This is a genomic window from Streptomyces sp. NRRL S-646 (assembly GCF_000720765.1).
In the GTDB taxonomy this organism is placed as follows: domain Bacteria; phylum Actinomycetota; class Actinomycetes; order Streptomycetales; family Streptomycetaceae; genus Streptomyces.
In genome coordinates this window covers 112,024-169,173 of record NZ_JODC01000006.1, presented here as the reverse complement: position 1 = coordinate 169,173, position 57,150 = coordinate 112,024, and the positions used below count along the sequence as shown (strand labels likewise).

Here is a 57,150-nt window from a genome sequence, read left to right as displayed (position 1 = left end):
AGCCGTCCATCTCCGGCATCATGATGTCCATCAGGACGAGTTCGACGTCCGGGTTGCGCTCAAGCGTCTCGATGCCCTCGCGGCCGTTCTCCGCGTACAGGACCGGCATGCCGACGCGGCCGAGGACATGGGTGAGGGCGAAGACGTTGCGGATGTCGTCGTCGACGATCAGCACCCGCCGCCCGGGCAGCACCTGGCCCGCCCGGCCCACCTTCCACGCCTCCAGTTTGGTGGGGGCCGGCCAGGAGTCGTCCACGTCGTGCGTGGCGGTGTACGGCTCGGCAGACAGCTGCTCCGGCAGCGGCAGCGCATGCTCCTCGGGGGCCGGTCCGGTCGCCGGGTGCCCGGGGCTGACGACGGGGACGTACAGCGTGAAGGTGGACCCCTTGCCGGGCTCGCTGGTGGCGACGATACGGCCGCCGAGCAGGCCTGCGATCTCCCGGCTGATGGACAGGCCGAGGCCCGTGCCGCCGTACTTGCGGTTGGTGGTGCCGTCGGCCTGCTGGAAGGCCTCGAAGATCACCGGGAGTTTCTCGGGCGCGATGCCGATGCCGGTGTCGGTGACGGCGAAGGCGATCACGTGGTCGCTGTCGCGGACGTGGAGGCGCTCGGGGTCCTTGATGCGGTTCACCCGCAGCTCCACGCGGCCCGACGCGGTGAACTTGATCGCGTTGGAGAGCAGGTTGCGCAGGATCTGCTGGAGCCGCTGCTCGTCCGAGTACATCTCGCGCGGCACGTCCTCGCCGACCGCCACCTCGAAGGCGAGGCCGCGGTCGATGGTGAGCGGGCGGAAGGTGGCGTGGACGTAGTCGAGGAGCTTGATGAGCGGGAGCTTCTTCGGGCGTACGTCCATACGGCCGGCCTCGATCTTCGACAGGTCCAGGATGTCGTTGATCAGCTGGAGGAGGTCCGAGCCGGAGCGGTGGATCGTGGTCGCGAACTGCACTTCCTGGTCGGTGAGATGGCCGTCCGGGTTGTCGGAGAGGAGCCTCGCCAGGATCAGCAGGGAGTTCAGCGGGGTGCGCAGCTCGTGCGACATGTTCGCCAGGAACTCCGACTTGTACTGGGAGCTGGTGGCCAGTAGGGCTGCCTTCTCCTCCAGTTCGGCGTTCGACCGTTGCAACTCGGCCTGCTGCTTCTGGAGTTCGTCCGAGCGTTCCTGGAGCTGCATGGCCAGGCGCTGGGACTCGCCGAGCAGGGACTCCGTACGGGAGTTGGCGATGATCGTGTTGATCGCGACGGCGATGGTGTTCACGAACTGGTCGAAGAACGCGAGGTGGACGTCGGAGAAGCGGGAGAAGGAGGCCAGCTCGATCACGCCGAGGAGCTTGTCCTCGAAGAGGATCGGGATGATGACGACGCTCGTGGGGGCCGCCTCGCCGAGCCCGCTGTTGATCTTGATGTAGTCCGGCGGGGCCTCCTCGACGAGGATCCGTTTCTTCTCGCGGGCCGCCTGCCGGACCAGGCCGTGCACCGGGAGGCCGCCGGTCTCGATGGTCGTGCCCTGGGCCGAGCCGTACCCGGCGATGAACGCGAGTCCCTTCGTGGGCACGTCGGTGCGCAGCGAGGCGCTCTCCTCGTCCGGGTCGGCCAGGAAGAACGCGCCGTACTGGGCGTTCACCAGTGGGGTCAGCTCGCGCAGCAGCAGGTCGGCGACCTCCATCAGGTCGCGGTGGCCCTGCATCAGCGCGGCGAGGCGGGCCAGGTTGGACTCCAGCCAGTCCTTCGCGCGGGTGGTCTCGCGGAGGTTGGCCACCATCAGGTTGATGTTGTCCTTCAGCTCGGCGACCTCGCCCTGGGTCTCCACCGTGATGGAGCGGGACATGTCGCCCTGAGCCACCGCGGAGGCGACCTCGGCGATCGCGCGGACCTGGGTGGTGAGGTTCGACGCCAGCTCGTTCACGTTCGTCGTCAGGCGCTTCCAGGTGCCGTACACGCCCTCGACCCTTGCCTGGCCGCCGAGTTGACCCTCGGAACCGACCTCGCGGGCCACGCGGGTGACCTCGGAGGAGAAGGAGGAGAGCGTGTCGACCATCGTGTTGATGGCGGTCTTCAGTTCCAGGATCTCGCCGCGTGCGTCGACGTCGATCTTCTTGGAGAGGTCTCCGTTGGCGACGGCGGTCGTCACCTGGGCGATGTTCCGCACCTGTGAAGTCAGGTTGTCCGCCATGTAGTTGACGTTGTCGGTGAGGTCCCGCCAGACACCGGACACACCCAGCACCTGGGCGCGGCCGCCGAGCCGGCCGTCGGTGCCGACCTCGCGGGCCACCCTCGTCACCTCGTCGGCGAAGGCGCGCAGCTGCTCCACCATCGTGTTGACGGTGTCCTTCAGCTCCAGGATCTCGCCGCGCGCATCCACGGTGATCTTCTTGGAGAGGTCTCCGTTGGCGACGGCGGTCGTCACCTGGGCGATGTTCCGCACCTGCGAAGTCAGGTTCAGTGCCATGAAGTTGACGTTGTCGGTGAGGTCCTTCCAGACGCCACTCACGCCCCGCACCTGCGCCTGGCCGCCGAGGTTTCCCTCGGTGCCGACCTCGCGGGCCACGCGGGTGACCTCGTCGGCGAAGGCGGACAGCTGGTCGACCATCGTGTTGATCGTGGACTTCAGCTCCAGGATCTCGCCCTTCGCCTCGACCGTGATCTTCTTGCCGAGGTCGCCCTGGGCGACTGCGGTCGAGACGAGGGCGATGTTGCGGACCTGCGAAGTGAGGTTGTCCGCCATGAAGTTGACGTTGTCCGTGAGGTCCTTCCAGACGCCGGAGACACCCCGCACCTGGGCGCGGCCGCCGAGGTTTCCCTCGGTGCCGACCTCGCGGGCAACCCTCGTCACTTCATCCGCGAAGGCGGAGAGCTGGTCCACCATGGTGTTGATGGTCGACTTCAGTTCCAGGATCTCGCCCTGCGCGTCGACCGTGATCTTCTGACTCAGGTCGCCGTTGGCGACGGCGGTCGTCACCTGGGCGATGTTGCGGACCTGCGAAGTCAGGTTCGAGGCCATGAAGTTGACGTTGTCGGTCAGGTCCTTCCAGACCCCGCTGACGCCCCGCACCTGGGCGCGCCCGCCCAGCTGGCCCTCGGTGCCGACCTCGCGGGCCACGCGGGTCACCTCGTCGGCGAAGGCGGACAGCTGGTCGACCATCGTGTTCACGGTCAGCTTCAGTTCGAGCAGCTCACCGGTCGCCTCGACCGTGACCGTACGGGTCAGGTCACCGCGGGCCACCGCCGTCGTCACCAGGGCGATGTCACGCACCTGGGCGGTCAGCCGGGACGCCATCGTGTTGACCGCCTCGGTCACGTCCCGCCAACTGCCGGACAGGCCCGTCACCTTGGCCCGCCCGCCGAGCCGCCCCTCGGTGCCCACCTCGCGCGCGACCCGGGTCACCTCGCCGGTGAACAGCGACAACTGGTCGACCATCTTGTTCACGGCCCGGCCCAGCCGACGCAGATCACCGCGCAGCTGCCGGTTGCCGTCGTGCAGGTCGACCCGCTGGGTCAGATCGCCGCCGGCCACCGCGTCGAGCACCCGCGTCGCGTTCGCCGCCGGGGCCACCAGGGCGTCGAGGAGCTGGTTCACATCGTTGACCCGGGAGGTCCAGGCGCCCTGCCCGGGGCTCGCCGTGACCCGTTCGTCGAGCCGCCCGTGCCGTACCAACTCCCGCTTCACGCGCTGCACTTCCCCGTTGAAATGCGTGCTGCGGTCCATGATCTGGTTGAAGACGGCCGTCAGCTCGGCCACCATCCCGTGGCCGGTCTCCGGAATTTTCGTGAAGTCGCCGTCCCGGGCCGCGGTCATCGCGGCGAGCAGCGGACGCAGCTCCGATGCTCGGAGTTGTTCCGGTTTTTGACCGTCTTCGAGCACACGCGTAGCACTGTTCTCACTCATGGCGGCCCACTTCAGTAACTCGGCGCTTATGGGCGGGGTCAGTCTGTCACTCTGTCGGCATCGACTGAGGCGAATTCGTCCGAACCGTTCGGGGAGCTGTCCATGGGGGCCATTCCGACGCAACGGGAGACCGCTTCCTGCGCTTGCGATGCGCCTGCACACCTGCACGCAACCGCGCACGGGAGGGTGGACCCGCGTGCGCAGACGTACGCGACCCTGCCCGGCAGCCCCCTCGCGCCGGGTTACGCCCGCGCCCTCGTACGCACCGCGCTCGCCGACTGGGCCGAGGCCGGGCTCCCCGGCGCCGAACACCTCACCGACCGGCTCGCCGACGACGCCGTACTCGTCGTCAGCGAACTCGTCACCAACGCCGTCGTGCACGCGGGCACCGAGGTCGAGGTGGAGTGCCGTATGGAGGAGGCGCCCGGCGGGCTCGTCGTGGAGGTCTCCGACCACCACCCCTCCCGAGCGCCCCGCGACTCGGACGCCGAAGGGCCCTACGAGACGGCCGAAGTGCCGTACGGGACACCGGAGTACGGCCGCGGACTGCGCCTGGTCGCCACGCTCGCCGAGTCCTGGGGCGTCACCTTCCGCAGGGGCACCAAGACGGTGTGGGCGCGACTGCCCGCCGAGCGGGGCCCGGCCGCGTCCGAACCGGAGGCGCACGCAGGCCGGCAGGCGCTGGAACGCGGGCTGCGGGCCGCCGAGATACTGGCGCCCGACCCGCAGCGAGCCGAGCGCGACCGGGACTGGCTGCACCGAGGTGCCCTGTCCTTCCTCGCCGAGGCCTCCGATCTGCTGGCCGGGCAGCTCGACGAGAACCTGGTCGCCGCGCTCGCCGGACAGCTGATCGTGCCGCGGCTCGCCGACTGGTGCGCGGTGTGGCTGGAGGACGAGGCCATGGGCCGCGTGGGCTGGACCGACGGTACCGGCGGCGCCGGGCCCCGCCTGGCCCGCGTCTGGCACTGCAGCGAGAACCGCATCGAGGAACTGCGCCGGGCCCTGGAGAAGGACCCGCCGCATCCGCCCGAGGCGATGAGCATCCCGCCGGCCATGGGGGTCCCGCCGCTCGAGCGGAACCGTGAGTGGGGCAGCAGCCGGGAGTGGGGGAAGTCCGGGCCGGTCGTGTACCCCTGGCCCGGTGAGGCGCTCGACGTGCGCGACGAGCACGGCGCGGCGCTCGCCTACCGTCTCATCGCGGGCGGCCGGCCGCTCGGGACGCTCGTCATCGGCCGCGCCGGGCTGCTGCGCTTCCCCGACGAGGTCACCGGGCTCGTCGAGGACCTCAGCCGCCGGGTGGCGCTCGCCATCGGCGCGGCCCGCCAGTACGCCCGCCAGGCCACCATCAGCCAGGTCCTGCAGCGCGGCCTGCTGCCCGCCGCCGTCGCCGAGATCCCCGGCGTACGCAGCGCCCTCGTCTACGAGCCGTGCGACAAGGGCGGCCCCAGCGGCGACTTCTACGACCTCTTCCCGGCCGGCGACGGCCGCTGGTGCTTCGCCGTCGGCGACGTCCAGGGCAAGGGCCCCGAGGCCGCCGTCGTCATCGGACTGGCCCGCCCCTGGCTGCGGCTGCTCGCGCGCGAGGGCTACCGCGTCACCGACGTCCTCGACCGCCTCAACCGCCTCCTCCTGGACGACGCGACGGAGGCCGCGGACGCCGCCGCCCGGGCTCTGGTCCGTCCTCCGGCCCCCGGCGACGGCCCCCAGACCCGCTTCCTCTCCCTCCTCTACGGCGAGCTGACCCCCTTCGACGGCGGCATCCGCTGCACCCTCGCCTCCGCAGGGCATCCCCTGCCGCTGCTCCTCTGCCCCGACGGAAGCGTCCGTACGGCCGCCCGCCCGCAGACCCTCCTCGGCGTCGTCGAGGACGAGACGTACACCAGCGAAACCTTCGAGCTCCGCGCCGGCGACAGCCTCCTGTGCGTGACGGACGGGGTGACGGAGCGCCGCTCCGGCTCCGACATGTTCGACGACGCCGACGGCCTCGCGACCGCGCTCGCCGGGTGCGCGGGCCTGAGCGCCGAGCTGATCGCGGAACGCATCCGCAGGCTGGTGCACGAGTTCGGCGGGCGCCCGCCGGAGGACGACCTGGCGCTGCTGGTGCTGCAGGCGGAGTGAGACCCGTAAAGGTAGTCGTACGGGTGCTGGACAATGGAAGGCATGCCTTCCGCACTCCCCGACGGCGAGCCGGTCCCCGCCGACGGCGCCCTCCCCGCCTCCGCACTCGCCGGTTCCGCCGACCGCCCCCTCGGCTTCTACCTGCACGTCCCGTACTGCGCGACCCGCTGCGGCTACTGCGACTTCAACACGTACACGGCCACCGAGCTGCGCGGCACGGGCGGCGTCCTCGCCTCCCGCGACAACTACGCAGACACCCTGATCGACGAGATCCGCCTGGCGCGGAAGGTGCTGGGCGACGACCCGCGCCCGGTCCGCACGGTCTTCGTGGGCGGCGGTACGCCGACCCTGCTGGCAGCGGATGATCTCGTACGGATGCTGGGGGCGATCCGCGACGAGTTCGGCCTCGCGGCGGACGCAGAGGTGACGACGGAGGCGAACCCGGAGTCGGTGGACCCGGCGTACCTGGCGACGCTCCGGGAGGGCGGCTTCAACCGCGTCTCCTTCGGCATGCAGAGCGCGAAGCAGCACGTGCTGCGCGTGCTGGACCGTACGCACACGCCGGGGCGCCCGGAAGCATGCGTGGCGGAGGCCCGCGCGGCCGGCTTCGAGCACGTGAACCTGGACCTGATCTACGGCACACCGGGCGAGTCGGACGACGACTGGCGGGCCTCGCTGGAAGCGGCGCTCGGCGCCGGGCCGGACCATGTGTCGGCGTACGCCCTGATCGTCGAGGAGGGCACGCAGCTGGCGCGTCGCATCCGCCGGGGCGAGGTCCCGATGACGGACGACGACGTCCACGCGGACCGCTACCTGATCGCGGACGAGGTGATGTCGGCGGCGGGCTTCGACTGGTACGAGGTCTCGAACTGGGCGACCTCGGAGGCGGGTCGCTGCCTGCACAACGAGCTGTACTGGCGCGGCGCCGACTGGTGGGGTGCGGGCCCCGGGGCGCACTCGCATGTGGGCGGGGTGCGCTGGTGGAACGTGAAGCATCCCGGCGCGTATGCGGCGGCACTGGCGGAGGGGCGGTCGCCGGGAGCGGGCCGTGAGCTCCTGTCGGAGGAGGACCGCCGGGTGGAGCGGATCCTGCTGGAGCTGCGGCTTCGGGAGGGGGTGCCGCTGGAACTGCTGCGGGAGGAGGGGCTGGCGGCTTCTCGGCGGGCGCTGGGGGAGGGGCTGCTGGAGCGCGGTCCGTATGAGGAGGGGCGGGCTGTGCTGACGTTGCGGGGGCGGCTGCTGGCGGATGCGGTGGTCAGGGACCTGGTGGATTGATCACTCGGGCGGGTGAATCGGTGCGGAAGGTCAGTTCGGTACCTAACCTGGTTCGTAGGCTGCCGCCGTTGCTTACGGTGGCGGAAACCGGAGGGCTGCGGAGATGACCGCTGTGGACGACCGACCGATGACCACCGATGTCGTGGAGTTCTTCGAGAACCTTGAGGTTCCCGAGGGATACAAGGCCGAGCTCCTCCGGGGGGAAATCGTGATGATGGCGGCGCCGGACCTGGTGCACAGCGACATCGTCGAAGCGGTTCTCGATCAATTCCCGCGGCAGGATTGGCGGAGGCTTCAGACGGTGGCCGTCGCCATCCTGCAGGAGACCAGTGAGCCTCTGTCGGACCTGGTGCTGGTGGAGAGGGGCGTCGGACCGCGTGAGGGGCAGCTGATGCCGTCCAAGGTCATCAGCATGGTCGTCGAGGTCGTGTCCAAGACCAGTATCGAGCGCGATTACGAGATCAAACGGTCGATCTACGCAGCCGGCGGCGTGCCCGTCTATCTGATCATCGACCCGATCGTGGGGCACTGTGTGTTGCTCACGGAGCCGACCGGCACGGGCGAGGAAGCCGACTATCAGTTGCAGCGGGTGACCAAGTTCGGCGTGCCAGTGCCGCTGTCATCGCTCGGCATCGAGCTCGACACCACCGAGTTCGGCACTTACCGAGGCGTCAAGGCCCACAGCCGCCCGTGACGAAGTCGATCAGCTCCTCCACCCGCCCCAACAACTCCGGCTCCAGGTCCTTGTAGGACCCCACCCGCTTCAGGATCGCCTGCCACACCGCCCCGGTGTTCTCCGACGGCCACCCCAGTGCCCGGCACACCCCCGTCTTCCAGTCCTGCCCGTGCGGCACCCGCGGCCACCCCGCGATCCCCAGGGACGACGGCTTCACCGCCTCCCAGATGTCGATGTAGGGGTGGCCCACCACCAGCGCGTGCTCGCTCGTCACCGCCTCCGCGATCCGCCACTCCTTCGTACCGGGCACCAGGTGGTCCACCAGCACCCCCAGCCGCGCATCCGGCCCCGGCGCGAACTCCGCCACGATCGACGGCAGGTCGTCCACGCCTTCCAGGTACTCCACGACCACGCCCTCGATCCGCAGGTCGTCGCCCCAGACCTTCTCGACCAACTCGGCGTCGTGCCGTCCCTCGACGTAGATCCGCCCGGCGCGAGCCACACGCGCGCGTGCGCCGGGGACGGCGACGGAACCGGATGCCGTACGGGTGGGCCGTACAGGAGCCGCGCCGGACGGTCGTACGAGCGTCACCACCCGCCCCTCCAGCAGAAACCCCCGCGGCTCCAGCGGGAACACCCGGTGCTTGCCGAAGCGGTCCTCCAGGGTCACCGTGCCGGCCTCGCAGCGGATCACCGCGCCGCAGAAACCGGTGCCGGGCTCCTCGACCACCAGACCGGGCTCCGCCGGGACCTCGGGGACAGGCTTGGGCTTCTTCCACGGTGGGGTCAGATCGGCGGAGTACTGGCGCATTCGAGTGACGATAGGAGAAGCGGCCGGTCAGCGGCTACGACACGCCGAAACGTGCCGCCAGCTCCTCGCGCTGTCTCCGCACGAACCCCGCATCCACCACCGCTCCGTGACCGGGCACGTACAGCGCGTCCTCGCCGCCCAGGTCGAGGAGCCGGTCCAGGGCGGCCGGCCAGTGCGACGGTACGGCGTCGGAACCGGCCTGCGGTTCGCCGGACTCCTCCACCAGGTCGCCGCAGAAAACGACCTCCGGGGAGCCCGGCACCAGCACCGCAAGATCGTGGGCCGAGTGGCCCGGACCGACGTTCGCCAGCAGCACCTGCCGGCCGCCGCCCAGGTCGAGGGTCCACTCACCGGAGACGTGATGCCGGGGCGCGACCAGGGCGTCGACCGCCTCCTCGGCCAGGCGCGCGTCCAGCCCGTTGCCCACCGCATCCGCCCGCAGCTCCTCGCGCGCGTGCCGGGCTTCGAAGACCGTGTCCATGCCCACCGCGCCGTAAACCTCCGCGCCCCCGAACGCCGCCGCCCCGAAGACATGGTCGAAATGGGGATGCGTGAGCGCGAGATGAGTCACACGGTGACCGGCGAGCTCCTGCGCCTCGGCACGCAACCGTGCGCCCTCCGCGAGGCTGGATCCCGCGTCGATCAAGAGCGCCGTGCCCTCCCCGACGACCAGCCCCGTCGTGCAGTCCCAGCCCGGAAGCCGGCACCGGCCGACCCCGGCCGTCAGCCGCTCCCACCCCAGCTCTTCCCAAGTCACCGTCATACGGCGACGCTAGCGGTACGCCCCGTTCAACAGGGGCCGACCTTGCCCCGGGTGTACCCCACCGCCGTACACTGGCCGGTAACGGCTGGCACTCGGACGGACAGAGTGCCAGGCGAAGCGCCTAGGGGACGACTTCTGGAGGTGTGCGCTGGATGCTGAGTGAACGACGGCTTCAGGTGCTGCGCGCCATCGTCCAGGACTATGTCGGCACCGAGGAGCCGGTGGGGTCGAAGGCCCTCACCGAGCGGCACAACCTCGGCGTCTCCCCGGCGACGGTCCGCAACGACATGGCGGCCCTGGAGGACGAGGGTTTCATCGCTCAGCCGCACACCAGCGCCGGGCGCATCCCCACCGACAAGGGCTACCGGCTGTTCGTCGACAAGCTCGCCGGCGTCAAGCCCATGTCCGCGCCCGAGAAGCGGGCGATCCAGAACTTCCTCGACGGCGCCGTCGACCTCGACGATGTGGTGGCGCGGACGGTTCGGCTGCTCGCCCAGCTCACCCGGCAGGTCGCCGTCGTCCAGTACCCGTCCCTGACCCGCTCGACCGTGCGGCACGTGGAGCTGCTCTCGCTCGCCCCCGCGCGCGTGATGCTCGTGCTGATCACCGACACCGGCCGGGTCGAGCAGCGCATGGTCGACTGCCCGGCGCCGTTCGGGGAGGCCTCGCTCGCGGATCTGCGGGCGCGGCTCAACAGCCGGGTCGCGGGCCGTCGCTTCACCGACGTCCCCCGGCTCGTGGAAGACCTGCCCGAAGGCTTCGACGTCGAAGACCGGGGTACGGTCTCGACAGTGCTCTCCACACTTCTGGAGACACTGGTCGAGGAGAACGAGGAACGGCTGATGATCGGCGGCACCGCCAATCTGACCCGTTTCGGACATGACTTCCCCCTCACCATCCGCCCCGTCCTGGAGGCGCTGGAGGAGCAGGTCGTGCTCCTCAAGTTGCTTGGCGAGGCGGGGGATTCGGGCATGACGGTGCGCATCGGGCACGAGAACGCCTATGAGGGACTCAACTCCACTTCAGTGGTGTCGGTCGGCTACGGTTCGGGCAACGAGGCGGTCGCCAAGCTCGGCGTGGTCGGACCGACCCGCATGGATTACCCGGGAACGATGGGAGCGGTACGCGCAGTGGCACGGTACGTCGGACAGATCCTGGCGGAGTCGTAAGTGGCCACGGACTACTACGCCGTTCTCGGCGTGCGCCGCGACGCGTCGCAGGAAGAGATCAAGAAGGCCTTCCGGCGGCTCGCGCGCGAGCTGCACCCGGACGTCAACCCGGATCCGAAGACCCAGGAGCGGTTCAAGGAGATCAACGCCGCTTACGAGGTGCTCTCGGACCCGCAGAAGAAGCAGGTCTACGACCTCGGCGGCGACCCGCTCTCGCAGGCGGGCGGCGCCGGTGCGGGCGGCTTCGGCGCGGGTGGCTTCGGGAACTTCTCGGACATCATGGACGCGTTCTTCGGTACGGCGTCCCAGCGCGGCCCGCGCTCGCGCACGCGCCGGGGCCAGGACGCGATGATCCGGCTGGAGATCGAGCTCGACGAGGCGGCCTTCGGCACGACGAAGGACATCCAGGTCGACACGGCGATCGTCTGCTCCACCTGCAACGGTGAGGGTGCGGCGCCCGGTACCTCCGCCCAGACGTGTGACATGTGCCGCGGTCGCGGTGAGGTGTCGCAGGTGACACGGTCCTTCCTGGGCCAGGTCATGACCTCGCGTCCCTGCCCGCAGTGCCAGGGCTTCGGCACGGTCGTTCCGACGCCGTGCCCGGAGTGCGCGGGTGACGGTCGCGTACGGTCCCGCCGTACGCTCACGGTCAAGATCCCGGCCGGTGTCGACAACGGCACCCGCATCCAGCTCGCGGGCGAGGGCGAGGTCGGGCCCGGCGGCGGTCCCGCCGGTGACCTGTACGTCGAGATCCACGAGCTGCCGCACTCCACCTTCCAGCGGCGCGGCGACGACCTGCACTGCACGGTCACCATCCCGATGACGGCCGCGTCCCTCGGCACCAAGGTGCCGCTGGAGACGCTGGACGGCATGGAGGAGGTCGACATCCGGCCAGGCACCCAGTCCGGCCAGTCGATCCCGCTGCACGGCCGGGGTGTCACGCATCTGCGCGGCGGCGGTCGCGGCGACCTCATCGTGCACGTGGAGGTCCAGACCCCGACGAAGCTGGATCCCGAGCAGGAGCGGTTGCTGCGGGAGCTTGCCAAGCTGCGGGGTGAGGAGCGGCCGCAGGGGCAGTTCCAGCCGGGGCAGCAAGGTCTTTTCTCGCGGCTGAAGGATGCGTTCAACGGGCGGTGACGGTGTGGCTGCGAGGGGTTTCTCGCCCCCGCCGCCCCTACCCTTCCCGTCCCTGGGGGCTGCGCCCCCAGACCTCCGCTTTCGGCCTGAACGGCCTCGTCCTCAAACGCCGGACGGGCTGAAAAGCAGGCATGTGCCACAGGTAAGGCCGGATTCGGACTTGTTCGGAGGACGTGACAACATGCCGTCATGTCCTCCGCACTGACCGATCTCTTCCCCCATCCGATCGTGCAGGCCCCCATGGCGGGCGGTGTCTCCGTGCCGCATCTGGCCGCCGCCGTGTGCGAGGCCGGCGGGCTGGGGTTCCTTGCCGCCGGGTACAAGACGGCCGACGGCATGTACCAGGAGATCAAGCAGCTGCGGAGCCTCACGGGCCGCCCCTTCGGCGTGAACCTCTTCATGCCCCAGCCCGAGTACGCCGACCCCGGTGCCGTGGAGATCTACGCCCACCAGCTGGCCGGGGAGGCCGCCTGGTACGAGACCGAGCTCGGCGATCCGGACAGCGGCCGCGACGACGCCTACGACTCCAAGCTCGCCGTGCTGCTCGACAACCCCGTGCCGGTGGTCTCCTTCCACTTCGGGGTCCCGAGCCGCGAGGTCCTCGACTCCCTGCGCCGGGCGGGCACCTTCACGCTGGTCACCGCGACCACCCCTGAGGAGGCCCTCGCCGTGCAGCTGGGCGGCGCCGACGCGGTGATCGTGCAGGGCGTGGAGGCCGGTGGCCACCAGGGCACGCACCGGGACAACCCGGAGGCGGACGGCACCGGCATCGGGCTGCTCTCGCTCGTCGCCCAGGTCCGCGAGACCGTGGGCATCCCGATCGTCGCCGCCGGCGGCATCATGCGCGGCGGCCAGATCGCCGCGGCGCTGGCCGCGGGCGCGAGCGCCGCCCAGCTCGGCACGGCGTTCCTCGCCACCCCGGAGTCCGGCGCGAACGCCGTCCACAAGCAGGCGCTGACCAACCCGCTGTTCGTGCGCACGGAGCTGACCCGCGCGTTCTCCGGCCGCCCGGCCCGCGGCCTGGTCAACCGCTTCCTGCGCGAGCACGGCCCGTACGCCCCCGCCGCCTACCCGGAGATCCACCACCTCACCTCGCCCCTGCGCAAGAAGGCCGCCGCCTCCGGCGACGCACAGGGCATGGCGCTGTGGGCGGGGCAGGGGCACCGCATGGCGCGCGAACTGCCGGCCGGGCAACTGGTGGAGGTCCTCGCCGCCGAGATCGACATGGCCAGGACAGCGTTGTCGGGCAAGGCGGACCTGCGATGACCGCGCCCGTGTTCGTCGTCGAGTCGCTGGCAGGCGTGGGGCCCGGCTCGATCGTCGAACTGGACGGCCCCGAAGGTCGGCACGCGGTGTCCGTACGGCGGCTGCAGCCCGGCGAGGACGTGGTGCTGACCGACGGTCTGGGCCGCGGTGCCGCCGGTGCGGTCGTCCGGACGGAGGGCAAGGACCGGCTGTTCGTCGAGCCCGTCGAGTTCCCGGTCGAGCCCGAGCCCAGCCCCCGTATCACCGTCGTCCAGGCCCTCCCCAAGGGGGACCGCGGCGAGCTGGCCGTCGAGACGATGACCGAGACCGGCGTCGACGCGATCGTGCCGTGGTCGGCGGCCCGCTGCATCACCCAGTGGAAGGGCGAGAGGGGGCTGAAGGCCCTCGCCAAGTGGCGGGCCACCGCCCGCGAGGCAGGCAAGCAGTCCCGTCGGCTGCGCTTCCCGGAGGTCGCGGACGCGGCAACCACCAAGCAGGTTGCCGCACTTCTCGCCAAAGCCGACTTCGCCGCCGTACTGCACGAGGACCGCGACTACGGCAGTGAGCCGCTGGCGACCGCCGAACTCCCCTCCGCGGGCGAGATCGTGCTGGTCGTGGGCCCCGAAGGGGGTGTTTCCGAACAGGAGTTGGCGCTCTTCGAGGAGGCGGGTGCCAAGGCGTACCGGCTCGGGCGTAGCGTGCTGCGTACATCGACCGCGGGCACCGCGGCGACCGCCCTGCTCCTGGGCCGCACCGGCCGCTGGTCCTGAACGATCACGGGGGAACACCATGGAACTCGCCCAAGTCCGGCTCCTCGTCAGCGACTTCGCCGTCTGCTACCGGTTCTATGCCGAGGTCCTCGGCCTCAAGCCGCAGTCGGGCGCGACCGCGGGCCCGTACGAGAAGTTCAGCCCGGCCACCGGCTCGGCGGGCATCGCACTCCAGGACCGTTCGATGATGGCCGAGGTGCTGAACGAGCTGGGCGACACGGCAACGGGCCACCGCTCCCTGGTGGTGCTGCGCGTCGACGACCTCGACACCTACTGCGAGGAGATCGCCACCCGGGGCGCCGTCCTCCTGCACGGCCCGTCGCCGATGACGGACCGCATGCGGGTGGCCCATCTCAAGGACCCCGAGGGGAACTTGGTGGAGTTGCAGGAGTGGCTGCTGCTGCGCGGCTGACCCGCAGGGCACGCGGGCGCTTTCGTGACCGTATGCGCTCTACCGCCGGACGGCACTCGGTGGCAGGCTGCCCTCCATGGGGGCATTGAGGCGGATTTGGCGGCGGCCGCGCGGACGGCGGGTGGCGGCCGCGCTGGGACTTGCCGTGCTGGGCGTCGGCGGGGCCGTGGCCTGTGATCCGGGCGGGCTGAACTCGGCGGCCGTGGCGTACACGACCAGCAAGACCGCGACCGCGGAGCTGAAGCGGCAGAAGGTCGACGTGCAGTGGCTCAGCTGCACCGCCAACTACGGGAACAACAAGGCCAACACGGCGGGGCGGACCGCGCCCTCGGCGAGCGAGACCACCGTCGCCAACGTCGACTGCCAGGGACAGACTAAGGACCGACGGGACATCACCGTCACCGGCAAGGTCACCCGCGCCGTCGACGGTGCCTGCGTGCGCGGCGACCTCACCGCCAAGGTGGGTGGCAAGCAGTGGTTCCACGTGACGGGGCTCGGCAACTGCAACGCGACACCGTCACCCATCCTCAACAACCCCTCGGGCGGAAACGGGCAGCCCGGCGCCACCGTCACCGTGACGGTCACCAGGACCATCTGGTGCAAGGGCGATCCGAAGTGCTGGCCCGTCGAGGGCAAGTGATCCAAACCGCGGACCCGGGGTGGCGACCCTGCGTAGGGTGATCGGGTGACACAGCCTGCGACGCCTGCCTATGTCCGGTTTCCGCACCTGCGGGGCGAGTTGGTCGCCTTCACGGCAGAGGACGACGTGTGGCTCGCCCCCGTCGACGGCGGACGCGCCTGGCGTGTCAGCGCGGACCACACACCGGTCACCCTGCCCCGCATCTCGCCCGACGGCACGACCGTCGCCTGGACCTCCACCCGCGACGGCGCGCCCGAGGTGCACATCGCCCCGGTCGCCGGCGGACCGTCCACGCGGCTGACCCACTGGGGCAGTGGGCGCACCCAGGTGCGCGGCTGGACCCCGGACGGACAGGTCCTCGCGATCACCACGCACGGCCAGGCGAACCTGCGCCGCAGCTGGGCGCATGCCGTCCCGCTCGACGGCGGACCTTCCACCGTCCTGCCGTACGGCCTCGTCGGGCATGTCGCGCACGGGCCGAGCACCGTCCTGCTGTCCGCACCCATGGGGCGCGAGGCCGCCTGGTGGAAGCGGTATCGCGGGGGCACCGCCGGCAAGCTGTGGATCGACCGGGAGGGTCAGGGCGAATTCGTACGGCTGCATGAAGAGCTCCACGGGAACCTGGAGTTCCCGGTGTGGGCGGGGGAGCGCATCGCCTTCCTGTCCGACCACGAAGGTGTCGGGGCGGTGTACTCCTCCCTCGCCGACGGCTCCGACCTGCGCCGGCACACGCCCCTCGACGGCTTCTACGCCCGGCACGCCGCCGGCGACGGCACCCGTGTCGTCTACGCCTCGGCCGGTGAGCTGTGGATCCTCGACGACCTCGACGGCGCCGAGCCCCGCCGCCTCGACATCCGGCTCGGCGGGCAGCGCGCCGACCGGCAGCCGTTCGCCGTGAACGCCTCCCGCTGGTTCGGATCGGCCGCCCCCGACCACACCGCACGCGGCAGCGCGGTCGCCGTGCGCGGAGCCGTCCACTGGGTCACCCACCGCTCCGGACCCACCCGCGCGCTTGCCGCCGAACCCGGCGTACGGGCCCGGCTGCCACGTACTTTCCGCGCCGAGGGCGAGGAATGGGTGGTGTGGGTGACGGACGCGGAGGGCGAGGACGCCCTGGAGTTCGCGCCCGCCACCGGTCTGGCCCCCGGCGCCACCCCGCGCCGCCTGGCCGCCGGACAGCTCGGCCGCGTCCTCGGGCTCGCCATGGCACCCGACGGCAGCCGGGCCGCGGTCGCCGCGCACGACGGACGCGTCCTGCTCGTCGAGCGGGAGACCGGCGAGGTCCGCGAGATCGACCGCAGCGAGGACGGGGACGTCACCGGCCTGGTCTTCTCGCCCGACTCGGCCTGGCTCGCCTGGTCCCACCCCGGCCCGCGGCCGCTGCGCCAGCTCCGCATCGCCCACACCACCGACCTGACGGTCACCGAGGCGACCCCGCTGCGCTTCCGGGACTACGCGCCGGCCTTCACCCTCGACGGCAAACACATCGCCTTCCTCTCCAACCGCTCCTTCGACCCGGTCTACGACGAGCACGTCTTCGACCTCGCCTTCGTGGTCGGCGACCGCCCGCACCTGATCACCCTCGCGGCGACCACACCTTCCCCCTTCGGCCCGCAGCGGCACGGACGCCCCTTCGACACCCCCGACAAGGACGAGACCCCCGACAGCGAGGGCACCCCGGCCACCCGCATCGACCTCGAAGGCCTCGCCGACCGGATCGTGCCCTTCCCGGTCGAGGCCGCCCGCTACTCCGACCTGCGTGCCGCGAAGGACGGCGTGCTCTGGCTGCGCCACCCGGTGCAGGGCGTCCTCGGGGTGTCCAGGGCCACCCCCGACGATCCCGACCCCAAGACCGAGCTGGAGCGCTACGACCTCGTCCAGCACCGCCTGGAGCACCTCGCCGCCGATGCCGACCACTTCCGGGTCAGCGGCGACGGCAAGCGGGTGCTGCTGTGGACCGACGGACGGCTGAAGGTCGTACCCAGCGACCGGCGCGCGTCCAACGACGACACCAGCGACACCAACATCACCGTCGACCTGAGCCGAGTACGGCAGACGGCCGACCCCTCGGCCGAGTGGCGGCAGATGTACGAGGAGACCGGCCGCATCATGCGGGACCACTTCTGGCGGCCGGACATGAGCGGCGTCGACTGGACCGGCGTACTCGACCGCTACCGGCCGGTCCTGGACCGCGTGGCCACCCACGACGACCTCGTCGACCTCCTGTGGGAGGTGCACGGCGAGCTCGGCACCTCGCACGCCTATGTGATGCCGCACGGCGGATACGGCAACGGGCCCCGGCAAGGGCTCCTCGGCGCCGACATCTCCCGTCACCAGGACGGCAGTTGGCGCATCGACCGGATCCTGCCGACCGAGACCTCCGACCCCGACGCCCGCTCCCCGCTGGCCGCGCCGGGCGTCGCGGTGCGGGCCGGGGACGCGATCGCCGCGGTGGGCGGGCAGCCCGTGGACCCGGTGACCGGGCCCGGACCGCTGCTCGTCGGCACGGCGGGCAAACCGGTCGAGCTGACGATCTCGCCGTCCGGCGGAGGCGAGGTGCGGCATGCGGTCGTCGTGCCGGTGGCGGACGAGGAGCCGCTGCGGTACCACGCCTGGGTCGCGGACCGGCGGGCCTACGTCCACGAGCAGTCCGGCGGGCGGATCGGCTATCTGCACGTCCCCGACATGCAGGCGCCGGGCTGGGCCCAGATCCACCGGGACCTGCGGGTCGAGGTGGCCCGGGAGGGCCTCGTCGTGGACGTCCGGGACAACCGGGGCGGCCACACCTCCCAACTCGTCGTCGAGAAGCTGGCCCGGCGGATCGTCGGCTGGGCCGTGCCGCGCGGCCTGCGGCCGTACAGCTACCCGGCGGACGCGCCCCGCGGACCGGTGGTCGCCGTCGCCAACGAGTTCTCGGGCTCCGACGGCGACATCGTCAACGCGGCCATCAAGGCACTCGGCATCGGACCGGTCGTCGGCACCCGGACCTGGGGCGGTGTCATCGGCATCGACAGCCGCTACCGTCTGGTCGACGGCACGCTGGTCACCCAGCCCAAGTACGCCTTCTGGCTGGAGGGTTACGGCTGGGACGTCGAGAACCGCGGTGTGGACCCGGACGTGGAGGTGGTCCAGCGGCCGCAGGACTACGCGGCGGGGCGGGACGTCCAACTGGACGAGGCGATCCGCATCGCCCTGGCCGCCCTGGAGGAGACCCCCGCCAAGACACCCCCGAGCCTGGACTGACGTCCCTGGATACGATGCCCCCGTACTCGATCAGCGTGATCGATCAACCGGCTTGAGGAGACCACATGGCAGGGGAGCCGCAGGACGACTGCCTGTTCTGCAAGATCGTCGCGGGGCATGTCCCGGCGACGATCGTCCGCGAGACGGAGACCACCGTCGCCTTCCGGGACATCAACCCGCAGGCGCCCACCCATGTCCTGGTGATCCCCAAGGCGCACTACAAGAACGCGGCCGAGCTCGCCGCCGCGGAACCGGTCCTCGCCGCGGACGTCCTGCGCGAGGCCCAGTCGGTCGCCGACGAGGACAAGCTGGAGAGCTACCGCATCGTCTTCAACACGGGTGCCGGCGCCGGCCAGACCGTCTGGCACGCCCACGCGCACGTCCTCGGCGGCCGCGGTCTGCAGTGGCCCCCCGGGTGACCCAGAAGGACGTAAGCCACCGTGTCCGTACGTGAATTGGTGGTGCTCGGCACCGCCAGCCAGGTCCCGACCCGGCACCGCAACCACAACGGCTACCTGCTGCGCTGGGACGGCGAGGGCATCCTCTTCGACCCCGGCGAGGGCACGCAGCGGCAGATGCTGCGTGCCGGGGCAGCCGCGCACGACCTCAACCGGATCTGCGTCACCCACTTCCACGGCGACCACTCGCTGGGCCTCGCGGGCGTCATCCAGCGCATCAACCTGGACCAGGTCCCGCACGAGATCACCGCGCACTACCCGCGCTCCGGACAGCGCTTCTTCGACCGCCTGCGCTACGCCACCGCCTACCGCGAGACGGTCGACCTCACCGAGGCCCCGGTCGACATCGACGGCCCCCTGGCCGTCACCGCCTCGTACACCCTCGAAGCCCGCAAGCTCTCGCACCCCGTGGAGTCCTACGGCTACCGGCTGACCGAACCCGACGGCCGCCGTATGCTCCCCGACCGCCTCGCCGCGCACGGCATCAAGGGCCCGGACGTCGGCCGTATCCAGCGGGAGGGCGCGCTCGGCGGAGTGTCCCTGGAGGAGGTCAGCGAGGTGCGCCGCGGTCAGCGGTTCGCGTTCGTCATGGACACCCGGCTGTGCGACGGGGTGCACGCACTCGCCGAGGGCTGCGACATGCTCGTCATCGAGTCGACGTTCCTCGACGAGGACACCGGCCTCGCGGTCGAGCACGGCCACCTCACCGCGGGCCAGGCAGCGGCGGTGGCGCGGGACGCGGGCGTACGGCATCTGGTGCTGACGCACTTCAGCCAGCGCTACACCGATCCCGACGAGTTCGAGCGGCAGGCACGGGCGGCGGGCTTCGAGGGCGAGCTGACGGTCGCGCACGATCTTCTCCGGGTACCGGTTCCGAAACGGCGATAAAACACCCGTACGATGCTGCGATGCCCCTCCCCAAAGCTGAACTGCACCTGCACATCGAAGGCACCCTGGAGCCGGAGCTCGCGTTCGAACTGGCCGCCCGCAACGGCGTCGAGCTGCCGTACGCGGACACGGACGAGCTCCGCAAGGCATACGAGTTCGAGGACCTCCAGTCCTTCCTGAACCTGTACTACGAGCTCATGGCCGTCCTGCGCACCGAGCGGGACTTCGAGGACCTCGCGAACGCCTACCTGGCCCGCGCCGCCGCACAGGGCGTGCGGCACGCGGAGATCTTCTTCGACCCGCAGGCGCACCTCGCGCGCGGCGTGGGCATGGGCACAGTGGTGGAGGGCCTGTGGCGGGCGCTGGGGCGCAGCGAGGCCGCCCACGGTGTCTCCACCCGGCTCATCCTCTGCTTCCTGCGCGACGAATCCGCCGAGTCGGCGCTGCAGACCCTTCAGGCCGCGAAGCCGTACCTGGACCGGATCACCGGCGTCGGCCTCGACTCCGCCGAGGTCGGGCACCCGCCGGTGAAGTTCCGCGAGGTGTACGAGGCCGCCGCCGCGCTCGGTCTGCGCCGGGTGGCACACGCGGGGGAGGAGGGCCCGCCGGAGTACATCACCGAGGCCCTGGACGTGCTCGGGGTGGAGCGCGTGGACCACGGGCTGCGCTGCATGGAGGACGAGCAGCTGGTGGCCCGGCTGGTCCGCGACCGGATCCCGCTCACCCTCTGCCCCCTCTCCAACGTCCGCCTGCGCACGGTCGACACCCTCGCCGACCACCCGCTGCCCGCCATGCTCGACGCCGGCCTGCTCTGCACGGTCAACTCCGACGACCCCGCCTACTTCGGCGGCTACGCGGGCGACAACTTCGACGCGGTGCGGTCGGCGCTCGGTCTGACCGAGGAACGGTTGCGCGAACTGGCCCGCAACTCCTTCCTCGCGTCCTTCCTGGAGGACGACGAGGAGCGCCGGGCGCGGTACCTCTCCGAGGTGGAGGCGTACGAGTTCTAGGCGGCGGTGGTGAAGTCCGGTGCGGGGGTCGTCGCTGGGGGCTGCGCCCCCAGACCCCCGCTTTCGGCCTGAACGGCCTTGTCCTCAAACTCCCCCAGAGGGGGTGCCCCCAGACGGGCTGAAACAGCCACCGCGGTCATCGGTACGGTGATCACCAGCAGCCCCACGGCCAGGACCGCACCCATCACCGGGAACCCTGCCTGTGCCGCCAGGACACTCCCCGTCAGCGGTCCCGCCGCCGTCCCCAGCGAGGACGCCGATCCGACGAGCACCGCCCAGCGGCCGCGCGGATCCAGGGAGGCCGCCAGGCCGATCACGTACGACAGGACGACCGGGTAGAGCACGTTCCAGGCGATCTCACCGCTCGCGAACGTCGTCAGGTCGGTCGCGGACGCGCTGAGCACGATGCAGCCGGAGATCAGCACCGTGCCCGCCCCGATGGGCAGCGCACGGCCGAACCGCGGCCCGACCGCTCCCGCGCCGACGACCCCCAGCAGCCCCGCGCCGAGCGCCACCGCGAATACGGCGCCGACAGTGGCCTCCGCGAGGTGCGCCTGGGCCAGGCCGATGCGGCCGCTGACGCCCCACAGGGCGTTCTGCGCGAGCGACCAGCAGAACATGACGAGGGCGAGGACCAGGCCGGAACGCGGATGGGGGAGACGGCTGCCGTCGAGGGGGTTGTGCGCGACGGCCGTACGTACGGGGAGCCGGCCGGTGAGCGGCCAGACGGCGAGCGAGGTGAGCGCGATCGCGGCGAGGGGCTGCCCGTGGCCCGCGCCCAGGTGGGGGATCGCCAGATACAGGGCGCCCGCGAGCGCGGACACACCGAGCAGGCCCAGCGTGGTCGTCCGGTGCGGGTCCCGCTGGGCGGCGATCCCGGTGGCGGCGACCGTCGTCGCCGTACCGGAGCCGAAACCGCCGACGAGCGCGCCCGCGACGACCGCGGGGAGGGCGTGGGTGAGCGCGGCGCCGCCGTAGCCGAGGACCGCGAGCAGGAGACCGAGGCGGGCCAGGGTGCGGGGGCCTACGCGGTCGACGCGGGAGGCGAGCAGGAAGCCGGCCGTGGCCGAACTCAGCAGCAGCGCACTGCCGATGGCGCCCGCCTCGGTGGCGGAGAGCGGAAGCCCCGAGTCGAGCCGTCCGACGGTGGTCGGCAGCAGATACGGAGCGAGGTACCCGGCCGTGAAAAGGGCGACGAGGGGCCAGGGGGTGGTGCGAGGGGCGAACACGGGCGTTCCCAGGGCATGCGAAAGAAGCGGCTCAAGAAGGGGTTGGGCGACGACCGTCGACGGACAGGAACGCGCGGAGAATTTGTATCAAGCACGCGGTTCGGGAAAGAAGCGCGGGGGGTGTGATGTGGCGCACGTTGCGTTTGGGGCAGGAGAGGTCGGGTAGTCGAAGGCGCCGGTCGGGTGATTTCAGCCCGTGCGGTGATTGAGGACGAGGCCTTTCAGGCCGACTGGCGCCAGTGAGCAGCGCCGCCGGCGCCCGGTGCCGTCGCCTCGATCTTCAGGCGGATCTCCCGCATCACCGCCACGATCCGCTCCTCGTGTTCCGGCGTCAGCCGGGCCACCGGCACCGAGCAGCTGATCGCGTCCTGAGCGGGGGCGTCGTAGCGCAGCGCGAAGCCGAAACCGACGATTCCGGCCACGCCCTCCTCGCGGTCGACCGAGTAACCACGGGTGCGGACCCGGGCGAGATCCGCCGCCAGCGACTCGCGGCCGGTGTGCGTGTTCGGTGTGAGCGCCTGGTACGGCCCCTCGGGCAGCTCCGCGTCGCCGCGCTCGGCCAGCAGTGCCTTGCCCAGCGCGCCCGCGTGCGCGGGCAGCCGGCGGCCGACGCGGCTGATGGTCCGCAGATATTCGTGCGACTCCCGCGTGGCCAGATACGCCACGTCCCGCCCGTCGAGCCGCCCCATGTGGATGGTCTCGCCGAGCGCCTCGGACGCCTCGTCGAGATACGGCCGTACGAGGCGCACCCGCGGGTCGGAGTCGAGGTAGCTGGTGCCGGTGAGCAGGGCGTGGATGCCGATGCCGTACAGCGAACCGGTGACGTCCGTGCGCACCCAGCCTCTGCTGATCAGGGTCTGCAGCAGTGCGTACATCGAGCTGCGCGGGACTCCCAGCTCGTCCGCCAGCTCCTGCAGTCGTGCCGGACGGTCGCCGCGCTCGGCGAGCAGTTCCAGCAGTTCGACCGTCCGCGCGGCGGACTTCACCTCGCGCACGCCGCCACCTGTCTCCGACATGGGGCGATGTTAGTCGGCCCATGTCGGACCGTTGACTGCTGCTGTTCGCATATCTAGGCTCTGTCTTCATACATGGATGACATCTACATGGGGAGACGTCGTGACGGGTGAGGCGGAGGCAGCTGTACGGAGGCTGCGCGACGGGATGGAAAGAGGAGTGCTCTCCTTCCCGCTGACGTCCTTCCACGACGACGGCTCGCTCGACCCGGAGGGCTTCCGCGCCCATGTCGCGGCACAGATCGCCACCGCCCCCGGCGCGGTCTTCCCCGCCTGCGGCACCGGCGAGTTCTTCTCGCTGGACGAGGACGAGTACCGGCAGGTCGTCACCATCGCCGTCCAGGAGGCGGGCGGACGCCTGCCCGTCGTCGCCGGTGTCGGGTACGGCTGGGCGCAGGCCGCCCGGTTCGCCCGCATCGCCGAGGAGGCCGGCGCCGACGCGCTGCTCGTCCTGCCGCACTACCTGGTCGCCGCCCCGCAGGAGGGCCTCGTCGCACAGCTGGAGCAGATCGCCGCCCGCACCCGGCTGCCGCTCATCGCCTACCAGCGCGGCCAGGTCGCCTACACGGCAGCTTCCCTGCGGCGCATCGCGGCCATCCCGAACGTCATCGGCCTCAAGGACGGCCACAGCGACCTCGACCGCCTCCAGCGCCTGACCCTCGCCGCACCCGAGGGCTTCCTCTTCTTCAACGGCGCGTCCACCGCCGAGATCCAGGCCCGGGCCTACGCCACCGTCGGCATCCCCGCCTACTCCTCCGCCGTGCACGCCTTCGCCCCCGAGATCGCGAACGCCTTCTTCGCGGCCCTGCGCGACGGTGACGACGGTGGCAACAAGGTCACAGAGCGGCTGCTGCGCGACTTCTACGTCCCGCTCGTCGAGCTCCGCGACCGCGTACCGGGATACGCCGTGTCGCTGGTCAAGGCGGCGGCCCGGCTGCGCGGCCGCCCCGTCGGCCCCGTCCGCGCCCCGCTCACCGATCCCTCGGCCACCGACCTGGCCGACCTCGAAACCCTGCTCGCCACCGGACTCGACCTCGTAGGAGCCGCGCTGTGAACCTCACGATCACCGACGTACGGCTGACGCCGATCCTGGTCGCCGACCCGCCGCTGCTCAACACGCAGGGCGTCCACCAGCCGTACACCCCGCGGCTGATCGTGGAGGTGGTGACGGCCGACGGGATCACGGGTGTCGGCGAGACCTACGGCGACACCAAGTACCTGGAGCTCGCCCGGCCCTTCGCCGATAAGCTGAAAGGCCGTCAGGTCAGTGATCTGAACGGGCTGTTCGTGATCGCCGACGAGGTCTCCGTGGACTCGGCGCGGGTCCAGAACCAGGTCGACGTCGGCGGACTGCGCGGCGTCCAGACCGCCGACAAGCTGCGGCTGTCCGTCGTCTCCGGCTTCGAGGTCGCCTGCCTCGACGCCCTCGGCAAGGCGCTCGGACTGCCGGTGCACGCGCTGCTCGGCGGCAAGGTACGGGACGCGGTCGAGTACAGCGCCTACCTGTTCTACCGGTGGGCCGACCACCCCGAGGGCGTGGCCTGCGAGAAGGACGACTGGGGTGCCGCCCTCGACCCGGCCGGGGTCGTGGAGCAGGCCAGGCTGTTCAAGGAGCGGTACGGGTTCACGTCGTTCAAGCTGAAGGGCGGTGTCTTCCCGCCGGACGAGGAGATCGCCGCCGTGCTGGCTCTCGCGGAGGCGTTTCCCGGGCACCCGCTGCGGCTGGACCCCAACGGTGCCTGGTCCGTGGAGACGTCGTTGAAGGTGGCCGAGGAGATCGGGGACGTCCTCGAATACCTGGAGGACCCGGCGCTCGGCACCGCCGCCATGGCCGAGGTCTCCGCCGCCACCGGCGTGCCGCTCGCCACCAACATGTGTGTGACGACCTTCGCCGAGATCAAGGAAGCGTTCACGCGGGACGCCGTCCAGGTGGTGCTGTCGGACCACCACTACTGGGGCGGGCTGCGCAACACGCAGCAACTGGCCGCCGTCTGCCGCACGTTCGGAGTCGGGGTGTCCATGCACTCCAACACCCACCTGGGGATCAGCCTGGCCGCGATGACGCATGTCGCGGCCACCGTGCCGAACCTGCACCATGCGTGTGACTCGCACTATCCGTGGCAGTCGGAGGACGTGCTCAGCGCTCGGCTGAGCTTCGAAGGCGGCAAGGTCGCCGTCTCCGATGCGCCGGGCCTCGGTGTCTCGCTCGACCGCGCCAAGCTGGGGTTTCTCCACCAGCGGTGGCTGGACGACGACGGGGCGCTGCGTGAGCGGGACGACGCGGCGGCCATGCGGGTCGCCGAGCCGGGGTGGGTCACGCCGTCCGTCCCCCGCTGGTAGACCGCCCCCGCCGCCCTTACCCGTTCCCATCCCCAGGGGCTGCCGCCCCTATGACCCAGCCCGGGGCTCCGCCCCTGCACCCCGGCGGGGGCTTCGGCCCCTGCGCCCAGCCCGGGGCTCCGCCCCTCGGTCCTGGCCGGGGCTGCGTCCCCTGCACCCCGCCCGGGGCTCCGCCCCCGGGCCCGGCGGGGACTGCGTCCCCTGCACCTCGCTTCGGGGCTCCGCCCCGGACCCCGATCGGCCTGAACGGCCTCGTCCTCAAACGCCGGGCGGGCTGGAATGCCTGGCCGGCGCGGCGGCGTGTTGTCGGTGGGGTGGTGCACACTGGCCTGATCCGCACCATGTCAGGGAGTGCACCGTGAGCGCGTCCAACGGAAAGGGACCAGCACCCATCACAGCGGGACCGCAGTGCCAGGCCCAGGTCGACCCCCTGGCCGTACTGCGCACACCGGACGATCCCCCCTGGGACGTGTATCTCACCGGGCCCGTCTTCCTCGACATCATCTTCACCGGGCTCGACTCCGCTCCGGTCCGTGGCACCGAGTCCTGGGCACGCGGGATGGGGTCGAGCCCCGGCGGCGTCGCCAACATGGCCACCGCACTCGCCCGCCTGGGCCTGAAGACCTCCCTCGCGGCGGCCTTCGGCGACGACCACTACGGGGAGTACTGCTGGGACGCCCTGGAACAGGGCGAGGGCATCGACCTTTCCGCCTCGCGCAGGGTCCCCGGCTGGCACTCCTCGGTCACCGTGTCGATGGCGTACGAGGGCGAGCGCACGATGGTCTCCCACGGCCACGAGCCACCTCCCGAGACCGTGTTCAACCAAGGGGGCGCCCCCGACTGCCCGCCCCGCGCGCGTGCCGCCGTCGCCTCCCTCACCCCCGGCAGGCGCGCCCCCTGGATCGCCCAGGCCGCGCACCACGGCGCCCGGATCTTCGCCGACGTCGGCTGGGACGAGACCGGCGCCTGGGACCTGGCGGGCCTGACCGACCTCGAACACTGCGAGGCCTTCCTGCCGAACGCGGAGGAGGCGATGCGGTACACGGGCGCCGCCTCCCCGCGCGCCGCCGCCCACGCCCTCACCGAGCACGTTCCGCTCGCGGTGGTCACCCTCGGCGCGGAGGGCGCGTACGCCGTGGACCGGCGTACCGGGGAGACGGCCGAGGTCCCCGCGATCGCCGTGGAGGCCCTGGATCCGACCGGCGCGGGCGATGTGTTCGTCGCGGGCTTCGTCACCGGCACGCTGGCGGACTGGCCACTGGCGGACCGGCTGGCCTTCGCGGGGCTGACGGCCGCGCTGTCCGTCCAGGAGTTCGGGGGATCGCTGTCGGCCCCGGGGTGGTCGGAGATCGCGGCGTGGTGGCGGAAGGTGCAGTCGGTGGCGGGGCAGGATCCGGCGGCGCTCCGGCGGTATGCGTTCCTGGAGCGCCTGATCCCGGAGGAGGACGCCGCGAGGCCGTGGCCGCGGCGCAGGGCCGTCCCGACGATCGGGTTCAGATCGGCCTGAGCATTGCAAGCGAGTGTGAAACAGCGCCTGCCGAAAAGGCCTACGGCGTTGTCAGTCCCCCGGCGTACCCTTGAAACCGCCAGGGCAGCCCAAGTGGCTGGCGTGCCTTTTCGAGGAGGACGAGCAAGGCCTACAGAGCCGGCCCATGACTCAGACACCCACAGCTCACACCCCCGCGCAGGGGCAGGCGAGAGCACAGTTCACCGTCCCCGCCCAACACCCCATGGTGACCGTTCTGGGGTCCGGCGACTCCCTTCTGCGCGTGATCGAGAAAGCCTTCCCGGCGGCCGACATACACGTCCGGGGCAATGAGATCAGCGCGGTCGGCGACTCCGCGGAAGTCGCCCTCATCCAGCGCCTGTTCGACGAGATGATGCTGGTGCTCCGCACCGGGCAACCGATGACGGAGGACGCAGTGGAACGCTCGATCGCCATGCTCAGAGCGAGTGAGAACGGGGAGGGCGAAGGCCAGGAGACCCCGGCCGAGGTCCTCACCCAGAACATCCTCTCCTCGCGCGGCCGCACGATCCGCCCCAAGACCCTCAACCAGAAGCGGTACGTCGACGCGATCGACAAGCACACGATCGTCTTCGGTATCGGCCCCGCCGGCACCGGCAAGACGTACCTGGCCATGGCCAAGGCGGTGCAGGCCCTGCAGTCCAAGCAGGTCAACCGCATCATCCTGACCCGGCCCGCGGTCGAGGCGGGCGAGCGGCTGGGCTTCCTGCCCGGCACGCTCTACGAGAAGATCGACCCGTACCTGCGCCCGCTGTACGACGCGCTGCACGACATGCTCGACCCGGACTCGATCCCGAGGCTGATGGCGGCCGGGACGATTGAGGTCGCGCCGCTGGCGTACATGCGAGGCCGTACCTTGAATGACGCCTTCATCATTCTCGACGAGGCCCAGAACACGAGCGCCGAGCAGATGAAGATGTTCCTCACCCGCCTCGGCTTCGACTCGAAGATCGTCGTCACGGGTGACGTGACGCAGGTCGACCTCCCGACCGGGACCAAGTCGGGTCTGCGTCAGGTGCAGGACATCCTCGAGGGCCTCGACGACGTCCACTTCTCGCGCCTCACGTCCCACGATGTCGTACGGCACAAGCTCGTCGGCCGTATCGTCGACGCGTACGAGAAGTACGACAGCCAGCACGGCACCGAGAACGGCACCCACAAGGGCGGCCGGGGCAGGCAGTCCGGGCACAAAGGGCTGTGACATTTGAAAGCGGGAGACCGAGCAGCACCATGTCGATCGACGTCAACAACGAGTCCGGAACCGAGGTCGACGAGCAGGCGATCCTCGACATCGCCCGTTACGCACTCGCGCGGATGCGCATCCACCCGCTCTCCGAGCTCTCGGTGATCGTGGTGGACGCCGACGCCATGGAGCAGCTGCACATCCAGTGGATGGACCTGCCGGGGCCGACGGACGTCATGTCCTTCCCGATGGACGAGCTGCGTCCGCCGTCGAAGGACGACGACGAGCCCCCGCAGGGCCTCCTCGGCGACATCGTGCTCTGCCCGGAGGTCGCCAAGAAGCAGGGCGAGGAAGCGCACACCCAGCACTCCATGGACGAGGAGCTCCAGCTCCTCACCGTCCACGGAGTGCTGCATCTCCTCGGGTACGACCACGAGGAGCCCGACGAGAAGGCCGAGATGTTCGGTCTGCAGGCGGCCATCGTGGACGGCTGGCGCGCGGAGAAGGGCCTGACCGGTCCGTCCCCCGCCCCGACCGTCTCATGAGTCCGCAGATCGTCGCGGGCGCGATCGCCCTGGTCGTCGTGGCGTGGCTCGCCGCCTGTGCGGAGGCGGGCCTCGCCCGCGTCTCCAGCTTCCGCGCCGAGGAGGCCGTACGCTCCGGCCGGCGCGGCAGCGCGAAGCTCGCCCAGGTCGCCGCCGACCCGACCCGCTATCTCAACGTGGCGCTGCTGGTCCGCGTTGCCTGCGAGATGGCGGCCGCGGCCCTGGTGACGTACGCCTGTCTGCAGCAGTTCTCCGGCACCACCCGCGCCCTGCTGGCCGCGATCGGCGTGATGGTCCTGGTGTCGTACGTCGCCGTCGGTGTCTCCCCGCGCACCATCGGCCGCCAGCATCCGCTGAACACGGCGACGGCGGCGGCATACGTCCTGCTGCCGCTCGCGCGGATCATGGGGCCGATCCCGTCCCTGCTCATCCTCATCGGCAATGCGCTGACCCCCGGCAAGGGTTTTCGCCGCGGTCCGTTCGCGTCCGAGGCGGAGCTGCGGGCACTGGTCGACCTCGCCGAGGCGGAGTCGCTGATCGAGGACGACGAGCGCCGTATGGTGCACTCGGTCTTCGAGCTCGGCGACACCCTCGTGCGGGAGGTCATGGTCCCGCGCACCGACCTGGTCGTCATCGAGCGCTACAAGACGATCCGTCAGGCCCTGACCCTCGCCCTGCGCTCGGGCTTCTCGCGCATACCGGTCACCGGGGAGAGCGAGGACGACATCGTCGGGATCGTGTATCTGAAGGACCTGGCCCGCAAGACGCACATCAGCCGGGACGCCGAGAGCGAGCTGGTGTCGACGGCCATGCGGCCCGCTGCCTTCGTGCCCGACACCAAGAACGCCGGCGATCTGCTGCGCGAGATGCAGCAGGACCGCAACCACGTCGCCGTCGTCATCGACGAGTACGGCGGCACGGCCGGCATCGTCACCATCGAGGACATCCTCGAGGAGATCGTCGGCGAGATCACCGACGAGTACGACCGTGAGCTGCCGCCGGTGGAGGACCTCGGCGAGGACCGTTACCGGGTCACCGCCCGCCTCGACATCACCGACCTGGGCGAGCTGTACGGGCTCGACGAGTACGACGACGAGGACGTGGAGACCGTCGGTGGTCTGCTCGCGAAGGCGCTGGGCCGGGTGCCCATCGCTGGGGCGTCGGCGGTCGTGGAGGTGCCCGACGGGCGCGAGCTCCGGCTGACCGCGGAGGCCGCCGCGGGCCGCCGGAACAAGATCGTGACCGTGCTCGTGGAGCCGGTGGATCCGAAGAATCTGCCCGACGAGGAGGCGAAAGAGGAGTGAAGCCCGAGGAACTGCGCGGCTTCTGTCTGTCCTTCAACGCGGCTGTGGAGGACTTCCCCTTCGCCCCGGACATCTCGGTCTTCAAGGTGCTGGGCAAGATGTTCGCCCTGAGCTGGCTGGACTCCCGTCCCCTCACGGTCAACCTCAAGTGCGACCCGGAGGACGCGATCCGGCTCCGTACCGAGTACGAGGGCCTGATCATCCCCGGCTACCACATGAACAAGCGCCACTGGAACACCGTCACGGTCGACGGCGAACTCCCCGACCGGCTGGTCCGGGAGCTCATCGAGGACTCCTACGACCTGGTGGTGGCCGGACTGCCGCGCGCCGCGCGCCTCCGCCTCGACCGCTCCTGAGCACATCCGCTCACGGCCGTCGCGCAGTCCAGGATCCGGCCGGGTGCGAGCACCCCGTGGCCGGATCGGGCCGGTGCCGGTACGTATGCTCGGCTCATGACCGACAGCAACGCGCTTGACCCCGAGGACCGCAAGATCGTCACCCTGGCCCGTTCCGCGCGGGCCCGCAACGGCGTGCCCGAGGGGGCTGCCGTACGTGACGAGACGGGCCGTACGTATGTCGCCGGGACGGTCGACCTCGCCTCGCTGAAGCTGAGTGCGCTGCAGACGGCGGTGGCCATGGCGGTGGCGTCCGGGGCGAAGTCCCTGGAGGCGGCGGCCGTGGTGACGGACGCCGAGTCGGCCTCGGAGGAGGACCGGGCCGCCGTACGCGACCTGGGCGGCGCCAAGACGCCGGTGCTCGTCGCCGGGCCCGACGGAACGGTACGGACCACCGTCACCGCAGGCTGAAAACCGGTCGCTTCAGAGTCGTCCTGAATTCACCCTTGCCGTTTCTTCACCCCACGCGCATCAATGGAACCGGTAGTTCCGACGGACCGTCAGATTCACCCCCACCCCCCACCGGCGCCCCGCACCGCGCCTGCCGGCTGTCCGTCCGGACCTCTCCCATCCATCCCCACATGGCAGTTCCCAGCTTCGGGAAGGGAGCCGGATCCCCATGAGAGCCAAACGAATCAGCACAGGTGCGGCCATGGCGGTGGGGGCCCTCGCGGCCGCCTCGCTCGCGTTCGCGCCCAGCGCCCTCGCCGTCACTCCGCAGTCGGCGACGATCACCGCCGACTGCGGAAGCTTCGGTGGCGGAGAGGCCACGCTCACGGCCACCCAGGACGGCACGACGGCCACCATCACCGTCACGTCCGCCATCACCGCGCCGATCGCCCTGTCGCAGGACTCGATCTCCTCCACCCTGACCATGGTCAAGGCGAGCGGCGGCACCACCGCCTTCACCGGCACCAAGAACCCGGCGATGGCTGCCGGCGACCCCGTCACCGTCGGCCCGCTCTCCGGCACCGTCGCCTCCGGCGACAGCCTGGAGGCCTACGGCGGCTCGCTGCAGATGACCGTCTTCGGCATCACCATCACCTGCACCGCGACCGGCGCGCAGTCGCCGGGACCGTTCGTGTTCGACTGAGCCACAGCCGACGGGCCGTCAGTTCCCGGAAGGTTCAAAGGAACTGACGGTCCGTCGGTCCATTTCGGCTTCTCCATTGACTTCTCACGCAATCCCCACATCAATGCCCCCAGTGAGCGCAGAAGTGAGGGGGCACACCCATGGGTTCGACAACCCGAAGACGCCGCTGGGCGTCGCTGCTCGGGGGTACCGTGCTCGCGGTCACCGCGGGGGGCGCGCTGGCCTGTCCGGCCGGTGCCGCCACCAACGTGGACTTCGCCACGCACTGCATCCCGCCCGCGGTCGCGGGCATCCCGCCGATCGACGGTACGACGACCGCGAGTATCGCGGTGGACAACGCCAGTCCGAAGGTCGGCGACACCGTCACCGTGACCTACACGGTCGTCAAGCCCGCCGCCAGCAACCCCACCGCCATCGCCCTGCCGGCCGACATCATGACTCCCACCGGCAAGGTCACCCTCGGGGGTGCGCAGACGGGGGACGTGACGGTCGCCGGGCCCAAGAAGAACGACCCGGTGCCGGGCAACGGCGCCTTCCCGTCGTTCTCCATGACCGGAACCTTCAAGGTCACCACCGCCGGTTCGATCACACTCTCGCCCGGCGACTACAACATCCACACCAGCTACATCCTCGAGCTGGACACACCGTGCACGGTGACCAACCCGCCCGCCCCGGTCTCCCAGAGCATCACGGCGACGGACGCCACCCCGGTCAACAACCGTGCCATCTCGTTGGGTTCGGCCTCCGGGAACGCCGGTGACAGCGTCACCGTCAAGGGCAGCAACTTCACGGCGGGAGCGACCGTCACCCTCGCCGGGCGCTCCGGGGACACCCAGACCGCGGACAAGGCGACGGTCACCGCCGCCGCCGACGGCTCCTTCAGCGGCTCCCTCGTCGTCAACGACAAGACGACGACGGGGGTCGTGGCGTACGAGGGAAGCGCGTGGAGCGCCGGCAAGGGGGCCGGGCCCGCGGCCTACGTCGTGAACGACACCACCCCTGTTCCCGCCGGCAGCCAGAAGGTCACGACCACGGTGAAGGCGGGCACTCTGGCCATGTCCCAGGCCGGGGACTCCGTCGCCCTGTCGGCGGTCGACTTCGGCAAGGGCGGGGCCTCGACCGGCGCCCTCAACGCCGTCACCGTCAAGGACTTCCGCGGCGGACCCGCGGGCTGGTCCCTCACCGGCAAGGTCACCGACTTCGCCGGCCCCGGCGCCAAGATCGATGCCGGCAAGCTGAGCTGGACCCCTGCCTGCGCCACCAAGGCGGGCAGCCCGAGCACCTGCCAGGCCGGTTCGGCAGGCACGGTGGGCAGTTCGGGAGCGACCCTGGCGTCCACCCCCAACGGCACGCTGACCGGCGGCGAGTTCACAGCCAACGCCGGGCTCTCCCTGGACGTACCGGCGTTCACGCCTCCCGGTTCGTACGCGGGCGTGCTCACGCTCACGCTCAGCTGACCGTACGGGCGTCCGCACCCGCCCGTTCCCCTCGTTCCGCCCGAAGTCCGCCGAAGTCCGCCGAAGTCCGTGGGGGTCCGCACCCATGCGCAAGCCGTACGTCCTCCTCCTGGGCCTGTTCCTGGCCCTCTTCGTCGCGCCCGCACCCGCGCACGCCGCCGACAACGGCAGCTGGTCCGTCTACCCGGCCTCCTCCGAGGTGGCCGCACGCCCGTACTTCTACCTCTCCGCCGACCCCGGGACGGCCATCGAGGACAAGGTGGTCGTGGCGAACAGGACCGGGCAGCCGCTGAGCTTCCGGTTGTATGCCGCCGACGCCTACAACACCCCCCGGGACGGCGGTTTCGCCGTCAGGACGGTGCAGGAGAAGCAGCGGGGCGTCGGCGCCTGGGCGAAGCCCGCGAAGTCACGCGTGACCGTCCCGGCGCACGGCAAGGTCACCGTCCCCTTCACGCTCCGCGTGCCCGAGGGCGCCGAACCGGGCGACCACCCTGGCGCGTTGGTGGCCCTCGACGAACGGATCGACAAGGGCGACGGGTCCGTCGCGCTCGGCGTGCAGCGGGCGGTCGGCGCCCGCGTATACCTGCGCGTCAACGGGCCGACCCTCCCAGCGGTCGCCGTCGAGAACGTCCACGTAGTCCACCATCAGCCGCTCGTCCCGGGCCTCGGCGACAGCACGGCGACGATCTCGTACACCCTGCACAACACCGGCAACGTCACCCTGAACCCCAAGGTGGAACTGCGCGCGGAGGGCCTGTTCGGCCGTACGCTCCTGTCCCGCGACCTGTCCCGCATCCCGTCCGAGCTGCTGCCCGGCCAGCGCGTCCACCTCACCGAGCCATGGCGGGGCGCGCCCCAACTCGACTGGGGCGACGTCACGTTGACGGCGAGCGCGACGGACACGCGGAACTCGGAGAGCGCGTCCTTCTTCGCGCTGCCGTGGCCGGCGGCGGTCCTGCTCGTGGTGGCGGTCGTGGCAGCCGTACTCCTGCTCAGAGCGCGTCGGGCCCGCGCTCTCCCGTCCGTACCCGTACGACCGTCTCGACCGGCAGGGCCCACACCTTCCCGTCGCCGATCTTCCCCGTCTGCGCGGCTTTGACGATCGAGTCGATCACGGCGTCCGAGTCCCCGTCCTCCACGACGACCTCTATGCGGACCTTGGGGACGAGGTCGACCTGGTACTCGGCGCCGCGGTACACCTCGGTGTGGCCGCGCTGCCGGCCGTACCCGCTGGCCTCGGTCACGGTCAGACCGTGCACGCCGAGCTCCTGGAGGGCCGTCTTCACCTCGTCGAGGCGGTACGGCTTGACGATCGCGGTGATGAGCTTCATCGGGGTTCCTCTGTGAGTACCCCCGTCTTCAGACGGGGGGGTGGGAAACGGACTCCTGTGGAGCAGGGCAGGCAAACGCTCGATCGCCGTCAAGGCGGTTCGGTGTCAACTTCCGCGAAACGGGAGCGCTTCACAAGGCGATGCTATTGCTTGTGAGATATGGCCACTTGTGTGAAGCGGACATTCAAGTTCCGCTTCTACCCGACCCACGCGCAGGCTGCGGAGCTGTCGCGGACGTTCGGGTGCGTGCGCAAGGTCTACAACATGGCGCTCGCGGCCCGGACCGAGGCTTGGGCACTGCGACAAGAACGGATCAACTACAACGCGACCTCCGCGATGCTGACGGCCTGGAAGAAGACGGAGGAGCTGGCCTTCCTCAACGACGTCTCCTCGGTGCCGCTGCAGCAGGTCTTGAGGCATCTCCAGACGGCGTTTACCCACTTCTTCGCCAAGCGGGCGAAGTACCCTCGCTTCAAGTCGCGCAAGAAGTCCCGGAAATCCGCCGAGTACACCAGCAGCGCTTTCCGCTTCCGCGACGGGAAACTGACACTGGCGAAGATGGACCAGCCGCTGGACATCGTGTGGTCCCGTCCTCTTCCCGAGGGCAGGCAACCGTCCTCCGCGACCGTCTCGCAGGACAGCGCCGGGCGCTGGTTCGTGTCCCTGCTGGTGGAGGACCCGGCCATTCAGCCGCTCCCCGTGGCCACCAGAGTGGTGGGGGTGGACGCCGGGCTCGACCACTTGCTGACTCTGTCCACCGGGGAGAAGATCACCAACCCCAGGCATGAACGCACCGACCGCGTCCGCCTCGCCAAGGCCCAGCGGGAGCTGTCCCGTAAGACCAAGGGGTCGGCGAACCATGAGAAGGCTCGCAAGAAGGTCGCCCGCATCCATGCCCGGATCGCCGACCGCAGGCGGGACACCCTGCACAAGCTCACCACTCGACTTGTCCGCGAAAACCAAGTGGTCGTGATCGAGGACTTGACCGTTCGGAACATGCTGAAGAACGGCCGCCTGGCCCGCGCCGTCTCCGATGCCGCGTGGGCGGAGTTCCGGACCTTGCTGGAGTACAAGGCCCAGTGGTACGGCCGCGAGGTGATCGCGGTGGACCGCTGGTTTCCGTCCTCCAAGCTGTGTTCCCACTGCGGCGCGCTCGCCGAACGTATGCCGCTCAACGTCCGTACCTGGACGTGCGACAGCTGCGGCACGACCCATGACCGGGATGTGAACGCGGCACGTAACCTTCTGGCCGCCGGGCTGGCGGTGTCGGCCTGTGGAGCCGGTGTAAGACCTCAACGGAGCACTCCGGGCGGGCAGTCGGCGTTGAAGCAGGAAACCCACAGGGTGACCCGTGGACTTCCCCTCCGTTAGAGGAGGGGACGAAGTCAAGCCTGGCTCTTGACCTTGGCGGCGGTGGCGGAGGCGACGGAGGAACTGACCGGGGCACCGTGGCCCAGGACGCCGTGATCGTATGCGGTCTCGGCGTGCACCGTAAGGTCCAGGCCCTTGTACTCCTGCTCTTCGCTCGCGCGGAAGCCCATCGCCTTGTCGATCAGCTTGCCGATGCCGTACGTCAGGAAGAAGGCGTACGCCGCCACGACGACCACGGCCACCAGCTGCTTGCCGAGCTGGGCGAGCCCGCCGCCGTAGAGGAGGCCCTCGGTGGAGCCGGTCATCGCCTTCTCGGCGAAGACGCCGATGAGGAGGGTGCCGATGATGCCGCCGACCAGGTGGACGCCGACGACGTCGAGCGAGTCGTCGTAGTTGAGCCTGAACTTCCAGCTCACGGCGTACGAGCAGACGACACCGGCGGCGAGGCCGACGACCAGGGCGCCGAGGAGGGAGACCGAGCCGCAGGAGGGCGTGATCGCGACCAGACCGGCGACCGCGCCGGACGCGGCGCCCAGCGTCGTCGGATGCCCGTCGCGCTTCTGCTCGACGAAGAGCCAGCCGAGCAGCCCGGTGCAGCCGGCGGCGAGGGTGTTGAGGAAGGCGGCCGCGGCGAGACCGTTCGCGCCGAGGGCCGAGCCCGCGTTGAAGCCGAACCAGCCGAACCAGAGCAGGCCCGCGCCCAGCATCACCATGGGCAGGTTGTGCGGACGCATCGCGTCCTTCTTGAAGCCGAGCCGCGGGCCGAGGACCAGGCAGAGGGCCAGGCCCGAGGCGCCGGAGGTGATTTCCACCGGGAGTCCGCCCGCGAAGTCGAGGGCGCCGAGGCGGTGCGCGATCCAGCCGCCGGGGCCCCACACCCAGTGGGTGACGGGAACGTATACGAGCAGCGCCCAGACCGGGACGAAGACCAGCCAGGCGCCGAACTTCACGCGGTCCGCGACGGCTCCGCTGATGAGCGCGGCCGTGATGATCGCGAAGGTGAGCTGGAAGGTGGCGAAGAGCAGGGTGGGCACCGTGCCCTGCACGCTGTCCGCGCCGAGGCCCGCCATTCCGGCGTGCTTCAGGCCGCCGATGAGCCCGCCGCCGATGTCGTCGCCAAAGGCCAGAGAGTACCCGGCGGCCAGCCACACCACCGTGACCAGGGCGATCGACACGAAACTCATCATCAGCATGTTGAGGACGCTCTTCGTGCGGACCATGCCGCCGTAGAAGAGGGCGAGGCCCGGGGTCATCAGCAGGACGAGGGCGGTGGCGGCGAGCAGCCAGGCGGTGTCGCCGGTGTCTGCGTGCGCTGCGGCGAGGGTCGTCACGTCGTCTCCATCGAGGTGGGGGCTCGTCAGAGGGTCACCGGCATGCGTTTCCGGATGTGCACGTGCGTGTTTCTGTGATGTTTCGTTGCGTGGAGGTTTCCTGAATCTCACAGCGTGGGCGGCGGTCGCTCGGTTGTGCGGCGGGGCTCTGTGGATCAGGGAGAATGGGCGCCATGAGCGTTCGCAGCCAGTCATCCAAGCCGTCTGAGTCGTCGGAGGCTCCCCACCGCGCCGGCTTCGCCTGCTTCGTGGGCCGCCCCAACGCGGGCAAGTCCACCCTTACGAACGCTCTGGTCGGCCAGAAGGTGGCCATCACCGCCGACCAGCCGCAGACGACGCGGCACACGGTACGGGGGATCGTGCACCGGGAGGACGCCCAGCTGATCCTGGTCGACACCCCTGGCCTGCACAAGCCGCGCACGCTGCTGGGCGAGCGGCTGAACGACGTCGTGCGTACGACGTGGGCGGAGGTCGACGTGATCGGCTTCTGCCTGCCGGCGAACGAGAAGCTCGGCCCCGGTGACCGCTTCATCGCGAAGGAACTGGCGTCGATCAAGAAGACGCCGAAGATCGCGATCGTCACGAAGACCGACCTCGTGGACAGCAAGACCCTTGCGGAGCAGCTCATCGCCATCGACCAGCTCGGCAAGGAGCTCGGGTTCGAGTGGGCGGAGATCGTGCCCGTGTCGGCGGTCGCCGACAAGCAGGTGGACCTGCTGGCCGATCTGATCGTCCCGCTCCTGCCGGAGGGGCCGGCGCTGTATCCCGAGGGTGATCTCACCGACGAGCCCGAGCAGGTCATGATCGCGGAGCTGATCCGGGAGGCCGCACTTGAGGGTGTGCGTGACGAGCTGCCGCACTCCATCGCGGTGGTGGTGGAGGAGATGCTTCCGCGCGAGGGCCGGCCTGCGGACAAGCCGCTGCTCGACATCCATGCGTTCGTGTACATCGAGCGGCCGAGCCAGAAGGGGATCATCATCGGGCCGAAGGGCCAGCGGCTGAAGCAGGTCGGCATCAAGAGCCGGAAGCAGATCGAGGCGCTGCTCGGTACTCCGGTGTTCCTGGACCTCCACGTCAAGGTCGCCAAGGACTGGCAGCGGGACCCGCGGCAGCTGCGCAAGCTGGGCTTCTGAGCCCCCGTCCCGTACCGGGGGCCAGCCCCCGGACCCCCGCTCCTCAAACGCCGGAGGGGCTGGTTTTTCAGCCCGTCCGGCGTTTGAGGACGAGGCCGTTCAGGCCGAACGGCGGTCTGGGGGCGGAGCCCCCAGGGGCGAGGGAACCTTCAGGGACTGCAGGCCCACCACCCGCAGCAGCTGCAAGCGTTCGTACGCCTCCGTGCCCGGGCGGGCCGTGTGGATGACGAGCATGTGGTGGTCGTCCTCGTTGAGCAGGACCTCGCAGTCCAGTTCCAGCAGACCGACCACGGGATGCCGGAAGCGTTTCGTCGACTGCCGCCGCACCGCCACCTCGTGGTCGTCCCACAGCAGCGCGAACTCCTCACTCGACGCCCGAAGTTCAGCCACCAGCGCGGCCGGCTCCGGATCGTCGGGACGGGCCGCCGCCACCGCCCGCAGGTTGGCCACATGGACGCGCGCGTGCTCCGCCACGTCCTCGGGAGGGAACAACTCCCGGGCCGCCGGGTCCAGGAAGAAGCGCCGCAGCATGTTGCGGTCCCGAGGCGGGCGGGCGGACACGTCCCCGCTCAGCGCCTTCGACATCGCGTTCTGCGCGAGGACCTCACCGCAGTCGGTCCCCACCATCGCCGGGGTGTCGTGCAGCCGGTCCAGGACGAGGAGCAGGCCCGGACGTACGTGATCGGACACCGTCCCGCGGCGCGGCGGCTCCTCGCCCGTCAGATGGAACAGATGGTCCCGTTCGTCGTCCGTCAGGCGCAGGGCACGCGCCAGTGCCGTCAGCATCTGGCGGGACGGGCGCGGCCCCCGGGACTGTTCCAGCCGCGTGTAGTAGTCCACGGACATGCCGGCCAGCTGAGCCACCTCCTCGCGGCGCAGGCCCGGCGTGCGGCGGCGGGCGCCGGACGTGAGTCCGACGTCGGACGGGTCGAGGCGGGCACGGCCGCGGCGCAGGAAGTCGGCGAGTTCGGCTCGGTTCACCTCTCCAGCGTGCGGGAGTCCGCCCGGCTTATCCAGGGACTGCCGATCCCCCGATCGGGAGGTCTCTCCCGCGGCCGGGATTCCCGTTGAAGGCTGGGCCGGGACGAGAGGAGCAGAACATGCTGACATTGGTGACGGGTACGACGGGGCAGGTCGGACGGCGGTTCGTGCCGAGGCTGCTGGCGCAGGCCCGGAGTGACGAGAGGGTGCGGGTCCTCGTGCGGGACGCGGCGCGCGGCGAGCGGTTCGCCGAGCTGGGGGCCGAGGTCGTCGTCGGGGACCTGCGGGACACGGAGGCGCTCGCCAAGGCAGTGGCCGGAGTCGACGCGGTCGTGAACGTCGCGGCGTCCTTCCGCGGAGTGCCGGACGAGGAGGCGTGGGCGGTCAACCGGGACGCGGCGGTGGAGCTGGGCCGCGCCGCGCTGGCCGCCGGGGTGCAGCGGTTCGTGCAGGTCAGCACAGGGTTGGTGTACGGCACCGGGCGGGGGCGCCCGCTGACCGAGGAGGACGGGAGCCGGCCCGGCGGGGCGATGTGGGGCGCCTACCCGGAGTCCAAGGCCGAGGCCGAGCGGGCACTGCTCGCCCTGGACGGCATGGACGTACGCGTCGGCCGGCTCCCCTTCGTCTACGGCGAGGGCGATCCGCATCTCGCCCAGTCCCTGATGTGGGCCCGGAACTGGGCGGCGACCCAGCGGCTGCAGATGGGCCACCACGCAGACGTGGCGCAGGGACTGCTGCGCATCCTGCACGCTCCGGGCATCGCCGGTCGGATCTACAACATCGCCGACGACACCCCCGTCACGGCGGTCGAACTGCACCAGCTCAACCGCGCCGAGATCCCCGCCGAGCTCTACACCCGCACCGACCCCGACCCATGGCTCGTGATCACCTCGACCGAGCGCATCCGCCGGGAACTCGGCTACCGCCCGCTGTACCCCAGCGTCTACGCGGCCAGGGATGCCGGAGCCCTGTGAAGCGCCCCGGATCGTCGTAGACGCTTCAGTCCACCCCTCTGATCCGCCCCACCAGCACCGCCCCCGCCAACCCGATCACCGCGGACACCAGGTACAGCACCCGGTAGCCGCCGAGATACGTCACGATCGGCGCGGCGAGGGCGGGTGCCGCGACCTGTGGCAGGGCATTGGCCACGTTGATCACGCCGAGGTCCTTGCCGCGGTCCAGCGCCTTCGGCAGTACGTCCGTCATCAGCGCGAAGTCGACCGAGGTGAAGACGCCGAAGCCGACCCCGAGCACCGCCGCCGCGACGATCGCGCCCGGCCAGGTCTGCCAGCCCGCCAGCGCCGCAGTCGCCACCGCCATCAGCACCCCGGACCAGATCACGAACGGCTTGCGCCGCCCCACCCGGTCCGACCACACCCCGCCCACCACAACCGTGGCGAGCAGCGTCACCCCGTTCACGGCCGTCAGGATCAGCACACCCTGGTCGGGGTCGCCGTAGTGCAGGCGATCGCGCAGGTAGTACAGCAGGTACAGCAGCACCAGCGCGTTGCTGAGGTTGATCAGAAAGCGGGTCAGCCACGCCCAGCCCAGGTCCGGATACCGGCGCGGACTCAGCCAGAACCCGGCGACGAAGGACCGCCACGACCACGCCGGCCGGTCCGCCACCGCCAGCCGCACGTCCTCGTACCGCAGGACGTACGGCACCACCCCCACCACCGTGAACACCGCGCACGCCGCATACCCGGCCCCCACGCCCCCGGCCGCCGTCGCGAGCCCCGTGCCGCCGACCACGCCCAGGATCTGCGCGGCCCCCAGCCAGCCGCCCACCGAGCCCCGCTGGAGCCGCGGCACCCGGTCCGGCACCGCCGCCGTCACCGCCGCGAACGCCGCGTTCAGTGTCAGCTGGACCAGACACCAGCCGGCCGCCATGGTCCACACCCCGCCCGCGCCCGCGAGCAGCAGCAACGACAGCGCGCCGCCCGCCGCCCCGGCCACGATCCACGGCGTACGGCGGCCCCGGCGGGACGTCGTGCGGTCCGACAGCGCGCCGAACAACGGGTTGGCAACCAGGGACACCGCGGCACCGGCCCCCGTCACCCACGCCAGCATCGCCTCCTTGGACATGCCGGAGCCGGGCGCGAAGTCCTTCGCCTGGGAGGCCAGCAGGATCTGCAGGGGGCCGTACCAGCCCACCCAGATCGCCCCGTTGGCGAGCGAGAGGGCGGCCGTCCAGCCGCGGCCGACCCGTTCGACGGGCTCGGCGAGTGCCTCGGTGGGCCGGGTGGCGGTCATCTCTGCGCCCGCAGCACATCCCGGAACCAGCTGTACGACGACTTCGGCGTCCTCAGCTGCGTCTCGAAGTCGACGTGCACCAGCCCGAACCGGCGCTCGTACCCCTCCGCCCACTCGAAGTTGTCCAGCAGCGACCACACGAAGTAACCGCGCACGTCCACGCCCGCCTCGACGGCCTTGTGCAGGGCCCGGAGATGGCCGTCCAGATAGGCGATCCGCTCCTGGTCGTCGAGGCCCGGGTAGGAGCAGCCGTTCTCGGTGATGACGACGGGCGGGAGGCGGTCGCCGTAGCGCTCGTGGAAGGTGGTGAGCAGTTCGGTCAGGCCCTCGGGGACCACGGGCCAGCCGAAGTCCGTCACCGGGACGCCCTCGATCTGCCGTACCGAGAAGGGGAGTTCGGCCGGGATGGTCAGCCCGCCGAACTCGATGTCCTCGCCCTGCGGGGCGCCTACCTGGGTCGGCGCGTAGTAGTTGATGCCGTACCAGTCGATCGGTTCCGCGATGACCTTCAGGTCGGACTCGACGTCGCCCGGCATCAACTCGCCTATGCCCTCCGGGTACTGGCCGAGCAGCAGCGGGTCGGCGAACAGGCGGTTCAGCAGCAGGTCGTAGAAGCCCGCCGCCTCCAGGTCCGCGGTCTCCTCGGACGCCGGCCAGGTCGGCCCGTGCGAGTTGGCGATCCCGATGTCCGTGGCGCCGGACGCGCGCAGGGCCCGTACGGCCAGACCGTGGGCGAGCAGCTGGTGGTGGGCCACCGGCAGCGCGTCGAAGAGCAGCTGCCTGCCGGGCGCGTGAGCACCGAGGGCATGCCCCAGCAACGTATGTTCCGCGGGCTCGTTGACGGTGATCCACTTCTGGACGCGGTCGCCGAGCCGGTCGGCCACCACCGACACGTACTCCGCGAAACGCGACGCCGTGTCCCGCTCCAGCCAGTCCATGCCCAGCGGGAGGTCCCAGTGGAAGAGGGTCGGTGCGGGTCGTACGCCCGCCGCGCACAGTTCGTCGACGAGACGGTCGTAGAAGTCGAGTCCGCCCGCGGAGCGCACCCGCGGCCAGGAGACCGAGAAGCGGTACGCGTCCACGCCGAGGTCGGTCAGGAGCGCCACGTCCTCGCGGTAGCGGTGGTAGTGGTCGCAGGCCACCGCCGCGGTCGAGCCGTCCTTCACCCGTCCCGGCTCGGCCGTGAAGGCGTCCCACACGGACGGCTCGCGCTCGTCGGCAGCGCCCTCGATCTGGTGGGCCGAGGTCGACACGCCCCACAGGAAGCCGGCCGGGAAGCGGGGTATCGGATTGCCTGCATCAGAAGCCATGGGCCGGATCATCCTTACCGGCGGTAACGGAAGTCAACGGCCAGGCGTGAACTGCCGGTTACGCCCCTTCCTTCAATACCCGGCTGATCAGTTTGCGCTGCTCCTCCGTGAGCCGGGGATCGGCCGCGTACACCGTCTTCCCGTCCACCGTGATCTGGTAGCTGAAGCCGTCCGGAACCCCGAGGGGAGGCGTGCCCCGGCCGGACGCGAGAGCGCGTTCGGCCAGGGCGTGCCACTCCTGGGCGTCGGGCCGGCCCGAGGTGTCCACCTCGGCATGGCGCTCGATGCCCGCGAACCCACCCGTACGCCTCACCTGAATACGCATGGGTCCCTGTCTAGTACGCGGTCACAGGATCCGCACCCCGACCTGTTCCCACGCCTTCTGTACGGCCTGGAGCTCCTCGCCCTCGTTGAAGCGGGCCTTCGCCGCGGCGACCGTGAGCTTCGCGAAGTCGTTGAACAGCGCCTGCGAGGACAGCTCGCCGCCGGTCAGGACGTCGTACCAGATCTGTCCCGCCTTCTCCCAGGCATGGCCGCCGAGCGCGGAGGCGACCAGGTAGAACGCGTGGTTGGGGATACCGGAGTTGATGTGGACGCCGCCGTTGTCCCGGCCGGTGCGGACGTAGTCGTCCATGGTCGCGGGCTGCGGGTCCTTGCCGAGGGCGTCGTCGTCGTACGCCGTGCCCGGTTCCTTCATGGAGCGCAGGGCCTTGCCGGTCACGCTCGGGGCGAGCAGGCCCGCGCCGATCAGCCAGTCGGCCTCGGCGGCGGTCTGGCCGAGCGTGTACTGCTTGATGAGCGAGCCGAAGACGTCGGACATCGACTCGTTCAGGGCGCCCGGCTGGCCGTAGTACGTGAGGTTCGCGGTGTGCTGGGTGACGCCGTGGGTCAGCTCGTGGCCGATGACGTCGATCGGGATGGTGAAGTCGAGGAAGATCTCGCCGTCGCCGTCGCCGAACACCATCTGCTCGCCGTTCCAGAAGGCGTTGTTGTAGTCGTGGTCGAAGTGGACGCTGGCGTCCAGGGGCAGGCCGTCGCCGTCGATCGAGTGGCGCTGGTAGGCCTTGAGGTACAGGTCGAAGGTGGCGCCGAGGCCCGCGTAGGCGCGGTTGACCGTGGCGTCCTTGCCCGGGGCGGCGCCCTCGGCGCGCACCTTCCGGCCGGGCAGGTCGGTCTTGTGCCCGGCGTCGTAGATGGTGCGCAGCGGCTGGTCGGACGGTGCCTTCGCCGCCGGCGCGGCCGCGAGGCCGAACTCGGCCGTCACGCGGCGGCGGCCGCGCAGCTCGCTGTCGCGCATCAGGGTGCGCTGGGCGGGACCGGAGAGTGCGGGGTCGTCGTGCCGTGCCAGCTTGTCCAGGACATGCGGCGGTACGACGGTGCAGAAGACGGGCTCGAAGCCCCCGTTGGTCGTCATGCCCGGCACCCTTGCACTGAGTTATGCCCGTGTCACTACCCGCAACCATGATTGGTGAAATATGCGGACAGGGAAGCGCACGCTCCGTGACGAAGTGGTATGGCGCACTTTTTGTCCCATTCATCCCGCGGGTCCCGCATACTGATACGGCGCCCCGCATCCGAAGGGGCTCGGCTAGCATGCTTCGCATCATGCGTTTCGGGCTGCTTCTTCTTAGCTGCCGCGGCGAGGGCCTGTAGTCCAGGTCGACTCCCTCCCCGCGGAGCTTGGCGTTGCGTCGTCGGCCGTCCTTCCGGACACCCTGAGGAGCCCGAGTCATCATGGCGAACCGCCAGCAGCCCAGCACCATGCCGATCCACAAGTACGGCCGGTACGAGCAGGTCGACATCCCCGACCGCACCTGGCCCGAGAAGCGGATCACCCAGGCCCCCCGTTGGCTGTCGACCGACCTGCGTGACGGCAACCAGGCCCTGATCGACCCGATGTCGCCCGAGCGCAAGCGCCGGATGTTCGACCAGCTGGTCAAGATGGGCTACAAGGAGATCGAGGTCGGCTTCCCCGCCTCCGGCCAGACGGACTTCGATTTCGTACGGTCGATCATCGAAGAGCCCGGGGCCATCCCCGACGACGTCACCATCTCCGTACTGACCCAGGCCCGCGAGGACCTGATCGAGCGGACCGTCGAGTCGCTGAAGGGCGCCAAGCGCGCCAACGTCCACCTGTACAACGCCACCGCGCCCGTCTTCCGGCGGGTCGTGTTCCGCGGCTCCAAGGACCAGATCAAGCAGATCGCCGTCGACGGCACGCGCCTGGTGATGGAGTACGCCGAGAAGCTGCTGGGCCCGGAGACGGAGTTCGGCTACCAGTACAGCCCGGAGATCTTCACCGACACCGAGCTGGACTTCGCGCTGGAGGTCTGCGAGGCGGTCATGGACGTCTGGCAGCCCGGCCCGGGCCGCGAGATCATCCTCAACCTGCCCGCCACGGTGGAGCGTTCGACGCCGTCGACCCACGCCGACCGCTTCGAGTGGATGGGCCGCAACCTGTCCCGCCGCGAGCACGTCTGCCTGTCGATCCACCCGCACAACGACCGGGGTACCGCCGTCGCCGCCGCCGAGCTGGCGCTGATGGCCGGCGCCGACCGCGTCGAGGGCTGTCTGTTCGGACAGGGCGAGCGCACCGGCAACGTCGACCTGGTCACCCTGGGCATGAACCTGTTCTCGCAGGGCGTCGACCCGCAGATCGACTTCTCCGACATCGACGAGATCCGTCGTACGTGGGAGTACTGCAACCAGATGGAGGTCCACCCGCGCCACCCGTACGTGGGCGACCTGGTCTACACGTCCTTCTCCGGCTCCCACCAGGACGCCATCAAGAAGGGTTTCGACGCGATGGAGGCCGACGCGGCCGCCAAGGGCGTCACCGTCGACGACATCGAGTGGGCCGTCCCGTACCTGCCGATCGACCCGAAGGACGTCGGCCGCTCCTACGAGGCCGTCATCCGCGTCAACTCGCAGTCCGGCAAGGGCGGTATCGCGTACGTCCTGAAGAACGACCACAAGCTGGACCTGCCGCGCCGGATGCAGATCGAGTTCTCGAAGCTGATCCAGGCCAAGACGGACGCCGAGGGCGGCGAGGTCAAGGGCTCCGACATCTGGGCGGTCTTCCAGGACGAGTACCTGCCGAACCCCGAGAACCCGTGGGGCCGCATTCAGGTCAAGAACGGCCAGTCGACGACCGACACCGACGGCGTGGACACCCTCCGCGTCGAGGCCACGGTCGACGGCGAGGACACCGTCCTGACCGGTACCGGCAACGGTCCGATCTCGGCCTTCTTCGACGCCCTGCAGAAGGTGGGCGTGGACGCCCGCCTGCTGGACTACCAGGAGCACACGATGAGCGAGGGCGCCTCCGCGCAGGCCGCCTCCTACATCGAATGCGCGATCGACGACAAGGTCCTGTGGGGAATCGGCATCGACGCGAACACGACGCGTGCGTCGCTGAAGGCGGTCGTCTCCGCGGTGAACCGCGCGACCCGCTGACGCTTCTGACCGGGCATTTCGGGGCCCTGATCGTCGTATACGGCGATCAGGGCCCCGTCGCTTATCGGCCATCTGTTCGTGGAGGTCACGGAAAGGTCTCGTCCAGGGTGCTGACTACGCCTCACTGATGTGGCTAACATCACGGACACCGCGACGATGTTGCCGCGGTGTTAAGGAGGTGCGACGTGCTGCCAGTACGGGGACGAAACGGCCGAGCCGCCAGGCCTGCGCGCCTTCTGGGTACCCGCACCGCGTGGACACCCGTCGGAGACGGCGAGTTCTTCTGCCCGGGCTGCGGGGGCGACCGCAACTACCAGCGGCTGACCGGCCACCGCCGCTTCATCCTTCTCGGGGTGCCCGTGCTGCCGCGCGGCGAGACCGCGCCGGTCGTCGAATGCGCGGCCTGTCGCCGCCACTTCGGCACCGACGTTCTCGACCACCCCACCACCACCCGCTTCTCGGCGATGCTCCGCGACGCCGTCCACACCGTCGCGCTCGCGGTGCTGGCCGCGGGCGGCACCTGTTCCCGTACGGCCCTGGAGGCCGCCGCGAGCACGGTCCGCGCGGCCGGCTTCGACGACTGCACCGAGGACCAGCTGAACGCGCTCGTCGAGGCGCTGGCCGCGGACACCGGCCGGGCCTACGGCCAGTCCTGCGGCGCCGGACTCGCCATAGAGCTGCACGAGGCCCTGGACCCGCTGGCCCCGCACCTCGCCCCGGTCGGCCGCGAGTCGATCCTGCTGCAGGGCGCCCGCATCGCCCTCGCCGACGGCCCGTACACCCCCGCCGAACGCGACGTCCTGTCCACGGTGGGCGCGGCCCTCACCATCTGCTCGGACGACGTGACGAGGCTGCTGGCGGCGGCGCGGACGCCGTCCTAGACCCGGACTCGTGGCGGCTGAGGCGGTGGCCGCCGGTCCTTCCTCGTCGGCCGCTGCGGGGCCTGGGCCGCGCGGCCGCGGTGATCAGTGGTGCGATGCGGCCGCGTGCCCGGATACGGACGCATCGGCGCGGGCGCCGTGCTCCTCGTCGAACTGCGCGCCGGCCACGGCGACGAGCACCACGACGACGGCGACGAGCACCTGAAGACAGGTGCTGACGACGGCGCGGAGCCGGTGGAGCAGTACGGCGGTGAGCAGGATGACGCCGCCGGCGACGCCCACGTAGAGCCAGTTGGGCGTGAGATGGATGCCGGAGTTGTCCGCACCGGGATCGAAGGGCTCCCAGCCGCTGTAATCGATGCCGATCAGGAAGGCGACGACGGTCCCGATGGCGTCGAGGACGAGCAGTCCGACGGCCAGGGCGATGTCCGCGGCGACGGGCAGCCATTGGAGTCCGGCCTTCGGGGGCGGCACATTGTCACCGCGGAACTGCGGCAGGCCCAGGGGCCGTCCGGGATCGGGCTCGGTCATGGGAGCGAGTCTTTCCCGGAAGCGGGACCGGGGCCTGAGTACAGGTACTCAGGCCCCGGCGTCGTGCGGACGTCAGCCGTGCACCAGCGGGGAACCCTGGAGGTCCTTGGTGACCGCGCCCCTGCCGTCACCTTCGATGTCGTAGACGATCGTCGAGTCCGTCGACCAGTACACCTCACCGTCGTAGGTGGTGGACGGCGCGACGCAGGTGTTCGCGGGCTCCACCTGGAACCAGGTGTAGTTGTCGTTGACGAGCTTGGTCAGGTCGCACGTCTTCGAGGTGACGACGTGGTCCTCGCTGGTCTTGGTCAGGCGCTCCTCGATCCGCGTCGTGATCTTGAAGCTGGTGAACCGCTTGGAGTTGTCGACGACCTGGTCCTCGAGGATCTGCCAGCTCACGACCGACTTGCCGGTCATGCTGCCGGACAGGGCCGCGGTGTTCTGGACGCTGTACAGGGTCTGCGGCTTGTTGCCGGGGAAGACCACCTCGAAGTGGGAGTCGGTGGTGCCGGCCGAGGCCGGCGCCGCGGCCAGGGCGACGAGTGCGAGGGCGGCGGAGCAGCCCGCGACGGCGGTGGACAGAAGCTTCCTCATGACGGTGTTCCTCTCGGTCGGATGGGGCCCCGCCCGACGCGGAGCCCCACAGGACGGCAGGGGCTGCAGGCCCATGCCGGTGAAGGTGAGCTCCAGGGAGTCGGCGTGGCGGCGGGCGCCGCCGATCTTCGGGTGGAAGGACTGGAGCGTTCCCATTGCAAAGGGAACGCGCGGCGCAGTCAGCGAAGGAGATGGCGATGGTCGCGCGGGCCGATTGGCCGCGTGGTCACCGGCCGACCTGGTCAGGGTGCGGCTGTGCCGGGCACGTATGTGTGGTGGGCAGCAAGGTGACACGCACGGCGTCGCGAGACATAGCGCAGCATTCCCCCGTGAAAAGCGCGCATTGGGAACCGGTGTTCGGTTCGAGTGGTCACTTGGAACGTATCAGTCCACCACGGCGTGTGTCACCCACAATTTTCACAATGAACTCACACGTGACTCACACCACGTCAGTTTCCTTCAGTCGAAGGTCCATCAGTGGGTATCGTTTCAGCGACCACCCGACCGCTGCTGTGCAACTGCACACGCTCCGGCGGGATTTCAGAGCATTACAGGGGGATCCATCATGTCTCGTACGCTCGTACGCAGCCTGGCCGCCGGAGCCGCGCTGCTCACCTCCGTGTTCGTGACTCCTGCGGCCACCGCCGCCACGCCCACCGCCGATGAACTGCGACTGCCGGGAACCGCCGTGCAGTTCACGTCGGCGGCGTCCACGCAGACCAAGGCCCTCGCCGCGCAGCACAAGGCGGTCGTCCAGGCGGCCGCCACCGAGTGCGGCGCCGGCTACAGGCTGGACTATGCCGAGCGCCTTCCCGACTCCCGCCGCTACGGCACCCTGTTCAGCTACACGAAGACCAACAGCCAGGGCTTCTCCGGCGCTTGCGCCATCTTCGAGAACAACATGCCCGGTGGCATGAAGATGAAGCTCAAGCTGTGCCCGAACAGGGTCAACCCCACCTGCAAGGTCGACGAGGGCCTCTTCACCCAGTACGCGGGCCCGGTCAAGATCGAGGGCAGCCATTCCTACGTGTTCTGCTCGAAGGTGACGGCCATCATGTGGGACGGCATCGCGGGCCCCGCAATCATCGACGCCGTTCGCAGCGCCACGCCCTGCGACTGACCCTCGCCGACGCGCGAAGGCGACCGGTTGCAGCCGGGGAGACCCTCGGCGGCAACCGGTGCCTGCGCGCAGCGGCGGCGCCCGCAGTACTCCCCGGGGAGTAATCCTGTGACTGCGCCACCCCCGGCAGTACCCCCCAACTCGCCCTCACGCCCGACGAACCGTCCCCCGCGCGCCGGGAGTCTGGAACCGACCCAGACATCCGACCGGAGGGAGGCCCGTCCATGGGGGCCGCAAGGACAGGAACACGGGGACGGCGTGCCGTGCCGTGGGTGGTGCTCGGCCTGTGGCTGGCCGCGCTCGTGCTCGCCGGACCGCTCGCCGGGAAGTTCTCCGACATCCAGCAGAACCGGTCCGTGGACTACCTGCCGGACAGCGCCGACTCCACCCAAGTGGCCCGTATCCAGGATGAGTTGCCCGGCGGTGAGGCCACCGACCTGGTGCTCGTCTACCACCGCGACGGCGGCCTCACCACCGCCGACAAGCGGAAGGCGAGTGCACAGGTCGCCGAGATAGGGACCACGTACCAGCTCACCGGCACTGCGAAGGTGGTCCCCTCCCGCGACGGCACCACCCTCATGTACCCGGTCTCCAGCACACAGCCGGGCCAGGACGACAAGGCACGGGACGCCTTCGTCGACGGCGTGCGCGACCTCGCGAACGGCGGCGCGGGACTCAGCGTCGAGGTCGGCGGACCCGGCGGCCTCCAGACCGACATGAGCAAGGTGTTCGGCTCCATCGACGGCACCCTGCTCTACGCCACCCTCGGCGTCGTCACCGCCCTGCTGATCCTCATCTATCGCAGCCCGTTCCTGTGGCTGGTGCCGCTGGCCGTCGCCGGGGTCGCCGCGGGCATGGCGATGGCCGCCGCGTACGGCCTGCACGCGGCGTTCGGCGTCACCGTCACCGGCCAGAGCGGCGGCGTGATGACGGTCCTCGTGCTGGGCGCGGGCACCGACTACGCGCTGCTGCTCATCTCCCGCCACCGCGAGGAGCTACGGCGCCACGAGCGCCCGTACGACGCCATGCGCGCGGCCCTGCGCGGCTGCGGCCCGGCGATCCTCGCCTCCTCCGGCACCGTCGCGGCCGGGCTGCTGTGCCTGCTCGCCGCCGACCTCAACAGCAGCCGCGGCATGGGCCCGGTCGGCATGGTGGGCGTGCTCGCCGCCCTCGCCGCGATGATCACCCTGCTGCCCGCCCTGCTGGTCCTCCTCGGCCGCCGCGTCTTCTGGCCGCTGATCCCGGCCTTCGGCAGCGAGCCCAAGGCGCGGCGGTCGCTGTTCGCGGCGATGGGCAACTCGGCCACGCGCCGCCCGGTCGTCGTACTTGCCGGCGGTGCCGTGCTCCTCGGCGCACTCGCGCTGGGTGCCCTGAACCTCCCCGGCACCCTCAAGCAGGAGGACTCCTTCACCGCGAAGCCCGAGTCGATCTCCGCGAGCCAGACCCTGGCCCGCGCCTACCCGGAGCGCAGCAGCCAGCCCATCACCGTGATCGCCCCCACCGCCAAGGCCGCCGCCGTCCTGGCCGAGGCCCGCACGACCGACGGGGTCGCCCAGGCGACGACCGGCCGCACCGGCTCCGGCTGGACGGAGATCTCCGTCTACGCCACCGCGGCCCCCGAGTCGAAGGGGGAGACCCGCACCATCGAGGCCCTGCGCGCCGGGCTCGACGACACCTACGGCACCTACGTCGGCGGGCCGAGCGCCCAGCAGCTCGACCTGACCGACAGTCAGGCCAGGGACCGCGAGGTCGTCGTGCCGCTGGTACTGGCCGCCGTGTTCGTGATCCTCGTAGGCCTGCTGCGGAGCCTGATCGCGCCGCTGATGCTGCTCGTCGCGGTGGTCGCGGTGTGGGGCGCGGCCCTCGGGATCGGCGGGCTGGTGTTCGGGCCGGTGCTGGGCTTCGCGGGCACGGACTCGGGCCTCGGCCTGTTGTCCTTCGTCTTCCTGGTGGCCCTCGGCGTCGACTACGGCATCTTCCTCATGCACCGCATGCGCGAGGAGTCCGCCGCGGGTGCCGAACCCGACACGGCGGCGCTCACCGCCCTGCGCACCACGGGCGGGGTCATCGCCTCCGCGGGTGTCGTACTCGCCGCGACCTTCGCGGTGCTCGGCACGCTGCCGCTGGTGGCGCTGGTCGAACTCGGGTTCGTGATCGCGGTGGGCGTGCTGCTGGACACCTTCCTCGTACGGACGTACCTGGTGACGACGGCGAGCGTGCTGCTGAAGCGCCGGGTGTGGTGGCCGGGGCGGCTGTCGCGGGCGCCGGAGCCGGTGCGGCGGGAACGGCAGCCGGAGCCCGTATGAGGTCCTTGTGAACCGCCGGGCGCCCCTTCCTCCCGGAGGGGCGCCCGCCCAGCGGAAGATGAACCACGTGACAGAGACGACGACAGTGCCGCGGCCCCGCCGGGCGGAGCGGATCATGGCGGTGGTCAACCGCGACCCCCGCACCGCCCCGCACGGCATCCGCAACGACGCGATCCTCGCCGCGGTCCTGGCCGCGGCGGGGGTGGCCCTGGCGCTGTTCACCGCCCCGCACGACCGCCCCGACGCGCTCGGCTGGACGCTGCTGCTCGCCGCGTATGTGCCGATCGTCTGGCGCCGCCGCCACCCGCTGCTCGTGCTGGCGGCGGTGGTGGCGCTGGTCGCGCCGTACCACGCGCTGGACAACAACCACGGCGCGCCCGTGCCCGCCACCTGCGTCGCGCTGTACACGGTCGCCGTCACCGGCCGCCCGCTGCGGACCGTGCTGACCGCCGTCGCCGTCCTCGGCGTCACGGTGACCGCGATGTTCGCCGTCGACTACCACCAGGGCCTCGAACTCCTCCGCGTCTCCGGCTGGGTGATCGCCACACTCTTCTGCGGCGTGGACGTCCGCTACTACCGGCAGTACGTGGCCGCGATCGTCGAGCGCGCCGAACGCGCCGAACGCACCCGCGAGGAGGAGGCCCGCCGCCGGGTCGCCGAGGAACGTCTGCGCATCGCCCGCGACCTGCACGACCTGCTCGCCCACACCATCACCCTCATCGGCGTGCAGACGTCGGTGGCCGCGCACGTCCTGGCCGCCGACCCCGAACGCCTGGACAGAGAGACCGTGGCGAAGGCTCTGGACGACATCGCTCAGACGTGCCGGACGGCGCGCGGAGAGGTCCGTACGACGCTGGAGGTGCTCCGCGAGAACGACTGCACGGACGGCCGCGGCCCGCTCCCCGGCCTCGACGGCCTGCCCGACCTGGTGGAGACGGCACGGCTCGCGGGCGCGCGCGTCGAGCAGACGGTACGGGCACGGCACGCCCCGTCCGCCGTCGGCGCCGCCGCGTACCGCATCGTGCAGGAGGCGCTGACCAACGCGGTACGGCATGCGGGCCCCGAACCGGCCGTACGCGTCGACCTGTACGACGACGAGGGCGCCCTGCACCTGTCCGTCACCGACGACGGCACCGGACCCACTCCCGGCACCACGCCCGGCTTCGGGCTGGTCGGCATGCGGGAGCGGGCCCGCAGCGTGGGTGGCACACTCGACGCCGGGCCGCGGGCGGAAGGCGGTTTCGAGGTGACGGCCGTACTGCCGCTGACGACCACGGGGGAGAGCAACGGATGACCATCCGCGTACTGCTGGCCGACGACCAGACCCTGGTACGGGCCGCGTTCGCCATGCTCGTCGAGTCGGCGCGGGACATGGAGGTCGTCGGACAGGCGGGCACCGGCCGGGAGGCGGTGGAGCTGGTCCGCGGCGCGCGCCCCGACCTGGTGGTGATGGACATCCGTATGCCGGACCTGGACGGCATCGAGGCGACCCGGCTGATCGCCGCCGACGACGACCTGGCGGGCGTACGGGTCCTGGTCCTCACCACCTACGACACCGACGAGAACATCGTGGAGGCGCTGCGGGCGGGGGCCTCCGGATTCCTGGTGAAGGACACCCGGCCGGCCGAACTCCTCGACGCGATCCGCACGGTGGCCGCGGGCGAGGCACTGCTCTCACCGGGACCGACGGCACGGCTGATCGAGCGGTTCCTGCGCAGCCCGTCGGCGCCCGTGACCGGCGGGCCGGAATGCCTCTCCGACCGGGAGCGGGAGGTGCTGACCCTGCTGGCGCGCGGACTCAACAACACCGAGATCGGCGAGGCGTTGGGACTGAGCCCGCTGACGGCGAAGACCCATGTCAGCCGGATCATGGGAAAGCTGCGGGCGCGGGACCGGGCGCAGCTGGTCATCGTGGCCTACGAATCGGGACTGGTCACTCCGGGAACGATCTGACGGTGACCTTCCTGAGCCGCACCCTTCTCGCAGCCACCGTGCTCCTCACCCCGCTCACGGCCCTCGCACCGGCCCACGCCTCCACCGGCTGCACGTCCTCCGTCCCGTACGTCTCGGGCGAGGGCGGCTACGACACCTACCGCATCCCGGCGACGGTCACGACCGGCCGCGGCACGGTGCTGGCCTTCGCCGAGGGCCGCCACAACGGCGCCGGGGACACCGGGAACATCGACGTCGTCCTCAGACGCTCCGGCGACGGGGGCTGCACCTGGGGTCCGCTGCACGTGGTGGCTGCCGGGAACGGCGACACCCGGGGCAACCCCGCCCCGGTCGTCGACCCGCGCACCGGTGCGGTCGTCCTGCTGACCTCCTACAACAGCGGCGCGGTCACCGAGGCGCAGATAATGCGCGGCGAGGTCACGCCCCAGCAGAGCCGGCGGGTGTTCGTGCAGCGCAGCCGGGACGACGGGCGGCACTTCACGCCGCCGCGGGACATCACGGACGAGGTGAAGCCGGCGGGCTGGCGCTGGTACGCGACCGGGCCGGGCCACGCGGTCGCGCTGACCCACGGCCCGCACGCCGGCCGTCTGGTCGTCCCCGCCAACCACTCCGCGGCCCCACCCGCCGGTTCGCCCGACACGGGTCAGGAGGCCAGGTACTACGGCGCGCACGCCATCTACAGCGACGACGGGGGGTTTACGTGGCGGCTGGGTTTCGTGGACGCCACGTACGACGGTGTGAACAACGCCAATGAGTCCTCGGCTGCCCAACTCCCTGACGGCAGGCTGTACTTCAGTGCACGGGATCAGAACGGGACGAGTGTCGGGAACCGGCTCGACGCGTACTCCGGGGACGGCGGTGAGTCCCTCGACCGTCCGTACACGGTGCAGCCCGCACTGAACGACGTTCCGGTGGTCCAGGGGAGCGTCCTCCAACTCGCGGGCCGCAAGGGGCCGTTGCTGTTTTCTGGGCCGTCCGTGCCGACCGCTCGGCGGGCGATGGCGGTCTGGCGGAGTGACGACGAGGGGGAGATGTTCACGAAGGTGCTGACGGTGTCGGCGTATCCGGCCGCGTACTCCGACCTGGTGCAGGTCGATCGGGGCACGGTGGGTGAGTTGGCTGAGCCAAATTCAGCCCCTCCGGCGTTTGAGGAGCGGGGGTCCGGGGGCTGGCCCCCGGGTCGGGACGGGAAGGGGCGGCGGGGGCGAAGAAGTCCCTACAGCAGGCCCGCCGTGGCGAGGAACTTGCCCACCCGTTCCACCTCCTCCGCCGACAGCGGCACCTGCGGCTCCGCCGTAACCGGACAGTCGATCACGCCCCGGAGGTGCAGCGCCGCCTTGAACGCCCCCAGCGCCGACGAACTACCCCCCATCCGCCCCGGATCCCCCACCCGCACCATCCCGAACAGCGCACACAGCCGCTCCTGTTCCGCCCGAGCCCGCTCCCAGTCCCCCGAGCGGCACAGCCCGTCCAGGCGGACGTACCCATGGGGGTCGACATTGGCGAGCCCGGGCACCGCCCCGTCCGCCCCCATCGCAAGTGCCGCATCGACGACCAGTTCCGAGCCGGTCAGGACACTGAAGCCGGCGATGTCGGACCGGTTGCGCGCGCCGCTGACGACCTCGCGGAAGCCCGCCAGATCGCCACTGGAGTCCTTGAGGCCCGCGAGCACGCCGTCGGCGGCCAGGTCGAGGACGACGTCCGCCGGCAACTTCGTGTGGACGGCAGACGGGATGTCGTAGGCGACGACCGGCACCGGCGACGCGGCAGCGATCAGGCGGTAGTGGCGCGCGATCTCCGCCGGGTGCGTGCCCGCATAGAACGGCGCCGTCACCACCACCGCATCCGCCCCCGCACCCGTCACCGCCGCCACATGATCCAGGACCCTCGGCGTCGTCATGTCGATCGCACCCGCCAGGACGGGCACTTGACCGGCCACATGAGCCACCACCGACTCCACCACCAGCCTGCGCTGCCCGTCCCGCAGATACGCCGCCTCCGACGAGGACCCCAGCACGAACAGGCCGTGCACCCCGCCTCCCACCAGGTGGTCGACCAGCCTGAGCAGGGAGGGGACGTCCACCTCGCGGTCCGGTGTCAGGGGCGTGCAGACGGGCGGGACGACACCGGTCAGCGGGGCGGAGAAGGTCATCAAGGCTCCCTGGGGTGACTGGGGTGGTTCTGACGTACGAGGTCGCGTGTCGAATCGTCCTCCTGCACAGGATGGTGACAGCGGAACCGGTGCCCCGCGTCCGACGTGGCCGACACCACCGAAAAGTCCGGCATTTCGGCCGCGCACACCTCGTCCGCCTTCCAGCACCGCGTGCGGAACGGGCAACCGCTCGGCGGGCGCGTCGCCGACGGGACCGGGCCGGTGAGGGGGATCGGATCGATGGGGTCCAGGAGGCCCGGGGTGGCCGAGAACAGGGCACGGGTGTACGGGTGCCGGGCGCGGTCCGTGACCTCCGCGGCCGGGGACTCCTCGACGATCCGGCCGAGGTACATGGTGATCACGCGGTCGCTCATCCGCCGTACCGTCTGGATGTCGTGCGAGACGAAGACCAGGGCCAGGTTCAGTCGTTCCTTCAGGTCCAGGAGGAGGTTGAGGATCTGGGCGCGGACCGAGACGTCCAGGGCGCTCGTCGGCTCGTCCGCCACCACCAGGTCCGGGTCCAGTGCCAGCGCCCGCGCGATCGCGACGCGCTGGCGCTGACCGCCCGACAGCTGGCCGGGCAGCGCGTCGGCCAGGGCTCGGGGGAGGCCGACCAGGGACATCAACTCCCGCACGCGAGCTTCGCGTTGGGGTTTCGTTCCCCGTTCGTGCACGTCCAGCGGGTCCCGCAGGATCTGCCGCACCGGCAGTCGGCGGTTCAGGGCCGTCGACGGGTCCTGGAAGATCATGCCGGTGCTGCCGCCGACGGCCGCCCTGCGTTCGGCGGGCCGCATCGCCCACAGGTCCCGGCCCTGGAAGGACACCGTGCCGGAGGTCGGCCGCACCACGCCCACCAGCACCTTCGCCAACGTCGACTTGCCGCATCCCGACTCGCCGACGACGCCGACCGTCTCGCCGGGTGCGATCGTGAGATCGGCGCCGGTCAGCGCGTACACCCTGTCCCGGGTGAACAGCCCGCCGCTGCGCGCCTTGTGGACGACATGGGCGTCGGACAGCTCGACGATCGGATTCACTGCACGGCCTCCGGCTCCGACGTCACGAGTTCGACCGCCGGGTGGTGGCAGGCCGCCGTGTGCGTCGGCGTGCCCAGCAGGTCGGGTGGGGTGGTGCGGCAGATGTCGGTGGCGAGCGGGCAGCGGTCGGCGAAACGGCAGCCCGCCGGGAAGTTGGCGGGGGACGGGACCACGCCCCTGATCTGCGTCATGCGCTCGGCCGCCGACTCCAGCGACAGCACGCTGCCGAGCAGGCCGCGCGTGTAGTGGTGGGCCGGCGCCTCCACCAGATCGGCGGTCACGCCCGTCTCCACGATCTGTCCGCCGTACATCACCACCACCCGGTCGGTGACGTCCGCGACCAGCGCCAGGTCGTGCGAGACGAGGATCAGCGCGAAGCCCAGCTCCTCGCGCAGCCGCAACAGCAGCTCTATGACCTGCGCCTGGACCGTCACGTCCAGCGCCGTCGTCGGTTCGTCGGCGACGATCAGCCTCGGGTCGCGGGACAGCGCCATGGCGATCAGGACGCGCTGGCGCTGGCCGCCGGAGAGTTCGTGCGGGTAGCTGCGCAGGGTGCGCTCGGGGTCGAGGCCGACCATCGCCAGCAGCTCGGCGGGGGTACGGCGGCCTCCGCGCCGTACGACCTGTTTGAGCTGGGCGCGGATCGTCATGGCGGGGTTGAGGGACGACAGTGCGTCCTGGTAGATCATCGCCATCTCGTGGCCGAGGAGCCGGCGCCGTACCTTCATCGGTTCTGCCAGCAACTCCCGCTGGTTGAAGCGTACTTGGCCGCGGATGCAGGCCCCCTTCGGTGCCAGGCCCATGACGGCGAGTGCCGTCAGCGACTTTCCG

50 protein-coding genes and 2 pseudogenes (2 of these 52 cut by a window edge) are annotated in these 57,150 nt (G+C 70.7%); 35 read left to right on the top strand and 17 right to left on the bottom strand.

The genetic code is table 11. The annotated features are described in order from the left end of the window. A protein-coding gene (locus tag IH68_RS0114310; protein WP_030934186.1) for a HAMP domain-containing protein crosses the window boundary here: on the bottom strand, positions 1-3,883 show its 5' portion. The gene continues 266 nt to the left of window position 1, outside the view; 3,883 of the gene's 4,149 nt are visible here — the first part of the coding sequence; the start codon lies at positions 3,881-3,883; its stop codon lies beyond the left edge, outside the window. Between the two features lie 102 nt (positions 3,884-3,985). On the opposite strand from IH68_RS0114310, the gene IH68_RS0114305 reads away from it, so the two are divergent. The 3 genes from IH68_RS0114305 (at position 3,986) to IH68_RS0114295 (ending at position 7,970) form a co-directional block, all read left to right on the top strand. Then, positions 3,986-6,001 carry an ATP-binding SpoIIE family protein phosphatase gene (locus IH68_RS0114305; protein ID WP_030934184.1) on the top strand — a complete coding sequence of 672 codons (2,016 nt, stop codon included), beginning with the start codon at positions 3,986-3,988 and terminating at the stop codon, positions 5,999-6,001. Positions 6,002-6,043: 42 nt separating this feature from the next. Continuing rightward, the gene (gene hemW / locus IH68_RS0114300; protein ID WP_030934181.1) at positions 6,044-7,276 is read left to right on the top strand and encodes a radical SAM family heme chaperone HemW; all 1,233 of its coding nucleotides are present in this window, start codon (positions 6,044-6,046) and stop codon (positions 7,274-7,276) included. A gap of 103 nt (positions 7,277-7,379) precedes the next feature. Then, positions 7,380-7,970 (top strand): Uma2 family endonuclease, encoded by a 591-nt coding sequence (locus IH68_RS0114295; protein WP_030934178.1) that lies wholly within the window; start codon positions 7,380-7,382, stop codon positions 7,968-7,970. On the opposite strand, the gene IH68_RS0114290 is transcribed toward IH68_RS0114295, so the two are convergent. Both IH68_RS0114290 and IH68_RS0114285 read right to left on the bottom strand, forming a co-directional pair. Next, entirely contained in the window at positions 7,948-8,763 is an 816-nt protein-coding gene (locus tag IH68_RS0114290) for a DUF3097 domain-containing protein (RefSeq protein ID WP_030934175.1), read from the bottom strand. The genes IH68_RS0114295 and IH68_RS0114290 overlap by 23 nt on opposite strands. A gap of 34 nt (positions 8,764-8,797) precedes the next feature. Further along, positions 8,798-9,526 (bottom strand): MBL fold metallo-hydrolase, encoded by a 729-nt coding sequence (locus IH68_RS0114285; RefSeq protein ID WP_030934172.1) that lies wholly within the window; start codon positions 9,524-9,526, stop codon positions 8,798-8,800. A 152-nt stretch (positions 9,527-9,678) separates the two neighbouring features. Here IH68_RS0114285 and hrcA point away from each other — a divergent pair, with 152 nt between their 5' ends. The 11 genes and pseudogenes from hrcA (at position 9,679) to IH68_RS0114235 (ending at position 20,498) form a co-directional block, all read left to right on the top strand. Next, positions 9,679-10,695: a heat-inducible transcriptional repressor HrcA gene (hrcA, locus tag IH68_RS0114280; RefSeq protein ID WP_030934169.1), complete on the top strand. Its 1,017-nt coding sequence runs from the start codon at positions 9,679-9,681 to the stop codon at positions 10,693-10,695. Continuing rightward, on the top strand, positions 10,696-11,832 hold the full coding sequence (dnaJ, locus tag IH68_RS0114275) for a molecular chaperone DnaJ (RefSeq protein WP_030934165.1): 1,137 nt from the start codon (positions 10,696-10,698) through the stop codon (positions 11,830-11,832). It begins immediately after the preceding gene. Then, a pseudogene (locus IH68_RS59765) lies at positions 11,816-11,962 on the top strand (cobyrinic acid a,c-diamide synthase); the annotation flags it as partial. The gene dnaJ and the pseudogene IH68_RS59765, both read left to right, overlap by 17 nt. Positions 11,963-12,021: 59 nt before the next feature. Further along, a complete protein-coding gene (locus IH68_RS0114270) occupies positions 12,022-13,098 on the top strand; it encodes a nitronate monooxygenase (protein ID WP_030934162.1) in 1,077 nt (358 codons plus the stop codon). Further along, positions 13,095-13,847, top strand: a complete 753-nt coding sequence (locus tag IH68_RS0114265) for a 16S rRNA (uracil(1498)-N(3))-methyltransferase (protein ID WP_030934160.1) — start codon at positions 13,095-13,097, stop codon at positions 13,845-13,847. Before IH68_RS0114270 ends, IH68_RS0114265 begins: the two co-directional genes overlap by 4 nt. A 19-nt stretch (positions 13,848-13,866) precedes the next feature. Beyond that, positions 13,867-14,259, top strand: coding sequence for a VOC family protein (locus IH68_RS0114260; protein WP_030934156.1), 393 nt, complete (start codon positions 13,867-13,869; stop codon positions 14,257-14,259). 76 nt (positions 14,260-14,335) lie between these two features. Continuing rightward, positions 14,336-14,899, top strand: a complete 564-nt coding sequence (locus tag IH68_RS0114255) for a hypothetical protein (protein WP_051833423.1) — start codon at positions 14,336-14,338, stop codon at positions 14,897-14,899. Between the two features lie 45 nt (positions 14,900-14,944). Then, entirely contained in the window at positions 14,945-18,142 is a 3,198-nt protein-coding gene (locus tag IH68_RS0114250) for a S41 family peptidase (RefSeq protein ID WP_030934150.1), read from the top strand. A gap of 65 nt (positions 18,143-18,207) precedes the next feature. Next, positions 18,208-18,561, top strand: coding sequence for a histidine triad nucleotide-binding protein (locus IH68_RS0114245; protein ID WP_030934147.1), 354 nt, complete (start codon positions 18,208-18,210; stop codon positions 18,559-18,561). A 21-nt stretch (positions 18,562-18,582) separates the two neighbouring features. Further along, a complete protein-coding gene (locus tag IH68_RS0114240; RefSeq protein ID WP_030934144.1) occupies positions 18,583-19,488 on the top strand; it encodes a ribonuclease Z in 906 nt (301 codons plus the stop codon). Positions 19,489-19,508: 20 nt separating this feature from the next. After that, on the top strand, positions 19,509-20,498 hold the full coding sequence (locus IH68_RS0114235; RefSeq protein WP_030934141.1) for an adenosine deaminase: 990 nt from the start codon (positions 19,509-19,511) through the stop codon (positions 20,496-20,498). Here the strand turns inward: IH68_RS0114235 and IH68_RS0114230 are convergent. Both IH68_RS0114230 and IH68_RS0114225 read right to left on the bottom strand, forming a co-directional pair. Next, positions 20,495-21,727, bottom strand: a complete 1,233-nt coding sequence (locus IH68_RS0114230; RefSeq protein ID WP_030934138.1) for an MFS transporter — start codon at positions 21,725-21,727, stop codon at positions 20,495-20,497. The two genes, IH68_RS0114235 and IH68_RS0114230, sit on opposite strands and share 4 nt — an antisense overlap. A 221-nt stretch (positions 21,728-21,948) precedes the next feature. Further along, on the bottom strand, positions 21,949-22,743 hold the full coding sequence (locus tag IH68_RS0114225; protein ID WP_030934135.1) for an IclR family transcriptional regulator: 795 nt from the start codon (positions 22,741-22,743) through the stop codon (positions 21,949-21,951). 76 nt (positions 22,744-22,819) lie between these two features. Here IH68_RS0114225 and IH68_RS0114220 point away from each other — a divergent pair, with 76 nt between their 5' ends. From IH68_RS0114220 to IH68_RS0114170, 11 genes are all read left to right on the top strand, one after another. Continuing rightward, entirely contained in the window at positions 22,820-23,794 is a 975-nt protein-coding gene (locus IH68_RS0114220) for a 5-dehydro-4-deoxyglucarate dehydratase (protein ID WP_199931876.1), read from the top strand. Continuing rightward, a complete protein-coding gene (locus IH68_RS0114215; protein WP_030934129.1) occupies positions 23,791-25,080 on the top strand; it encodes a glucarate dehydratase family protein in 1,290 nt (429 codons plus the stop codon). The genes IH68_RS0114220 and IH68_RS0114215 overlap by 4 nt, the downstream gene beginning before the upstream one ends. Before the next feature lie 358 nt (positions 25,081-25,438). After that, positions 25,439-26,587 carry a carbohydrate kinase family protein gene (locus tag IH68_RS0114210; RefSeq protein ID WP_030934126.1) on the top strand — a complete coding sequence of 383 codons (1,149 nt, stop codon included), beginning with the start codon at positions 25,439-25,441 and terminating at the stop codon, positions 26,585-26,587. A 145-nt stretch (positions 26,588-26,732) separates the two neighbouring features. Continuing rightward, positions 26,733-27,806, top strand: coding sequence for a PhoH family protein (locus IH68_RS0114205; protein ID WP_030934123.1), 1,074 nt, complete (start codon positions 26,733-26,735; stop codon positions 27,804-27,806). A gap of 29 nt (positions 27,807-27,835) precedes the next feature. Next, positions 27,836-28,333, top strand: a complete 498-nt coding sequence (gene ybeY / locus IH68_RS0114200; protein ID WP_030934120.1) for an rRNA maturation RNase YbeY — start codon at positions 27,836-27,838, stop codon at positions 28,331-28,333. Next, positions 28,330-29,637: a hemolysin family protein gene (locus IH68_RS0114195; protein WP_030934117.1), complete on the top strand. Its 1,308-nt coding sequence runs from the start codon at positions 28,330-28,332 to the stop codon at positions 29,635-29,637. Before ybeY ends, IH68_RS0114195 begins: the two co-directional genes overlap by 4 nt. Beyond that, positions 29,634-29,993 (top strand): MmcQ/YjbR family DNA-binding protein, encoded by a 360-nt coding sequence (locus tag IH68_RS0114190; RefSeq protein WP_030934114.1) that lies wholly within the window; start codon positions 29,634-29,636, stop codon positions 29,991-29,993. The genes IH68_RS0114195 and IH68_RS0114190 overlap by 4 nt, the downstream gene beginning before the upstream one ends. 96 nt (positions 29,994-30,089) lie before the next feature. Further along, positions 30,090-30,443, top strand: a complete 354-nt coding sequence (locus tag IH68_RS0114185; protein ID WP_030934111.1) for a cytidine deaminase — start codon at positions 30,090-30,092, stop codon at positions 30,441-30,443. Positions 30,444-30,651: 208 nt separating this feature from the next. Then, positions 30,652-31,125, top strand: coding sequence for a hypothetical protein (locus IH68_RS0114180; RefSeq protein ID WP_030934110.1), 474 nt, complete (start codon positions 30,652-30,654; stop codon positions 31,123-31,125). A 140-nt stretch (positions 31,126-31,265) separates the two neighbouring features. Then, entirely contained in the window at positions 31,266-32,582 is a 1,317-nt protein-coding gene (locus IH68_RS0114175; protein WP_030934108.1) for a beta-xylosidase, read from the top strand. Positions 32,583-32,667: 85 nt separating this feature from the next. Continuing rightward, positions 32,668-33,681 (top strand): WxL protein peptidoglycan domain-containing protein, encoded by a 1,014-nt coding sequence (locus IH68_RS0114170; protein WP_030934106.1) that lies wholly within the window; start codon positions 32,668-32,670, stop codon positions 33,679-33,681. Here the strand turns inward: IH68_RS0114170 and IH68_RS0114165 are convergent. Beyond that, positions 33,575-33,913, bottom strand: coding sequence for a P-II family nitrogen regulator (locus IH68_RS0114165; RefSeq protein ID WP_030934104.1), 339 nt, complete (start codon positions 33,911-33,913; stop codon positions 33,575-33,577). The two genes, IH68_RS0114170 and IH68_RS0114165, sit on opposite strands and share 107 nt — an antisense overlap. A gap of 159 nt (positions 33,914-34,072) precedes the next feature. Between IH68_RS0114165 and IH68_RS0114160 the strand changes: the two genes are divergently transcribed. After that, positions 34,073-35,284, top strand: a complete 1,212-nt coding sequence (locus tag IH68_RS0114160) for an RNA-guided endonuclease InsQ/TnpB family protein (RefSeq protein WP_030934101.1) — start codon at positions 34,073-34,075, stop codon at positions 35,282-35,284. Positions 35,285-35,298: 14 nt separating this feature from the next. Here IH68_RS0114160 and IH68_RS0114155 read toward each other — a convergent pair whose 3' ends face one another. Next, positions 35,299-36,615, bottom strand: a complete 1,317-nt coding sequence (locus tag IH68_RS0114155; RefSeq protein ID WP_030934098.1) for an ammonium transporter — start codon at positions 36,613-36,615, stop codon at positions 35,299-35,301. Between the two features lie 173 nt (positions 36,616-36,788). Between IH68_RS0114155 and era the strand changes: the two genes are divergently transcribed. After that, positions 36,789-37,748, top strand: a complete 960-nt coding sequence (gene era, locus IH68_RS0114150; protein ID WP_037884815.1) for a GTPase Era — start codon at positions 36,789-36,791, stop codon at positions 37,746-37,748. A gap of 99 nt (positions 37,749-37,847) precedes the next feature. Here the strand turns inward: era and IH68_RS0114145 are convergent, their stop codons facing one another. Beyond that, positions 37,848-38,729 (bottom strand): helix-turn-helix transcriptional regulator, encoded by an 882-nt coding sequence (locus tag IH68_RS0114145; RefSeq protein ID WP_030934093.1) that lies wholly within the window; start codon positions 38,727-38,729, stop codon positions 37,848-37,850. A gap of 119 nt (positions 38,730-38,848) precedes the next feature. Between IH68_RS0114145 and IH68_RS0114140 the strand changes: the two genes are divergently transcribed. After that, positions 38,849-39,703 (top strand): NAD-dependent epimerase/dehydratase family protein, encoded by an 855-nt coding sequence (locus IH68_RS0114140; protein ID WP_030934089.1) that lies wholly within the window; start codon positions 38,849-38,851, stop codon positions 39,701-39,703. 25 nt (positions 39,704-39,728) lie between these two features. Here the strand turns inward: IH68_RS0114140 and IH68_RS0114135 are convergent, their stop codons facing one another. From IH68_RS0114135 to IH68_RS0114120, 4 genes are read right to left on the bottom strand one after another with little or no spacing between them, the layout of a single operon-like run. Further along, positions 39,729-40,982 carry an MFS transporter gene (locus tag IH68_RS0114135; RefSeq protein ID WP_030934086.1) on the bottom strand — a complete coding sequence of 418 codons (1,254 nt, stop codon included), beginning with the start codon at positions 40,980-40,982 and terminating at the stop codon, positions 39,729-39,731. Further along, on the bottom strand, positions 40,979-42,304 hold the full coding sequence (locus IH68_RS0114130) for a GH1 family beta-glucosidase (protein WP_078912453.1): 1,326 nt from the start codon (positions 42,302-42,304) through the stop codon (positions 40,979-40,981). The genes IH68_RS0114135 and IH68_RS0114130 overlap by 4 nt, the downstream gene beginning before the upstream one ends. A 46-nt stretch (positions 42,305-42,350) precedes the next feature. Beyond that, positions 42,351-42,617, bottom strand: coding sequence for a protealysin inhibitor emfourin (locus IH68_RS0114125; RefSeq protein ID WP_030934081.1), 267 nt, complete (start codon positions 42,615-42,617; stop codon positions 42,351-42,353). A 21-nt stretch (positions 42,618-42,638) separates the two neighbouring features. After that, positions 42,639-43,706 carry a M4 family metallopeptidase gene (locus IH68_RS0114120; protein WP_030934078.1) on the bottom strand — a complete coding sequence of 356 codons (1,068 nt, stop codon included), beginning with the start codon at positions 43,704-43,706 and terminating at the stop codon, positions 42,639-42,641. Between the two features lie 320 nt (positions 43,707-44,026). Here IH68_RS0114120 and leuA point away from each other — a divergent pair, with 320 nt between their 5' ends. Next, complete coding sequence (leuA, locus tag IH68_RS0114115; protein WP_030934075.1) at positions 44,027-45,748, top strand: 2-isopropylmalate synthase; 1,722 nt, start codon at positions 44,027-44,029, stop codon at positions 45,746-45,748. A 185-nt stretch (positions 45,749-45,933) separates the two neighbouring features. Beyond that, positions 45,934-46,629, top strand: a complete 696-nt coding sequence (locus IH68_RS0114110) for a TerB family tellurite resistance protein (RefSeq protein ID WP_030934072.1) — start codon at positions 45,934-45,936, stop codon at positions 46,627-46,629. Positions 46,630-46,713: 84 nt separating this feature from the next. Here IH68_RS0114110 and IH68_RS0114105 read toward each other — a convergent pair whose 3' ends face one another. Beyond that, a complete protein-coding gene (locus IH68_RS0114105) occupies positions 46,714-47,160 on the bottom strand; it encodes a DUF6234 family protein (protein WP_030934069.1) in 447 nt (148 codons plus the stop codon). Positions 47,161-47,232: 72 nt separating this feature from the next. Beyond that, positions 47,233-47,910 (bottom strand): hypothetical protein, encoded by a 678-nt coding sequence (locus IH68_RS0114100; protein WP_051833422.1) that lies wholly within the window; start codon positions 47,908-47,910, stop codon positions 47,233-47,235. A gap of 409 nt (positions 47,911-48,319) precedes the next feature. Between IH68_RS0114100 and IH68_RS0114095 the strand changes: the two genes are divergently transcribed. The 5 genes and pseudogenes from IH68_RS0114095 to IH68_RS53035 form a co-directional block, all read left to right on the top strand. Further along, complete coding sequence (locus IH68_RS0114095) at positions 48,320-48,874, top strand: hypothetical protein (protein WP_030934063.1); 555 nt, start codon at positions 48,320-48,322, stop codon at positions 48,872-48,874. Positions 48,875-49,098: 224 nt separating this feature from the next. Next, positions 49,099-51,180 carry an MMPL family transporter gene (locus IH68_RS0114090; RefSeq protein ID WP_078912452.1) on the top strand — a complete coding sequence of 694 codons (2,082 nt, stop codon included), beginning with the start codon at positions 49,099-49,101 and terminating at the stop codon, positions 51,178-51,180. A gap of 58 nt (positions 51,181-51,238) precedes the next feature. After that, positions 51,239-52,474 carry a sensor histidine kinase gene (locus IH68_RS0114085; protein WP_030934057.1) on the top strand — a complete coding sequence of 412 codons (1,236 nt, stop codon included), beginning with the start codon at positions 51,239-51,241 and terminating at the stop codon, positions 52,472-52,474. Beyond that, positions 52,471-53,133, top strand: coding sequence for a response regulator transcription factor (locus tag IH68_RS0114080; protein ID WP_030934056.1), 663 nt, complete (start codon positions 52,471-52,473; stop codon positions 53,131-53,133). The genes IH68_RS0114085 and IH68_RS0114080 overlap by 4 nt, the downstream gene beginning before the upstream one ends. Positions 53,134-53,135: 2 nt before the next feature. Beyond that, positions 53,136-54,269, top strand: a pseudogene (locus tag IH68_RS53035) (sialidase family protein); the annotation flags it as partial. 80 nt (positions 54,270-54,349) lie between these two features. Here the strand turns inward: IH68_RS53035 and IH68_RS0114070 are convergent. The 3 genes in view from IH68_RS0114070 to IH68_RS0114060 are tightly spaced (each overlapping or abutting the next) and all read right to left on the bottom strand, a layout consistent with a single transcriptional unit that may run on beyond the window. Next, complete coding sequence (locus tag IH68_RS0114070; RefSeq protein WP_030934050.1) at positions 54,350-55,285, bottom strand: dihydrodipicolinate synthase family protein; 936 nt, start codon at positions 55,283-55,285, stop codon at positions 54,350-54,352. Then, positions 55,285-56,319, bottom strand: coding sequence for an oligopeptide/dipeptide ABC transporter ATP-binding protein (locus IH68_RS0114065; protein ID WP_030934047.1), 1,035 nt, complete (start codon positions 56,317-56,319; stop codon positions 55,285-55,287). The genes IH68_RS0114070 and IH68_RS0114065 overlap by 1 nt, the downstream gene beginning before the upstream one ends. Beyond that, positions 56,316-57,150 carry the end of a dipeptide/oligopeptide/nickel ABC transporter permease/ATP-binding protein gene (locus IH68_RS0114060; protein WP_030934044.1) on the bottom strand. Its footprint extends 1,160 nt past the window's final position, so the window shows 835 of its 1,995 coding nt (coding positions 1,161-1,995); its start codon lies off the right edge, out of view; it ends in the stop codon at positions 56,316-56,318. Before IH68_RS0114060 ends, IH68_RS0114065 begins: the two co-directional genes overlap by 4 nt.

What these genes read in the sequence shown, in the direction of transcription:
- IH68_RS0114305 (WP_030934184.1), top strand. Translation starts at nt 3,986, where the DNA reads ATGGGGGCCATTCCGACGCAACGGGAGACCGCTTCCTGCGCTTGCGAT.
- hemW (WP_030934181.1), top strand. Translation starts at nt 6,044, where the DNA reads ATGCCTTCCGCACTCCCCGACGGCGAGCCGGTCCCCGCCGACGGCGCC.
- IH68_RS0114295 (WP_030934178.1), top strand. Translation starts at nt 7,380, where the DNA reads ATGACCGCTGTGGACGACCGACCGATGACCACCGATGTCGTGGAGTTC.
- IH68_RS0114290 (WP_030934175.1), bottom strand. Translation starts at nt 8,763, where the DNA reads ATGCGCCAGTACTCCGCCGATCTGACCCCACCGTGGAAGAAGCCCAAG.
- IH68_RS0114285 (WP_030934172.1), bottom strand. Translation starts at nt 9,526, where the DNA reads ATGACGGTGACTTGGGAAGAGCTGGGGTGGGAGCGGCTGACGGCCGGG.
- hrcA (WP_030934169.1), top strand. Translation starts at nt 9,679, where the DNA reads ATGCTGAGTGAACGACGGCTTCAGGTGCTGCGCGCCATCGTCCAGGAC.
- IH68_RS0114270 (WP_030934162.1), top strand. Translation starts at nt 12,022, where the DNA reads ATGTCCTCCGCACTGACCGATCTCTTCCCCCATCCGATCGTGCAGGCC.
- IH68_RS0114265 (WP_030934160.1), top strand. Translation starts at nt 13,095, where the DNA reads ATGACCGCGCCCGTGTTCGTCGTCGAGTCGCTGGCAGGCGTGGGGCCC.
- IH68_RS0114260 (WP_030934156.1), top strand. Translation starts at nt 13,867, where the DNA reads ATGGAACTCGCCCAAGTCCGGCTCCTCGTCAGCGACTTCGCCGTCTGC.
- IH68_RS0114255 (WP_051833423.1), top strand. Translation starts at nt 14,336, where the DNA reads ATGGGGGCATTGAGGCGGATTTGGCGGCGGCCGCGCGGACGGCGGGTG.
- IH68_RS0114245 (WP_030934147.1), top strand. Translation starts at nt 18,208, where the DNA reads ATGGCAGGGGAGCCGCAGGACGACTGCCTGTTCTGCAAGATCGTCGCG.
- IH68_RS0114235 (WP_030934141.1), top strand. Translation starts at nt 19,509, where the DNA reads ATGCCCCTCCCCAAAGCTGAACTGCACCTGCACATCGAAGGCACCCTG.
- IH68_RS0114225 (WP_030934135.1), bottom strand. Translation starts at nt 22,743, where the DNA reads ATGTCGGAGACAGGTGGCGGCGTGCGCGAGGTGAAGTCCGCCGCGCGG.
- IH68_RS0114220 (WP_199931876.1), top strand. Translation starts at nt 22,820, where the DNA reads ATGACATCTACATGGGGAGACGTCGTGACGGGTGAGGCGGAGGCAGCT.
- IH68_RS0114205 (WP_030934123.1), top strand. Translation starts at nt 26,733, where the DNA reads ATGACTCAGACACCCACAGCTCACACCCCCGCGCAGGGGCAGGCGAGA.
- ybeY (WP_030934120.1), top strand. Translation starts at nt 27,836, where the DNA reads ATGTCGATCGACGTCAACAACGAGTCCGGAACCGAGGTCGACGAGCAG.
- IH68_RS0114195 (WP_030934117.1), top strand. Translation starts at nt 28,330, where the DNA reads ATGAGTCCGCAGATCGTCGCGGGCGCGATCGCCCTGGTCGTCGTGGCG.
- IH68_RS0114185 (WP_030934111.1), top strand. Translation starts at nt 30,090, where the DNA reads ATGACCGACAGCAACGCGCTTGACCCCGAGGACCGCAAGATCGTCACC.
- IH68_RS0114180 (WP_030934110.1), top strand. Translation starts at nt 30,652, where the DNA reads ATGAGAGCCAAACGAATCAGCACAGGTGCGGCCATGGCGGTGGGGGCC.
- IH68_RS0114175 (WP_030934108.1), top strand. Translation starts at nt 31,266, where the DNA reads ATGGGTTCGACAACCCGAAGACGCCGCTGGGCGTCGCTGCTCGGGGGT.
- IH68_RS0114170 (WP_030934106.1), top strand. Translation starts at nt 32,668, where the DNA reads ATGCGCAAGCCGTACGTCCTCCTCCTGGGCCTGTTCCTGGCCCTCTTC.
- IH68_RS0114165 (WP_030934104.1), bottom strand. Translation starts at nt 33,913, where the DNA reads ATGAAGCTCATCACCGCGATCGTCAAGCCGTACCGCCTCGACGAGGTG.
- IH68_RS0114160 (WP_030934101.1), top strand. Translation starts at nt 34,073, where the DNA reads ATGGCCACTTGTGTGAAGCGGACATTCAAGTTCCGCTTCTACCCGACC.
- era (WP_037884815.1), top strand. Translation starts at nt 36,789, where the DNA reads ATGAGCGTTCGCAGCCAGTCATCCAAGCCGTCTGAGTCGTCGGAGGCT.
- IH68_RS0114140 (WP_030934089.1), top strand. Translation starts at nt 38,849, where the DNA reads ATGCTGACATTGGTGACGGGTACGACGGGGCAGGTCGGACGGCGGTTC.
- IH68_RS0114135 (WP_030934086.1), bottom strand. Translation starts at nt 40,982, where the DNA reads ATGACCGCCACCCGGCCCACCGAGGCACTCGCCGAGCCCGTCGAACGG.
- IH68_RS0114130 (WP_078912453.1), bottom strand. Translation starts at nt 42,304, where the DNA reads ATGATCCGGCCCATGGCTTCTGATGCAGGCAATCCGATACCCCGCTTC.
- IH68_RS0114125 (WP_030934081.1), bottom strand. Translation starts at nt 42,617, where the DNA reads ATGCGTATTCAGGTGAGGCGTACGGGTGGGTTCGCGGGCATCGAGCGC.
- IH68_RS0114120 (WP_030934078.1), bottom strand. Translation starts at nt 43,706, where the DNA reads ATGACGACCAACGGGGGCTTCGAGCCCGTCTTCTGCACCGTCGTACCG.
- leuA (WP_030934075.1), top strand. Translation starts at nt 44,027, where the DNA reads ATGGCGAACCGCCAGCAGCCCAGCACCATGCCGATCCACAAGTACGGC.
- IH68_RS0114105 (WP_030934069.1), bottom strand. Translation starts at nt 47,160, where the DNA reads ATGACCGAGCCCGATCCCGGACGGCCCCTGGGCCTGCCGCAGTTCCGC.
- IH68_RS0114100 (WP_051833422.1), bottom strand. Translation starts at nt 47,910, where the DNA reads ATGGGAACGCTCCAGTCCTTCCACCCGAAGATCGGCGGCGCCCGCCGC.
- IH68_RS0114095 (WP_030934063.1), top strand. Translation starts at nt 48,320, where the DNA reads ATGTCTCGTACGCTCGTACGCAGCCTGGCCGCCGGAGCCGCGCTGCTC.
- IH68_RS0114090 (WP_078912452.1), top strand. Translation starts at nt 49,099, where the DNA reads ATGGGGGCCGCAAGGACAGGAACACGGGGACGGCGTGCCGTGCCGTGG.
- IH68_RS0114085 (WP_030934057.1), top strand. Translation starts at nt 51,239, where the DNA reads ATGAACCACGTGACAGAGACGACGACAGTGCCGCGGCCCCGCCGGGCG.
- IH68_RS0114080 (WP_030934056.1), top strand. Translation starts at nt 52,471, where the DNA reads ATGACCATCCGCGTACTGCTGGCCGACGACCAGACCCTGGTACGGGCC.
- IH68_RS0114070 (WP_030934050.1), bottom strand. Translation starts at nt 55,285, where the DNA reads ATGACCTTCTCCGCCCCGCTGACCGGTGTCGTCCCGCCCGTCTGCACG.